Annotated in this window: 47 protein-coding genes and 1 riboswitch; of the genes, 17 read left to right on the forward strand and 30 right to left on the reverse strand. The window is 29.3% G+C overall.

What is annotated here, in order from left to right; translation table 11 throughout:
• Positions 1-128: 128 nt before the first annotated feature.
• Complete coding sequence (locus OCV55_RS09970) at positions 129-836, reverse strand: gamma-glutamyl-gamma-aminobutyrate hydrolase family protein (protein ID WP_147580521.1); 708 nt, start codon at positions 834-836, stop codon at positions 129-131.
• Between the two features lie 79 nt (positions 837-915).
• On the opposite strand from OCV55_RS09970, the gene OCV55_RS09975 reads away from it, so the two are divergent.
• On the forward strand, positions 916-1,224 hold the full coding sequence (locus OCV55_RS09975; protein ID WP_032089532.1) for a hypothetical protein: 309 nt from the start codon (positions 916-918) through the stop codon (positions 1,222-1,224).
• Between the two features lie 18 nt (positions 1,225-1,242).
• Here OCV55_RS09975 and OCV55_RS09980 read toward each other — a convergent pair whose 3' ends face one another.
• From OCV55_RS09980 to OCV55_RS09990, 3 genes are all read right to left on the reverse strand, one after another.
• Complete coding sequence (locus OCV55_RS09980) at positions 1,243-3,639, reverse strand: glycogen/starch/alpha-glucan phosphorylase (RefSeq protein ID WP_147580522.1); 2,397 nt, start codon at positions 3,637-3,639, stop codon at positions 1,243-1,245.
• 150 nt (positions 3,640-3,789) lie between these two features.
• Positions 3,790-5,718 (reverse strand): 1,4-alpha-glucan branching protein GlgB, encoded by a 1,929-nt coding sequence (glgB, locus tag OCV55_RS09985; RefSeq protein ID WP_147580523.1) that lies wholly within the window; start codon positions 5,716-5,718, stop codon positions 3,790-3,792.
• 127 nt (positions 5,719-5,845) lie between these two features.
• Positions 5,846-7,012 (reverse strand): PucR family transcriptional regulator, encoded by a 1,167-nt coding sequence (locus tag OCV55_RS09990; RefSeq protein WP_147580524.1) that lies wholly within the window; start codon positions 7,010-7,012, stop codon positions 5,846-5,848.
• Positions 7,013-7,496: 484 nt separating this feature from the next.
• Between OCV55_RS09990 and pckA the strand changes: the two genes are divergently transcribed.
• On the forward strand, positions 7,497-9,074 hold the full coding sequence (pckA, locus tag OCV55_RS09995) for a phosphoenolpyruvate carboxykinase (ATP) (RefSeq protein WP_119362801.1): 1,578 nt from the start codon (positions 7,497-7,499) through the stop codon (positions 9,072-9,074).
• Positions 9,075-9,110: 36 nt separating this feature from the next.
• Here the strand turns inward: pckA and OCV55_RS10000 are convergent, their stop codons facing one another.
• Both OCV55_RS10000 and OCV55_RS10005 read right to left on the reverse strand, forming a co-directional pair.
• Positions 9,111-10,061, reverse strand: a complete 951-nt coding sequence (locus tag OCV55_RS10000) for a PD-(D/E)XK nuclease family transposase (protein WP_317233029.1) — start codon at positions 10,059-10,061, stop codon at positions 9,111-9,113.
• Positions 10,062-10,122: 61 nt separating this feature from the next.
• Positions 10,123-10,977, reverse strand: a complete 855-nt coding sequence (locus OCV55_RS10005; RefSeq protein WP_032089526.1) for a response regulator — start codon at positions 10,975-10,977, stop codon at positions 10,123-10,125.
• An 89-nt stretch (positions 10,978-11,066) separates the two neighbouring features.
• Between OCV55_RS10005 and ftsW the strand changes: the two genes are divergently transcribed.
• From ftsW to OCV55_RS10020, 3 genes are all read left to right on the forward strand, one after another.
• On the forward strand, positions 11,067-12,140 hold the full coding sequence (ftsW, locus tag OCV55_RS10010; protein ID WP_147580526.1) for a putative lipid II flippase FtsW: 1,074 nt from the start codon (positions 11,067-11,069) through the stop codon (positions 12,138-12,140).
• Between the two features lie 34 nt (positions 12,141-12,174).
• Positions 12,175-13,305 (forward strand): alanyl-tRNA editing protein, encoded by a 1,131-nt coding sequence (locus tag OCV55_RS10015; RefSeq protein WP_147580527.1) that lies wholly within the window; start codon positions 12,175-12,177, stop codon positions 13,303-13,305.
• An 86-nt stretch (positions 13,306-13,391) separates the two neighbouring features.
• The gene (locus tag OCV55_RS10020) at positions 13,392-15,443 is read left to right on the forward strand and encodes an elongation factor G (protein ID WP_147580528.1); all 2,052 of its coding nucleotides are present in this window, start codon (positions 13,392-13,394) and stop codon (positions 15,441-15,443) included.
• A 220-nt stretch (positions 15,444-15,663) separates the two neighbouring features.
• On the opposite strand, the gene murD is transcribed toward OCV55_RS10020, so the two are convergent.
• Entirely contained in the window at positions 15,664-17,007 is a 1,344-nt protein-coding gene (gene murD, locus OCV55_RS10025) for a UDP-N-acetylmuramoyl-L-alanine--D-glutamate ligase (RefSeq protein WP_032089522.1), read from the reverse strand.
• 1 nt (position 17,008) lies between these two features.
• Positions 17,009-17,986: a phospho-N-acetylmuramoyl-pentapeptide-transferase gene (gene mraY, locus OCV55_RS10030; protein ID WP_032089521.1), complete on the reverse strand. Its 978-nt coding sequence runs from the start codon at positions 17,984-17,986 to the stop codon at positions 17,009-17,011.
• Positions 17,987-18,166: 180 nt separating this feature from the next.
• On the opposite strand from mraY, the gene OCV55_RS14130 reads away from it, so the two are divergent.
• The 3 genes from OCV55_RS14130 to OCV55_RS14140 are packed head-to-tail and all read left to right on the forward strand — an operon-like array spanning position 18,167 to position 19,463.
• Positions 18,167-18,484 carry a solute carrier family 23 protein gene (locus OCV55_RS14130; protein ID WP_394802862.1) on the forward strand — a complete coding sequence of 106 codons (318 nt, stop codon included), beginning with the start codon at positions 18,167-18,169 and terminating at the stop codon, positions 18,482-18,484.
• Positions 18,469-18,936 carry a solute carrier family 23 protein gene (locus OCV55_RS14135; RefSeq protein ID WP_394802863.1) on the forward strand — a complete coding sequence of 156 codons (468 nt, stop codon included), beginning with the start codon at positions 18,469-18,471 and terminating at the stop codon, positions 18,934-18,936. The genes OCV55_RS14130 and OCV55_RS14135 overlap by 16 nt, the downstream gene beginning before the upstream one ends.
• Positions 18,937-18,971: 35 nt before the next feature.
• Positions 18,972-19,463, forward strand: a complete 492-nt coding sequence (locus OCV55_RS14140; protein ID WP_394802865.1) for a solute carrier family 23 protein — start codon at positions 18,972-18,974, stop codon at positions 19,461-19,463.
• Positions 19,464-19,486: 23 nt separating this feature from the next.
• Here OCV55_RS14140 and OCV55_RS10040 read toward each other — a convergent pair whose 3' ends face one another.
• Genes OCV55_RS10040 through OCV55_RS10060 form a run of 5 tightly spaced genes read right to left on the reverse strand, consistent with a single transcriptional unit; the run spans position 19,487 to position 23,401 of the window.
• Positions 19,487-19,762: an HPr family phosphocarrier protein gene (locus OCV55_RS10040; protein ID WP_022001414.1), complete on the reverse strand. Its 276-nt coding sequence runs from the start codon at positions 19,760-19,762 to the stop codon at positions 19,487-19,489.
• A gap of 53 nt (positions 19,763-19,815) precedes the next feature.
• Complete coding sequence (locus OCV55_RS10045) at positions 19,816-20,337, reverse strand: tRNA (mnm(5)s(2)U34)-methyltransferase (protein ID WP_032089520.1); 522 nt, start codon at positions 20,335-20,337, stop codon at positions 19,816-19,818.
• 12 nt (positions 20,338-20,349) lie between these two features.
• Positions 20,350-21,168, reverse strand: a complete 819-nt coding sequence (locus tag OCV55_RS10050) for an RluA family pseudouridine synthase (RefSeq protein ID WP_147580529.1) — start codon at positions 21,166-21,168, stop codon at positions 20,350-20,352.
• A 38-nt stretch (positions 21,169-21,206) separates the two neighbouring features.
• Positions 21,207-23,144 (reverse strand): P-type ATPase, encoded by a 1,938-nt coding sequence (locus OCV55_RS10055; protein WP_147580530.1) that lies wholly within the window; start codon positions 23,142-23,144, stop codon positions 21,207-21,209.
• 59 nt (positions 23,145-23,203) lie between these two features.
• Entirely contained in the window at positions 23,204-23,401 is a 198-nt protein-coding gene (locus tag OCV55_RS10060) for a hypothetical protein (RefSeq protein WP_022001418.1), read from the reverse strand.
• A 149-nt stretch (positions 23,402-23,550) separates the two neighbouring features.
• On the opposite strand from OCV55_RS10060, the gene OCV55_RS10065 reads away from it, so the two are divergent.
• The 7 genes from OCV55_RS10065 to OCV55_RS10095 are packed head-to-tail and all read left to right on the forward strand — an operon-like array spanning position 23,551 to position 28,256.
• The gene (locus tag OCV55_RS10065) at positions 23,551-24,477 is read left to right on the forward strand and encodes a transglutaminase domain-containing protein (RefSeq protein ID WP_032089517.1); all 927 of its coding nucleotides are present in this window, start codon (positions 23,551-23,553) and stop codon (positions 24,475-24,477) included.
• A 14-nt stretch (positions 24,478-24,491) separates the two neighbouring features.
• Positions 24,492-25,538 (forward strand): type II secretion system F family protein, encoded by a 1,047-nt coding sequence (locus tag OCV55_RS10070; protein WP_147580531.1) that lies wholly within the window; start codon positions 24,492-24,494, stop codon positions 25,536-25,538.
• Positions 25,539-25,551: 13 nt separating this feature from the next.
• Entirely contained in the window at positions 25,552-25,887 is a 336-nt protein-coding gene (locus OCV55_RS10075; protein WP_032089515.1) for a type II secretion system protein, read from the forward strand.
• Positions 25,880-26,350: a DUF4860 domain-containing protein gene (locus tag OCV55_RS10080; RefSeq protein ID WP_032089514.1), complete on the forward strand. Its 471-nt coding sequence runs from the start codon at positions 25,880-25,882 to the stop codon at positions 26,348-26,350. Before OCV55_RS10075 ends, OCV55_RS10080 begins: the two co-directional genes overlap by 8 nt.
• Before the next feature lie 12 nt (positions 26,351-26,362).
• A complete protein-coding gene (locus OCV55_RS10085; RefSeq protein WP_147580532.1) occupies positions 26,363-26,764 on the forward strand; it encodes a hypothetical protein in 402 nt (133 codons plus the stop codon).
• Positions 26,754-27,191 (forward strand): hypothetical protein, encoded by a 438-nt coding sequence (locus OCV55_RS10090; protein ID WP_147580533.1) that lies wholly within the window; start codon positions 26,754-26,756, stop codon positions 27,189-27,191. Before OCV55_RS10085 ends, OCV55_RS10090 begins: the two co-directional genes overlap by 11 nt.
• Before the next feature lie 9 nt (positions 27,192-27,200).
• Complete coding sequence (locus tag OCV55_RS10095) at positions 27,201-28,256, forward strand: type IV pilus twitching motility protein PilT (RefSeq protein ID WP_032089512.1); 1,056 nt, start codon at positions 27,201-27,203, stop codon at positions 28,254-28,256.
• Positions 28,257-28,461: 205 nt separating this feature from the next.
• Here the strand turns inward: OCV55_RS10095 and OCV55_RS10100 are convergent, their stop codons facing one another.
• From OCV55_RS10100 to OCV55_RS10180, 17 genes are all read right to left on the reverse strand, one after another.
• On the reverse strand, positions 28,462-28,980 hold the full coding sequence (locus OCV55_RS10100) for a signal peptidase I (RefSeq protein WP_147580534.1): 519 nt from the start codon (positions 28,978-28,980) through the stop codon (positions 28,462-28,464).
• Complete coding sequence (locus OCV55_RS10105; protein WP_052010792.1) at positions 28,980-29,843, reverse strand: MucBP domain-containing protein; 864 nt, start codon at positions 29,841-29,843, stop codon at positions 28,980-28,982. The genes OCV55_RS10100 and OCV55_RS10105 overlap by 1 nt, the downstream gene beginning before the upstream one ends.
• On the reverse strand, positions 29,844-30,581 hold the full coding sequence (locus tag OCV55_RS10110; protein WP_267309903.1) for a hypothetical protein: 738 nt from the start codon (positions 30,579-30,581) through the stop codon (positions 29,844-29,846).
• Positions 30,582-30,591: 10 nt separating this feature from the next.
• Complete coding sequence (locus tag OCV55_RS10115) at positions 30,592-31,332, reverse strand: hypothetical protein (RefSeq protein ID WP_052010791.1); 741 nt, start codon at positions 31,330-31,332, stop codon at positions 30,592-30,594.
• Positions 31,333-31,344: 12 nt separating this feature from the next.
• Positions 31,345-31,842, reverse strand: coding sequence for a hypothetical protein (locus tag OCV55_RS10120; protein ID WP_147580535.1), 498 nt, complete (start codon positions 31,840-31,842; stop codon positions 31,345-31,347).
• Between the two features lie 12 nt (positions 31,843-31,854).
• Complete coding sequence (locus OCV55_RS10125; protein ID WP_147580536.1) at positions 31,855-32,862, reverse strand: DUF5979 domain-containing protein; 1,008 nt, start codon at positions 32,860-32,862, stop codon at positions 31,855-31,857.
• A 14-nt stretch (positions 32,863-32,876) separates the two neighbouring features.
• Complete coding sequence (locus tag OCV55_RS10130; RefSeq protein ID WP_107030452.1) at positions 32,877-33,734, reverse strand: class C sortase; 858 nt, start codon at positions 33,732-33,734, stop codon at positions 32,877-32,879.
• A 4-nt stretch (positions 33,735-33,738) separates the two neighbouring features.
• Positions 33,739-34,587 carry a class C sortase gene (locus tag OCV55_RS10135; protein ID WP_147580537.1) on the reverse strand — a complete coding sequence of 283 codons (849 nt, stop codon included), beginning with the start codon at positions 34,585-34,587 and terminating at the stop codon, positions 33,739-33,741.
• 63 nt (positions 34,588-34,650) lie between these two features.
• Entirely contained in the window at positions 34,651-36,042 is a 1,392-nt protein-coding gene (locus OCV55_RS10140; RefSeq protein ID WP_147580538.1) for a SpaA isopeptide-forming pilin-related protein, read from the reverse strand.
• A gap of 55 nt (positions 36,043-36,097) precedes the next feature.
• A complete protein-coding gene (locus tag OCV55_RS10145; protein WP_147580539.1) occupies positions 36,098-39,658 on the reverse strand; it encodes a SpaA isopeptide-forming pilin-related protein in 3,561 nt (1,186 codons plus the stop codon).
• Between the two features lie 88 nt (positions 39,659-39,746).
• A riboswitch (cyclic di-GMP riboswitch) is annotated at positions 39,747-39,831 on the reverse strand.
• 422 nt (positions 39,832-40,253) lie between these two features.
• Positions 40,254-46,658, reverse strand: a complete 6,405-nt coding sequence (locus tag OCV55_RS10150; protein ID WP_147580540.1) for a Spy0128 family protein — start codon at positions 46,656-46,658, stop codon at positions 40,254-40,256.
• 6 nt (positions 46,659-46,664) lie between these two features.
• Positions 46,665-48,272, reverse strand: coding sequence for a hypothetical protein (locus OCV55_RS10155; protein ID WP_147580541.1), 1,608 nt, complete (start codon positions 48,270-48,272; stop codon positions 46,665-46,667).
• Positions 48,273-48,452: 180 nt separating this feature from the next.
• Positions 48,453-48,809 (reverse strand): IS200/IS605 family transposase, encoded by a 357-nt coding sequence (gene tnpA, locus OCV55_RS10160; protein WP_147580542.1) that lies wholly within the window; start codon positions 48,807-48,809, stop codon positions 48,453-48,455.
• Positions 48,810-48,936: 127 nt separating this feature from the next.
• A complete protein-coding gene (locus OCV55_RS10165) occupies positions 48,937-50,523 on the reverse strand; it encodes a peptide chain release factor 3 (protein ID WP_117829069.1) in 1,587 nt (528 codons plus the stop codon).
• Between the two features lie 193 nt (positions 50,524-50,716).
• Positions 50,717-51,952 (reverse strand): aminopeptidase, encoded by a 1,236-nt coding sequence (locus tag OCV55_RS10170; protein WP_117850687.1) that lies wholly within the window; start codon positions 51,950-51,952, stop codon positions 50,717-50,719.
• Positions 51,949-53,967 (reverse strand): tetratricopeptide repeat protein, encoded by a 2,019-nt coding sequence (locus OCV55_RS10175; protein WP_032089499.1) that lies wholly within the window; start codon positions 53,965-53,967, stop codon positions 51,949-51,951. The genes OCV55_RS10170 and OCV55_RS10175 overlap by 4 nt, the downstream gene beginning before the upstream one ends.
• On the reverse strand, positions 53,954-54,301 hold the full coding sequence (locus tag OCV55_RS10180) for a hypothetical protein (RefSeq protein ID WP_022000671.1): 348 nt from the start codon (positions 54,299-54,301) through the stop codon (positions 53,954-53,956). Before OCV55_RS10180 ends, OCV55_RS10175 begins: the two co-directional genes overlap by 14 nt.
• A 76-nt stretch (positions 54,302-54,377) precedes the next feature.
• Between OCV55_RS10180 and OCV55_RS10185 the strand changes: the two genes are divergently transcribed.
• Both OCV55_RS10185 and OCV55_RS10190 read left to right on the forward strand, forming a co-directional pair.
• Positions 54,378-55,571: an FtsW/RodA/SpoVE family cell cycle protein gene (locus OCV55_RS10185; RefSeq protein WP_032089498.1), complete on the forward strand. Its 1,194-nt coding sequence runs from the start codon at positions 54,378-54,380 to the stop codon at positions 55,569-55,571.
• A 76-nt stretch (positions 55,572-55,647) separates the two neighbouring features.
• Positions 55,648-55,815 carry a hypothetical protein gene (locus tag OCV55_RS10190; protein ID WP_267309904.1) on the forward strand — a complete coding sequence of 56 codons (168 nt, stop codon included), beginning with the start codon at positions 55,648-55,650 and terminating at the stop codon, positions 55,813-55,815.
• Positions 55,816-56,190: the final 375 nt, after the last annotated feature.

Here is a 56,190-nt window from a genome sequence, read left to right on the forward strand (position 1 = left end):
GACAGAGTTGCAGTCTGTTGCCTTACCAACTTGGCCAAGGAACCATCCCTTGCTTTTTATTAACTTAAAGCTTGTTCATTATACTAATATATCATCATAAAGTCAATACACATTTACTGTTTTTATAATTATTTTTTGCAATTATCCACAAAATCTTTAAATAGTTTTAAATGATCATCACTTTTTTTATAAATCATTTCTGGATGCCATTGATATCCTATCACATACTTTTTATCTGGTAGATAAACAGCTTCTACTAATCCATCATCAGAATAAGCCATTGGCTTTAATGCTGGAGCAAGTTGACAAATAGCTTGATGATGACAACTATTCACCATTAAAGTTTCTTGATTTAAGATGTCTTTTAAAGGTGTATTTTCAACAATTTTTACTTGGTGACTTGGATGATCATAAGGAGCAGGTTGTCGATGAATACATGTAGGATGAAATTGTTGATCTAAATCTTGATAGAGTGTTCCACCTAAACATGCATTTAATAACTGAATACCTCTACATATTCCTAAAACAGGCTTATTGGCTTCTAAAACAGATTTTAATAGCTTTGGTTCCATTTCATCTCTTTTTTGATTTAGCTTTCCACAATATTCTGCTTTTTCTTGATGATAAATTGCTGGATTTAAATCTTCCCCTCCTGCAAAAATAAATCCATCAAAATAATGAGCCGTTTCTTTTAAAGAAACATCATCATTAACTAAAGAAAGCATAACAGGAATACCACCTGCTTCAATAACCCCATCCATATACCCTGGAAGCATCCATAAACTATCTCTTTCTTCATCATATAAAGGAAGAATCGCAATTACTGGTTTATTCATTAAATACCTCTTTTTCATCTTTTTTAACATTATAGCATAACTTATGTTTTATGCTATAATAAAAAACGAGGTGAAAAAAATGATTGATCAAGAACAAGCTGCTAGAACATTGATCAATTTGATTGATGTTGTTCATCAAGAAAATTGGGTCTTATTAAATAATGAAGATATGGCAAGTAAAACCGAAGAGTATTACATCAACTTCTTTAAAGAACATCATTTAGAAGAAGCAATCGATGAAATTAAAGCTGTAACAGAAAAAAACAAATCTTTTTTTCAAAGATTTGTTAATCATGAAGAAGTTGACGCTAAAGAAATGCGTGATTTTATGGAACCTTATCGTTTTATCAAAAGTAAATATATATTAAAGAAAAGCTCAAAGTCCTAAGACCTTGAGCTTTTATAATTAAAATTTACATTTTTCTAAATGCCAAATATCTTCTACATATTGTTCAATTGTACGATCAGATGAGAAGAATCCACTCTTAGCAATATTTACTAAGCAAATTCTAGCCCATTTAGCACGATCTTGATATAGTTCTGCAACATGGCTTTGTGCATTAGCATATGATTCGAAATCAGCTAATAAGAAGTATTCATCATTTTTATTCATTAATTCATCATGAATAATTTTAAATTCTTCTGGATTACTTGAGAAAGTACCATTAGTCAATGAATCAATAGCACGACGGATTTTTAAATCATTATTATAATAATCCCATGCACGATATTGATTATTTGCTTTTAAGTTTTTAACTTCTTCATCTTTTAAACCAAAGATTTCACAATTATCTAATCCTACTAATTCAGAAATTTCTACATTAGCTCCATCTAAAGTACCTAAAGTAATAGCTCCATTCATCATGAATTTCATATTACCAGTACCACTTGCTTCTTTACCAGCAGTAGAGATTTGTTCTGAAACATCTGCAGCAGGCATAATTTTTTCTGCCAAAGTAACACCATAGTTTTCTAAGAAAACAACTTTTAAGTATTTATTTGTTTCAGGATCATTATTAACTACATCTCCAACTGCATTAATTAATTTAATAACTTTTTTAGCGAAGTAATAAGCACTTGCTGCTTTTGCTCCAAAGATGAAAGTATGTGGATAAATACGGAAATCTGGATTAGATTTCATTTCTTGATATAAATAAATAACATGTAAAATATTTAATAATTGTCTTTTATATGCATGTAATCTCTTAACTTGAACATCAAAGATACTATCTACATCTACTTCAATACCATTATGTTCTTTAATATAATCAGCTAAGATTTGTTTTCTTTCTTTTTTAACAGCTAAGAAACGATTTTGTAAAATTGGATCATCAACATGTTCCATTAAATTTTCTAATTGAGCTGGTTTTTTGATCCATCCTTTACCAATTGTTTCATTAATTAATTCACTTAATTGTGGATTACAATAAGCTAACCAACGACGATGAGTAACCCCATTTGTTTTATTATTAAATTTATTTGGATAAAGTACATTGAAATCATGTAATTCTCTTTCTTTTAAGATATCTGTATGAAGTCTTGCTACCCCATTGACACTAAAGCTTCCAGCAATTGCAAGTCTTGCCATATAAACAGTACCATCTCTTAAAATCATTGTACGATCAACTAAATTTTGATCATGATTACTTACTTCTTTAGCAAAACCTACAAAACGACGGTGAATTTCTTCAATGATTTGATATACACGTGGTAATAATGTTTGCATTGTATTAATTGGCCAAGTTTCTAAAGCTTCAGCTAAGATCGTATGGTTTGTATAAGCAAATGTTTGTGTACAAATATCCCAGGCATCTTGCCATTCATAATTATGTTCATCAATTAATAAACGCATGAATTCAGGAATACATAATACTGGATGTGTATCATTTAATTGAATAACATGTTTTTCATGGAAATTATCTAATGATGGATAATTTCTTAAGTGCGCTTTGATGATTGCTTGGATACCTGCAGAACAGAAGAAATATTCTTGTTTTAAGCGTAACATTTTCCCTGCTGGTGTTGAATCATCTGGATATAAGTTTTGACAGATGCTTCTTACATCTTCAATATATCTTTGGAAATCATGGTTACTTGGGAAATCTTCACTAGGTTCAGCTGACCATAAACGCAAAGTATTTGTATTTACTGTATCATTTCCAATTACAGGGACATCATAAGGTACTGCATAAATTGTTTCAGCATCAACATGTTTCCATTTTCCTTCATTTTCATCCCAAATCACTTTACCAAAGAACTTAACTGGTACTCTATGTTTTGGTTTACGAACTTCCCACATAAATCCAGTTTTCATCCATTGATCAGGTAATTCTACTTGATAACCATTTTCAATTTTTTGTTTAAATAAACCATATTCATAACGAATTGTATTCCCATGTCCTGGATAATCTAATGAAGCAAGTGAATCCATAAAGCATGCAGCTAAACGTCCAAGTCCCCCATTACCTAAACCAGCATCACTTTCTAATTCTTCTAAATCATGAATATTGATTCCATAATCTTCTAAACCTTCTTTAGCGATTTCATAGATTCCAAGATTCATCATGTTATTTACTAATAGTCTTCCCATTAAAAATTCCATTGAGAAGTAATGCATTTGTTTTTGTTCATTATTTTGAACAACTGCTTTACTTGCTGCCCAGTTAACTGAGGCATAATCTCTTACCATTGTTTCAAGAACCATGAATTTTTCAGTAATATGGGCTTCTTCTACAGTACGCCCATAAGACTCAATAATTCTTCTTGAAAACTCGAATTTAAATTCTTCTTTATTTTTAAACATTTTCCCGTCTCCTCATAATACATTTACGTGTTCATCATACTTTATTTTGATATAATTGTCACGTTTTTAAAAATTTTTTATAGCGATGAAATCGCAACTTTTTCAAAAAAATAGAGTATCTAAACATCCGATGCTCTATTTTTGAACAACCTATTTTGTTTTCTTAACTACTTTTTTACGTGTTTTTGTTGAGGTTTCCTTTTTAGGTTTCACTTCAAAGATACATGCACTAAATGGTGCAAGTTTTACTTCAATATAATGATCTTTATTTAACAATTTTGTTTTTTTATTTGGTTTTGTTTTCTTAGAGCGAATTGCTCTTGGATTAATGATATTCTTTCCAGAATATACAGCTTGATCTGTATTTAAAATTTCTTTATAACTTCCTTCAATATTAACTGGTACTTTGTATTTTTCATGCGTATTACCAACAAAATTCATCACTGCGATAATCGCATTTCCTGCTTTATCTTTTCTTTCAATTGCGAAAACACATTGATCATGATCATCAACAACAAGCCATTCAAAGCCTTTTAAATCATAATCCATTTCATATAAAGCTGGATATTTCAAATAAATTTCATTGAGTTTTTGAGCGAAATGATGGAATGCATCATGATCAGGATATTTTAAAATATCCCATCCTAAAGATTTAGATTCATCCCATTCTTTATATTCAGCAAGTTCATTTCCCATAAAGTTCAATTTCTTACCAGGATGTAACATCATATAAACATACAGCGCTTTTACTTGTGCCAATTTATCTCCATGTAATCCCCACATCTTATTAATAATCGTAGCTTTTCCATGAACAACTTCATCATGTGAAAATTCAAGTAAGAATCTTTCAGAATAGAAATAAGCCATTGAAAAAGTAATAAAGCGACTATCATATTGACGATAAACAGGATCTTCTTGGAAGTATTTCAATGTATCATTCATCCAACCTAAATCCCATTTATAATCAAATCCTAAACCATGTTCACCCACTGGTTTAGTAACACCTGGATAATCTGTTGAATCTTCTGCAATCATCATCACAGTTGGATGGTACCCAGACATATGTCCATTTAAACGTTTCATCCATTCCATAGCACCAATATTTTCACCTAAGTTTTTATTACCTTCATAATAAATAAGATTACTTACAGCATCAAATCTAAAACCATCAATATGATAATATGTAGCAAAAAATTCTACAGAACTTAATAAGAAACTTCTCACTTCATTTTTACCTAAATCAAAATAAACACTATCCCATGGACTATAACGACGATTATAATCATTATAGTCATAAACAAATCCACCATCATACATATGTAATCCATGTGAATCTTTAACGAAATGTGCTGGCACAAAGTCCATAATAACACCAATGCCTTCTTGGTGGCAGGCATCAATAAATTTCATTAATTGTTTAGGTTGACCATATCTCGATGTTGCACTATAAAAACCAGTTGCTTGATATCCCCAAGAACCATCAAACGGGAATTCAGTAAGCGGCATAACTTCTAAATGTGTATAGCCCATCTTTTTTACATAGGGAATAATTTCATCTATTAATTCTTCATAAGAATAATATTCACCATCGTCCCCTTCACCTTCACTTTCTCGCTTCATTTTCCATGAACCAAGAGAAGCTTCATATATATTAAGTGGGCGATCATAATTTTTAGTTCTATTTTTTACCCATTTGCTATCATGCCAACGATAACCTTCCATGTTATAAACCTTTGAAGCAGTTCCTGGTCTTAACTCACTAAAATAAGCATATGGATCTGCTTTATCAATAATATCTCCTTGAGGAGTTTCAAACCTAAACTTGTACATGTCAAATTCTTTGACACCTTCAACAAATATTGTATAAATACCACCATTATTATATTTTTCCATATAACAAGGTGTTTCACCCCATTGGTTAAATTCTCCTACAACTTGTGCACTTCTAGCATTCGGCGCATATGTTGTAAAACGTACACCTTTTTTACCTTCATGAGTTTCAAAATGTGCACCAAATATTTTATAAGCTTGTAAACAATTTCCATCATGGAAAGTGTGAATTAAAAAATTATCAAACATATATTTATCTCCCCTTTATGTCATTTATTATAACATATAAATGACCAACATTCACTAAAAAGTTAGCGCTTTCATTTTTGTTTGCTAAACTTTTTATCAAATAAAAAAAGAAGCTAACAGCTTTCCGCTATTTCTTCTTTTTTTCTACAATTTCTTTAATATAAAAAGCTAACATATACGGCATTTTTTCTTCAAATGAATCCAATTGACATTCTGTCAGTTCTTTTATCTTATTAAGTCGATAATTGATAGTATTACGATGCATATATAAGCTTTCAGCCATAGCTTTTTGATTACTATCGAATTTTAAATACTGATAAAGTGTTTCTTCTAATTGCATATTATGTTTTTGATCATAATCTATCAAAACACCTAACATACTACGATACATTTGTCTTAAAATACCTTGATCTTCAATAATAAACAATAATTGATAAACACCCATATCATCAAAATAAATTTGTGGATAATTAAATTGTTTAGCCATCTTACAAGCCGCAATAGCCCTTTTATAACTTAAAATCATATTTCTAAAATCCACCATCTTTGAGCCAATTCCTAAATGTAATGTATAATGCAAACGTTTTTTAGCTCTTTTATACATTTCATTAATAACTTCTACAAGAGCACTATCTTCTAAGTTATTAAAAATCATAATATAATAACCATCAAACCAGAAAAAACTATAATTTCCTTCAACTTTTTCAAAACATAATTCTAGCTGAAACTTAATACTTCTTCTTTCCATCATACCTAATTCTTCATCGGTTTCTACAGAAATAGCCATTACTTGAAAATCATTTTCCACATCAAAATCACCTGCTAATTTATTTCTAGACTCTTCAATAATTGCTGGATTAATCAGTGTGTCCATAACAGTTTGATTAATATACTTATCATCTCTTTCTGCACGTAAACAATGATATGAAAAGTCTTTGATCATATCTGCAATATGCACTTCCCAAGGAACCACTAACAAAGGAAAACTTAATTCATTACAATAATCAATAATTTCTTGATTGATATCAAAAACATATTTTCCCGTATTGATAACAAGTCCCACACTATGATATTTAACAAGTTGTTCAATGAATTCTTTTAATTTCTTTTGGCTTTGAAATCCTAGACCTGTTGTTACAACTAGTTCTTTACCCCAAAGTTGTTGTAAAATCGTTTTATCTTCGACCATTTGTACCCAGGTCATGGCATTAGAACATCCATCCTCACCTGCAAGTAATGTCATTTTATAATTCTTTTTAAATTCTCTTAAAGCATCATCTATTGTAAATCCCATATCATCACCACCTTCTATTTTACACTATTTGTGCACATTGCACAAATACTTACGATTCATTTTAGGATACTTGTCTCTACTCAATTCGTCATATTTCGCTATAATAAATGTGTAATAAAAAATGAAATGTAAATAAAAGAGATATCCCATAATATTTATATCTCTCATATATTTTACGATTTTCAGTAATAGTTTCCCAATATATTAATTTTTTATTACTCGATTCCCTATATATAAATAAAGAAGATCATTCCCCTAAATGATCTTTTTTATTTGTTTATGATTATTATCCTAAAAACACATTAGTTATGTTTCTAATGTGTTTTTTTATTAAAAAATACTCTAAAAACCTTATAAACTGTACATTTTCAACAAACTCATTTTGACATTAGCGTCATTTATTAAAAAAAAGTAAGCGCTTTCTATGGATTTTGTAACATTTTTTTTGTATCATTATATGTAGGGAATCCAAAGGAGGTATATTATGGATACATTGAATATCGAAAAATATGGTTTTAATCATACGGGAAACATTTTTAGAAACAATCCGCCTGGTGCGCTTGTAGAAAAAGCTTTACTTCATAAAGAAGGAAGACTTTCACGCGCTGGTGCTTTATGTATAGAAACTGGAGAAAGAACTGGTCGTTCCCCAGATGATAAATATATTGTTGATACACCTGCTGTTCATGATTTAATTGCTTGGGGAAATGTTAATCGTCCTGTTTCATCAGAAGTTTTTGACCAAGTTTATGATCAAATGATTCAATATTTAAATGATAAAGATTTATATATTTTTGATGGCTTTGCAGGAGCTAATCGTAAATATCAATATGGTTTTAGAGTTATCAATGAAAAAGCAAGTCAAAATTTATTTATTAGAAACTTACTTATTCGACCTAAAAAGGAACAATTAAAAGATTTTAAAGAAGACTTTTTGATTTTAGTTGCGCCTGGATGTAAAGTAGATTATAAAAAATTAGGATTAAATAGTGAAGCCGCTATTATGATCAATTTTGAAAAACAAATTATTTTAATTGCGGGCACAGGGTATTCTGGAGAAATCAAAAAATCTGTCTTCTGTGTTATGAACTATTTACTTCCACAAAAGAAGATTTTTACAATGCATTGTTCTGCCAATATGGGAATCGATGGTGATACAGCTTTATTCTTTGGATTATCAGGAACTGGAAAAACAACACTTTCAGCCGATCCAAACAGACGATTAATTGGTGATGATGAACATGGTTGGTCTAGAAATACAATCTTCAACTTTGAAGGTGGATGCTACGCTAAATGTATCAACCTTTCAAAAGAACATGAACCTGAAATTTGGAATGCCATCCGTTTTGGTGCTGTAACAGAAAATGTTAAATTATTTGAAGATACACGTATTATTAATTTTGATGATGGTTCTATTACAGAAAATACACGTGTTGGTTATCCAATTGATTATATTCCAAATACTGTTTCATCAGGAGTTGGACCTATTCCACGTACTATTTTCTTTTTAGCAGCAGATGCTTTTGGAGTTTTACCACCTATTTCTAAACTTGACCGTAACGCTGCTATCTATCACTTTGTTTCAGGTTATACAAGCAAACTTGCTGGAACTGAAAATGGTGTTACTGAACCAGAAGCAACATTTTCAACATGTTTTGGAGAACCATTTTTCCCATTAGATACAGCTTTATATGCTCACCAATTTGGACGTCGTGTAGAAAAATCAGGAGCTAATGTTTTCTTGATCAACACTGGATGGACTGGTGGCTCTTATGGTAAAGGGCATCGTATTCCATTAAAATATACACGTGCAATGATCAATGCTGCTTTAAATGGTGACTTAGATTTTGTGGAATATGTCAAAGAACCATTCTTTAATCTAAAAATCCCAAGAAGTTGTCCAGGTGTTCCAGCAGAAATGTTGAACCCTAAAAATACTTGGTCAAACAAACGCGAATATGATAAAACAGCTAAAAAGCTTACAAAAATGTTCCAAGAAAACTTTAAAAAATACGATTTACCTAGTACTGTTGTTAAAGCTGGACCTGGTATTCATAAATAAAAATAACGGATATCTCATGAGATATCCGTTTTTGTATCATTTAATCATTTCTTTAATTATTTGTAAATTTTTGTTTTCTATTAATGCTTTAAAAATCTCGTTATATTGTGACAATGTTAAATTTTCTAACATTAAAATATCTTCTTGAGGATATTTACTTTTAAAAAGCATCAATGTATTTTCTTTGGCTTTAAGAAGTTCTCCTTCTTTTAGACCTTCTTCTTTTCCTTCTTGTCGTATTCTTACTTTCTCTTGATGATGTTGTATCTTGACAAGCTGTCTTTTACTTGCTGCTAATACTAGTTCTTCATCTTCATTGAACTGATCCATCTTTTCTTTCATCATGGTAACCACCTCACTGTTTAAAGCTATTATATCATCTGTTATCCCATGATATAAAGTATAAATAGCTAATTCTATCTTGCTTAGATTCTTAAGCCCTTTTTCTCTTACAACAGCATCAATAAATGGAAGATAGATATTGTGATGAGTCAGCAGATTATGCTTTCTGACATGGTTTAGTTGATTACGTGGCATATAAGTATCAATCAAGAGAAGGTTGTCTCTGTCAATATCATTTACAAAGAGAATGGTGTAAACTTCATGGACATTTTCACTGTATAAGATATCTCCTCGATTGACTTGATGATCCATCATTCTAGCTCCATAGATTTGAAAGCGATAATGAACTTCTTTAGTAAGAGCACTGTTTTGCATTTCAATGTCGATTAATTTTCCTTCATCTGTTTTCACTCTGACATCTAAGACCATATCTTTATTACTTAGATGTTCAGGATTGACTTCACTATTTAAGACAAAGAGTTCCTGACATTTAATACCCGTAATTCCTTCAATAATGACTTTAAGTAAATAATAACAGCGAGAATCATTGAGATCACTCAACATGAATTTAAAGACAAGGTCATTTTTAAAATCCGTAATTCTTTTTGGTTTGATTTTTGTTTCTATTGTTCTTCCCTCTATTATTTATATGGACAACAAAAATCATTTTTTCTGTTTAAAAAATTAAAAAAACGAAATAATTTTCTTATTTCGTTAACATCTTTTTAGCTGCTTGATACATTTTTTCATAATTTACAGTTTCACAAGTTCTACAATATCCTATTTGTAAATCCATATTTTCAGAAATATCAGATAATTTCTTTTGTGAAAACATTCTTAGAAGTTCTTCTTTTCTTACATAAGCAAGTTCCTTAGACATCATATGATTAACAAAACATACAAATTCATCTTGATCAACACGCCCTAATATATCTATATTTTTAAAATTCATGGAAATGAAATCACTCATTTCTTTTACTAATTTATCTCCTCGATGACTTCCTTCTTGTTTGTACACTTCTTCTAAACCCTTTAGCTTAAATACAAACAAAATTTTTTGACCTGTTTTATTTTCATCTAATTTTTCATCAATAAGCCATTTAGCAGTATCAAATTTATATATCTTTGTTAAATCATCAATTTGTTGATTATTCATTAAAGATTCTCGTAATTTCTTTAATTCTTTCAATCTTAAATAATTACTTGCTGCATTTTTTACTCTTTGTAAAACTACTTCTTCATAAATAGGCTTTTGAATACAATCATAGATACCATAATCAAAAGCTTGTATTAAATCTTTAGGATTATCACTTGCTGTTAAAGCAACGATAGGAACTTGTGACAATCTTTTATTCTTTTTTATTTGTCTAATCAAATCCATTGTCCCTGGCGTAATTAAATCAATCAACATAACATCAAATTGATAATCTTCATCTTCAATTATTTTTTTAGCGTCAGCTATATTTTTGGATAATGTGATTTGAAAGTCATTTTCTAATAATTTTTGTAATAAAATCATATAAATCGTAGCATCTTCTACTAAGAATAATTTCATAAACATCACATTCCTCTCGTCTTTATTATATATCAAAAATATACTTTTTATAAAATAATTTAAATTAGTTTACATATAATAAAACGGTGGTAACTATGAAAAAAAGAAAAATACTTCTTATTGTATTTATTATTCTATCTATCGGTTTATTAATGGTCTATAGTTCTTCACATATATGGGCGCAATATAAAGAAAATGACAGCTTCTATTATTTTAAAAGACAAGCTATTTTTGTAATAGTCGGTCTTCTTTTACTTTTTTTCTTTTCTAAAATAGATTATCACCTCTATCAAAAACATAGTCTTAAAATTATTATTCTTGCTACAATTCTTTTAGTTCTAGTACTCATTCCTGGAGTAGGTATTGTCAGAGGTGGTTCAAGAAGTTGGTTTAATCTAGGAGTTTTTGCCTTACAGCCTTCTGAAATCTATAAAATAGCGCTTATTATTTATGTCAGTGACTATATCAGCCATCATTATCACCAAATGAAAAAACTACGTTATTGTTTAAAACCACTTATTGTTATGGGAATCGGCTTTTTTCTTATTATGTTACAACCTGATTTTGGAAGTGGCTTTGTCATGTGTTGCAGTATTCTTTTAATGATTATTATTACCCCTTTCCCGTTTCGATATATTATTTTTTTAGGACTATCTGGAATTTTAATGATTATTTTAATGATTATTTCTGCCCCTTATCGAATGAAAAGAATTTTTGCTTTTTTAGATCCTTTTCAAGATCCATTAGGATCAGGATTTCAAATGATTCAATCACTCTATGCTATTGGTCCTGGAGGAATTTTAGGAAGTGGTTTTGATCAAAGCATTCAAAAACATTTTTATTTACCAGAACCACAAACAGACTTTATTTTTGCTATTTATTTAGAAGAATTTGGTTTTATAGGAGGGATTTTATTAATTCTTTTATATGCTTACTTATTTATTACTTGTTTCAATTATGCAAAAAAAGTAGACGATCTCTTTGGAAGTTTTTTAATGATCGGTATGACTTCCATGATTGGAATACAAACTATCATTAACTTAGGGGTCGTTGTTGGATTATTTCCTGTTACAGGTGTAACTTTACCTTTAATGTCTTATGGAGGGACTTCTTTACTTGTTACTTTGATTGAAATCGGTATTATGTATAATATTATCAAATCTATTTAAATATGGTATGATTTGAAAGAATGGATGTGATAATATGACAATTAAACTTTATGACAAAGATGCTTATCTGACAATTTTTGAAGCTCAAGTCATAACATGTACAAAAAGAGAAAATGATTATGATATTGTATTAGATCAAACTTTATTTTTTCCTGAAGAAGGTGGTCAAACTTGTGATCATGGTACTTTAAATGATGTTGAAGTCATTGGTGTACAAATCATCAATCAAGAAATTCATCATTATACCAATGCTCCTCTTTCGGGAAGTGTTAAAGGAAAGATTGATTTCAATTATCGTTATAATAATATGCAAAATCATAGTGGTGAACATGTTTTATCAGGACTTGTAAAAAGTATGTTTGGTTTTGATAATAGTGGTTTTCATTTAAGTGACCATGAAATTACAACGGATTATAACGGATTTTTAAATGAACAACAGTTACAGATATTAGAAGCTAAGGCCAATGAAGTGATTTTAAATAACAAAGTCATTCATTGTTTCTATCCAGAGGATGCTGATCTTTATGATTATCGAAGCAAAAAAGAAATCAATGAAGCAATTCGTTTGGTAGAAATCGAAGGTGTAGATTGTTGCGCTTGTTGTGCTCCTCATGTACGTTCAACAAGTGAAATTGGCATGATTAAAATATTAAAAGCCATGAAACATAAAAATGGAATTCGTCTCTATTTTGTATGTGGCCATCGTGCTTTTGTAGATTATCAAGCTAAGCACCTACAAGCAATAAATATTTCTCAAAAGCTTTCATTACCACCTGATGACCTTGTAAAAGGTATTGATCAACTTTTAAACGAAAACAATCAATTAAAACAAGAACTTTCAAGCTTAAAAAAACAAATAATTGATCAACAAGTACAATCATTATCTCAGCAAGATCATTATTTAATTTTTACTAATGATCTAGATCGTTCTTTACAACAATATTATTTAAATCAATTATTTCCATTGTGTTCTAATTATGTAGCTATTTTTGTAGGAAAAGATGAAAATTATCGTTTTATAATTGCAAGTAACAATGACTCTAGAGAGCTTTTAAATAAGTTAAAAGGTCACTTTGAAATCAAAGGCGGCGGTAAAGCAAATATGGTTCAAGGACAAATCAAAGGAAATCAAAAAACAATACAAGATATTTTAGAGAATAACTAAGGTTATTCTTTTTTTGTTGTAACCGCTTTCTTATATAAAGAAATCATTGTATAATATAAATAGTTATATAAGAAAGGGGAATGTCTATGAATTTATATCACTCAAATAATATTGGAAATGTAGCTGTTTTAGGACATCTTGGTTCAGGAAAAACAAGCGTTATTGAAGCCATGGCAAAACGTGCAGGAATTTCTCAACAAATAGGAACTATTAGTCAAGGAACAACTATTTCTGACTATGACGTTGAAGAAATTAAACGTCAATCTTCAATTAATTTATCACTTATTCCCTTAGAATGGGATTATTGTAAAATTAATTTATTAGATACTCCTGGTAATTTTGATTATGTAGGAGAAGTAGAAGCTGCTTTACACGTTGCAGAATCAGCTGTCATTGTTGTTCCTTCTTATAAGGATATCAGTATTGGTACAAAGCAAGCCATGTTTAGAGCAAAAGATAAAGCTAAAATTATTTATATTAATGGCTTAGATAATCCAGATGCCAATTATAAAGAAAAATTAAATCAATTGAAAAAAGCCTATGGTAAAGGAATTGCACCAATTCAAGTTCCTATCATGGATCATGATAAAATGATAGGTTATATTAACGTAGCTAAAATGGAAGGTCGTATTTTTAAAGGAGAACATACAGAACCTTTCCCTATTCCTGAAGATATGATGGATGAAGTTATGCCTATCAAAGAAATGATTGATGAAGCTGTCGCTAATACAAATGATGATTTATTAGAAAAATTTCTAAATGAAGAACCTTTTACTAAAGAAGAAATTTCTTGGGCTTTACGTCAAGGAGTTATGAATCAAACATTGATTCCTGTTTTATGTGGAACAAGTAATATTGGTATTCAAATTTTATTAAATTCAATGGTTGCTTTCTTCCCTGCTGCAGGTGATACATGTAATTCTATCATTGTAGAAAATATTGATACACATGAAGAAGATATCATCGGTTTTAACGAAAGTCTACCACCTTCTTTATTCATTTTTAAAACAATTGTTGATCCTTTTGTAGGAAGAGAATCACTTTTTAAAGTTTGTACAGGTCATATTCAAACAGGAATGTCTTTATTAAATGTCAATAAAAATGAAGTTGAAAAAGTGAATAAACTTTACATAAAAAGAGGAAAAGAACTTATTGAAGTTGATGAATTATGTGCTGGTGATATTGGATGTATGACAAAGCTTTCTCATTCTTCAACAAATGATACTTTATGTACATTAGATTATCGTATGAAATACCAATCTATTCATTTTTCTAAACCATATTATGGTAAAGCTATTCAACCTATTGGTAAAGCAAATGAAGAAAAGATTGCTAGTGGTATTACAAGATTATTAGAAGAAGACCAAACTCTAAAATTTGAAAATAATCATGAAACAAAACAACAATGTATTTATGGTATTGGAGATATTCATTTAGAAAGTGTTGTTGCTAAATTAAAATCTAAATTTAAAATTGATGTTAAATTAAGTGATATGAAAATTTCTTATCGTGAAACAATTCGTAAAAGTTATACTCAACGTACAAAGTTTAAAAAACAATCAGGTGGTCATGGTCAATATGGTGAAGTAGAAATTCTTTTTGAACCAACAAAAGATTATAGTCAATCTTATACATTTAAAGAAAAAGTATTTGGTGGGGCTGTCCCAAAAGCTTATTTCCCTGCTGTTGAAAAAGGATTGATTGAAAGTGTTAAAGAAGGAGTTATTGGTCATTATCCTGTTTTAGGTATACAAGCTACTTTATTAGATGGTTCTTATCATAGTGTAGATTCAAGTGAACAAGCTTTTAAAACAGCAACTATGATGTGTTTTAAAGAAGCGATGAAACATCTTGATCCATGTTTATTAGAACCTTATGTCATTTTAAATATTTATATTGATGAAGAATATTTAGGTGATTTGATGTCACATGTTAATAAAAAACGTGGTAAAGTCCTTGAAACTGATAGTTTAGACGATAGTTTAATCAAACTTGTTTGTCGTATTCCTCAAGTAGAAATATTAGAATTTGCGATTGATTTACGTTCTATTACTCAAGGTCAAGGATTGTATGATTATCATTTTGATGGATATGAAATCGTGAATGATGATTTAGTAGAAAGATTGTTAAAAAAGTAAAACTTTATAAACGTATTTCAAGAAGTCCTAAGGGACTTCTTTTTTTGGACTATCCGTCCATTGAAAGAAGGAAAAAAGAAGATAAAATGATAAAAAAGAAATATTTGTGAATTAAATGTGAAACAAATATGAGACGAATTATCTTTAAACATATGATGCAATTAAATCAAGAAAGCTCCTTACATCAATATTAAAAAAAGAGAGTATGCTTTGTACTCTCTTATTTTTCATTTACATATTGTTTGAAAATTCTACCTCTTTCTTCATAACCCTTGAATTCATCAAATGAACTTGTTGATGGAGAAAGTAAGATGATATCTCCTGGTTCACTTATTTCAAATGCTTTATTAACAGCATCTTTTAAAGTTTCTTCATAATAAGCATCTTGATGATGCATATCTTCTTTAAAACGTTTACCTGCCGCTCCAAAAGTCACGAGCTTTTTAATACATGAATTATAAGTAGACATTTCTTGTAAGTCTAATCCTTTATCAAAACCACCCATTAATAGAATAACCGGTTGTTTAAAAGCTTTTAAAGCAATAATACTTGCATCTGTATTTGTTGCTTTTGAATCATTATAAACTCTAACACCATTATATTCTCTAACGAATTCAATACGATGTTCAACCCCTTTAAAATGACTCACAACATCTTTAATCACTCGAGGACTTACTCCAGCAACTAAACAAATAGTAGTCGCAATCATAATATTTTGGACATTATGATCTCCTACAATCTTAATATCCTTTAAATCAATAATATGTTCCCCTCTAAAATAAATCGCTTGATCAATAATGCTACAATCAGCTGGTTTATTTAAAGATTGTGTTAAAACACAACAATAAACATGATATCTTTGTAAATATTCTTGTAAAGTTTCATCATCAATATTATTAACAAAAACTTCATCATCACTTTCACAATTTTCATAAATACGCATCTTAGAAGCATAATATTCATCTAATGAAGCCATATAATCTAAATGATCAGGTGTTAAATTAATAACAGTTGAAATTTCTGGTCTAAATTTATCAATATCTAGTAATTGGAAATTAGACATTTCAATAACAATATAATGATTTTCTTCTTCTAATAAATTATTTTCTAAAACAACATCACATAAAGGTTTACCAATATTACCTGCAAAATGAACATGTTCATATTGTGCTTTTAATATTTCATAAATCAAAGTAACAGTTGTTGTTTTACCATTTGTACCTGTAACAGCAATATAATGTTGTTTTTTAGCTACTTGATAAGCCAATTCAATTTCTGTATAAACAGGAATACCTCTTTCCTTTAATCTTAAAATAAAAGGTTTATGATAATTAATTCCTGGATTTTTAACAACAAAATCAAAGTCTCTTTCAAAAAGTTCATCTGGATGTCCACCAGCAATAATTTCAATACCTGCATCCAAGTATTCTTGATATCCTTCAATCTTTTCTAATTCTTTTCCTTCATTGATTGTAATTGTTGCATTTAACTTTTGTAATAACTTGACTGCTGCCTTACCACTTCTAGCAAGACCAATCACTAAAACCTTTTTCCCTGTTAACATTTTACATAACTCCTATCACAATAGCGATAATACCACAAATAAATCCAATAAACCAAAATGAAATCGTTACTTGTTGTTCAGACCAACCTAACATTTCAAAATGATGATGAATTGGTGCCATTTTAAAGACACGTTTTCCTCTTGTTTTAAAAGAAACAACTTGAATAATTACTGATAAAGTTTCCATTAAGAAGACACCACCAACAACAATTAACAATAATTCTTGTTTTGTTAGGATTGCTAAAATAGCTAAAAATCCACCAAGTCCAAGAGAACCAACATCTCCCATAAAAATACGTGCAGGATGATAGTTAAAATACATAAATCCAAGTAATGCTCCAACCATTGCTGTAGCATAACTTGCAATCGTATAATCTTTAATCATAATAGCATAGATGATAAATGGTGCAATTGCAACCATTGAAAGACCTGTCGCAAGACCATCCAAACCATCAGATAAATTAACACCATTACTTTCACCGGTAAACATAATAAATACTAAAACAGCATAGAACCAACCAAAATCAATATTTACTTTCACAATTGGAATAGTCACTTCTGTTGTAAAACCAGGTACAAAATTTTCTAGATACAAATAACATCCTACTGCCAAAATAGCTTGCATCAAGAATTTTTGCCATGCTTTCAATCCTTCATTTTGATGTTTTAAAATAATTAAAGCATCGTCAATAAATCCAATTAAACTATAACCTACTAAAACAATTGTAATTAAAATCAAATTAGGATTTGTTATATTTTTATAATTTACAACAAACGCCGCAATCACTGCCGCTAAAACAAAAACAACACCACCCATTGTAGGTGTTCCACCTTTTTTCTTATGTGATTCTAATCCCTCTTCTCTTTCTACTTGTCCAAATTTCATTTTATGTAGAAATGGGATGACTTTAGGCATTGCAAGTAAAACTAATAAAAGTCCAATACCAAATGCCAACATTAACTTTATAAAGTTTTCCATAAACTTCATTCCCCTTCACTCTTTATTTCTTTTACACTATACCACACTTTTTTATCTCCTTCAAATTTCTAAAAAAAACGTTCTCTTTTTTTGAAAATTATCATTTTTCTTATAAAGACATATTAGAATTCACTACCTTTTATTAATAAGGGGGAAATTATAAAAGAAAACAATACAAGTATGGAAAATCTTTACAAATTAGATGGTAAAGTTCCAATTTTAAAAGCAATTCCTTTTGGATTGCAGCATATCTTAGCAATGTTTGTTGCTAACCTTTCACCAATTACTTTAATTGGTCTTGCATCTGGTTTAAAACAAACAGAAATTGCATTTTTATTACAAAATGCAATGTTTATTGCAGGAATTACAACTTTGATTCAATTATATCCTATTTGGAAAATCGGTTCACGTTTACCTATTGTTATGGGTGTCAGCTTTGCTTTTGTAGCTATCTTAACCTATGTAGGTGCTACTTATGATTCATGGGTGCAGTTTTAATAGGTGGACTAATTGAAGGTTGCTTAGGACTACTTGCACGTTATTGGAAAAAAATTATTACACCTATCGTTGCTGCATCTGTTGTTACGTCCATTGGTTTTTCACTTTTTTCTGTTGGAACACGTTCTTTTGGTGGAGGTTACAGTGAAAGTTTTGGCTCTGCTAAAAATTTACTTTTAGGGATTATCACTTTAGTAGCTTGTTTATTATTTAATATTTTCGCAAAATCATATTGGAAACAATTATCTGTTTTATTTGGTTTAATTGTTGGCTATATTCTTGCTATTTTTATGGGAAAAGTAGATTTATCTGTTATTTTTAATGGTGGATTGATTGCTTTACCTCATCTATTTCCTTTTAAAATAAAGTTTGATCTTGGCGCGATTATCGCTGTCGTCGTTATTTTCTTAGTTTCAGCTGCTGAAACGATTGGTGATACTCAGCCCTTGTAAACTCAGGATTAAACCGTGAAGTTACAGAAGAAGAAATTTCTGGTTCTTTAGCTTGTGATGGTTTTTGTAGTTCTATTTCATCATTATTTGGTTGTCCACCGATTACTTCTTTTAGTCAAAATGTTGGTTCAATCAATATGACAAAATTCGTCAATCGTTTTACGATTGCTACAGGAGCTATTTGTATGATTTTAGCCGGTTTACTTCCACCTATTGGTAATTTCTTTTCATCATTGCCTGAATCTGTTTTAGGTGGTTGTACAATTATGATGTTTGGTACTATTCTTACAAGTGGAATTGAAATGATTTCTAAAGCTGTATTTAATCAAAGAAATGTAACAATTGTTGCTTTATCATTAACTGTTGGAATTGGATTTACTTCAGGAACAGAAGCTAATATTGGGCATATTTTTCCACAAATCATTCAAGATGTTTTTGCTGGAAATTGCGTTGCTGTTGTTTTTGTTGTTTCAATTATTCTAAGTCTTGTTTTACCTAAAGATATGGATATTAAAAAGATAAAATAAAAATACGCTTTTGCGTATTTTTATTATTGGATCGTTCCAATTTCAAGTGATTTGATTTTTTCAACAATCATATCCATTGCTGTACCTTCATCTTCACCTTCTACAACAATTTCAATTTTTGCCTTATGAGGAATTCCAAGAGACAAAACACCCATTAAAGACTTCATATTTACTGATTTTTCATTATAATTGAGCGTCACATGACTTTTATAAAGTTTAACCGCATCCACTAATTCAGTAGCTGGAGAAGCATAAAGACCTACAGGATTTGTAATTTCAATATTCACTTTTTTTGCCATAATAATCTCCCCTTTTCTATATATTTATTATAGCACGTTTTTACTGATTTGATTTACCTTTTTTCAATAATAACAACATATGGCGAATTGTTTTTATTCATCATCTCAAACTTTGCTACATTATATAGTTTATGATCTAAAGTACGAAAATATGCATCCAAATTTGTACTTTCTTTCCCTTGATCATGTCCAATATAAACAACCACATACAAACATCCACCTTTGACTAAATGTTCCAAAGCTTTTTTTATTGTTTTTAAGGTTGTTTCATACTGTGTTACACATTCATGATTGCCACCTGGTAAATAACCTAGATTAAAAATTCCAACCTCAAAATCTCGAACATCTTCATCAAAATATTCATGACTTTTTAAAAATAAAGTAATATTCTTTTTTCTCTTTACTAATTCTTTTGTATTATTTAACGCTAATGATTGAATATCATAACTATAAACATGATGACAATAATCACTTAAAAACAGTGTATCATGACCATTTCCCATCGTAAAATCAATCCCGTTTTGATATTTATGTTTTTTTATCCTTTGATGTACAAACTCAATCATAGATTCCATTTTCTTCACCTCTTATTTTTTACCATAAAATCCTTTTGGACAATCCACCTTAAATTCATATTTCTTTTTAGTAACAGGATGAATAAAACCAAATGCATGTGCATGTAATCCAAGCCTTTTCAGTGGATTCATTGTTGCTCCATATTTTTTATCGCCAACAATTGGATGATGAATATTTGATAATTGAACTCTGATTTGATTTTTTCTACCTGTATCTAATTGTATTTCTAAAAGGGTTTGGTTTTTCATTTCTTTAATGGCTTTATAATGCGTAATCGCAAGTTTCCCTTTTTCTTTACTTGTAACATAAACTTGTTGACTTTTACTTTCTGCCAAATAGTTTTTTAATGTTCCATTTTTTAAGCCTTTACCTTCTACTAAAGCCATATAGCCTCTTAAATAAACGATTTTATTCCAATCTTTTTGTAATAAATCTCTTATTTTTTCATTTTTACAAAACATTAAAACACCAGATGTTTCTCGATCTAAACGATGAACAATAAATACTTTTTGTTTTCTGTCTTGTTTTTTTAAATATTCACTTACATAATGATAAGCTGTTTTTTCTTTTTCTTTACCATCTGACATGCTTAATAAACCAGAAGGTTTATTGATTACAACAAATTCTTGATCTTCATATAAAATCTCTAATGAAGATGTATTTTCTTTTTTGATTTCTACTTGGTCATTTTCATGTAATAAATAATCAAACTGACTAATTTGTTGGTTATTTACATAAACTTGTTTATATTTTAATAAGTTTTTAGCATTTTTGCGATTATAAGATAATAATAGATAATCCATTAATAACATTTCTTTTTTTACTTTCATTTTTTTCTCCTAAAAAAATGCAAAGAAATCTTTGCATTTTACATTCTTACAATATTTTGTGAATTCAATAAAACAAGTATTGATTCTAAAATATAAATTAAACAAGCTACCCACCAAGGAATAAATGAAATAACTGCTAATAATACAACAAGCAAGCTAATCACAATCCCAATAAAAGTATTTCCAATATTAATACTCTTTTGTTTTCTAGCTATTTTTAATAAATCAATAATTGTATCAAAATTAGAATCCGTCAACATAATATCACTATTACGTTGTACTTTTTCATTATGCACACCACCACGAGAAATGGCAACAGAAGCCTTTTGAAGTAAAGCAATATCTTTATCACAATCTCCAATATAAGCAACAGGTCCAGCAACAAGTGTTTTATCCATAACTTTTAATTTTTGTTCAACACTATAATTGTTATAAATTGTATATTCATCATTTTCTAAATCAACCGGTCCGTCATTAAAAATAATCAATGATTTATGTAATCCTTTTATTTTTTCAAAAAGATCCATTTCTTCTTCTGTTGTTTCAATACCATCAAAACGATCATAGATAATTGTTGTACATGTATTTAAATCATCCAACCCGCTATTTTCTTTAATCGCAATTTTTTTAGAGAATGCTTTAGCTATTCCCGCAAGTAAAGTAAAGGATGCTCCTTGAACATAGGCAAAACTTCCAGAAACAGTCAACATAATAATTCCTAAATACATATATTTTAAATTATCTGTTAAATTTATTAATGGTAAAACAACACAGCATACTAAACCAACAATAATTAAAGCTTTAGAATAAACATCAGAAACTTTAAAAATAATTTTTTCTGTATGTGATGAAGACATTGGTGCATTCATCGCAATATCTAAAACTTTAGACATTGCTGAATCTTCATATAAAGCTGTTGTTTTTACATGTAAATATCCTTCTGTAACAACAGTTCCACTATAAACTTCATTTCCAATTTTTGATTTAATACATACATCACTACCATCAATGGCATAAACATCCAATTTAGCATTTCCCTTAATAATTTTACCACCTAAAGGAATGGTTTCACCCTCATTGACAACGATAACATCTCCAATATCAAAGTCACCTAAAGGAATCATTTCTTCTTTTCCTTTACGTAATCTTCTTCCTAAGTTTTGATGCGCTACTAAATCATCGATCTTTTCCATAGACCATTGTGTTACTTGCATAATCAATTGTTTACCAGCTTGATACATGATAGAAACAACCAACGCTTCAATAAATGCTCCATAGATCCATCCCATAAAACAAGCTAATAAAAAGATATTATTTTCTGATAAATAATTTTTTAACTGTAAATCTCTTTTAGCTTCAACAAGTACTTTTTCATTACAAATAAGTAAAGCTATCATCCATCCTACATAAGTTAAAAATGAAGTATCTCCAAAAGTAACCAATCCAAGTGCAATACCTACACATAATAAAGCAATTCTTGCATACTTTTGTACATATTTTTCATTAAATAAATCTTGTGATTTAAAGGGCTTTTTCCATTGTTCTACTTGTATTTCAGGATTAACATTTTCAACAATACGTGAAATACGAGGTAATGCTTTTGCTGAAGTTGTTAATGTTAAAAGTTTGTTTTGAAAATCTAATTGAACATTTTCATAAACACTATATTTAGAAAGAATGTTTTGTATTTCGTGTGCATCTTCTTCATTTTCCAAATTCGTAAACATGAAGATTTTTTCTACTTTTGCTTGATTAGAAACATACTCTCTTTTCTTTCGATTGACCATTTCTTGAAGTACATAATCCATCTTTGATTCATCTAAATAGTTTTGTATATTATCTGGTCGTGCACAATTAAACGAAATAGAATCCTTATTTATTTTAATATGTGACACTTCTTGCATACTATTTAACTTTAAAGATAAAGCATTAATATCATCATTACTTACATGATCAATATAATATACACGTTCCATATTCTTTACTCCTTTTTATGCAACTTATTTTATCATACTTCTTATAAAATTCAAAATTTCTACTTTCCTTCATTCGTCTTTTTATGTTTGATAATCAAAAAATTTTGATGGAATTCTTTTTCTGTACAAGATAAAGTGAACTCATCACCATATACTTTATAATAAAGTTGTTCATTTATTTCTCCTTTAATAACACAATCATAGATTGCTCCTTTTTCAAATAAAGTATTTTCTTCTTTTCCAATAATGATGTTCATTGACTTTATACATCTACATAAACATCTTTTACCTGAATTTGCGATGATGATCACCTCATTTCTTTATTATTGTACATCAGCTTTCTATTTATGACAAACTTCCTTTGAATATGATATAATAAATGATGAATAAGCAAAGGGGGCATTTTATGAAAATAAAAAAATTATTTATTTTTTTTATTTCTACAATTACATGTCTTTTTTGTATTACCGGCTGTTCAAACAATGATTCAAAAAAGGAATCAAAAAAATTACGTGATTCATCTCCACAATTATATTTACCTTCTACCGACTATCAAGTTACTTATCAAGAAAATAACGTAAGTGTTGATGCGTCACATACATCTTCAGGATATATTATGGTTAATTATAGTGGACATAATGAAAAAGTTAAAATACAAGTAACCTCTCCTGATCAAAATAATTATACATATCCTGTTACGTATTTAAATCAATTTGTTACATATCCTTTACCAGGAGGAAATGGTACTTATAAAATAACTGTTTTAGAATCCGTTGATCTGACTAAAAATCTCTATGCAACTTGTTTTACACAACAAATAGATGTCTCTTTAGAAAACGAGTATCTACCATTTCTTTATTCTAATTATTATATTTCATTTAATAAAGATTCTCTTTGTGTCAAAAAAGCACAACAACTCGCTAAAAAATGCTATTCATCTTTAGATGTTGTTTCAAATGTTTATAATTACATTATTAAAAATATAAAATATGATAAAGAAAAAGCAAATAATGTACAATATGGTTATGTCCCTGATCCTGATCAAACATTAAATGATAAAACAGGTATTTGTTTCGACTATGCCTCTTTAACTTGTGCGATGCTTAGATCTCAAGGAATTCCTACAAAACTCGAAGTAGGTTATGTTGGTGAAGTATATCATGCCTGGATTAGTTGTTATGTAGATGAAACTGGTTGGATAGACAATATTATTGAATTTGATGGCAAAGACTGGTCTTTATTAGACCCAACTTTAGGAGCGAATAATAAAAGTAAAGATGTAAAAAAATATATCGGTGATGGTAGTAAATATATAGTAAAATATACATATTAGAGGGGATGATATTTATGAATAAAAAGAATGAAGTACTTACAAATTTAGAATTATCTAGCTTTTGTAAACAAATGTCTATGATTTTAAAAGCTGGTATTTCACCAATAGAAGGTATTTCTATGATGATAGAAGATAGTCAAAATGAAAATGAAAAACAACTTTTAGAAAAAATCTATGAAGATTTAACAATGACATCTTCACTTGCTATATCTTTAAAGAAAACATCTGTTTTTCCTGATTATATGATCCAGATGCTAGAAATCGGTGAAGAAACTGGAAGAAATGATGAAGTTATGGATGCATTGTCTCATCATTATCAAAGAGAAGAAATGATTTTACAAAGTATAAAGAATGCTATTACTTATCCAATGATCATGATTTTGATGATGGTTGTCATTATTGTTATTTTAATGACAAAAGTAATGCCTATTTTTAATCAAGTTTTTCAACAATTAGGTCATGAGATGACTGGATTATCTAAAGGAATTCTTTTACTTGGAAATACTTTATCTAAGTATGCTGCTGTTTTTATTATTATTTTATTAATTGTAATTGGTTTTATCTTTTATTTATTACACAATAAAAAAGGAAAAGAAAAATTTAAAACTATTTTCTATCATTTTAAAGGTATAAAAAATTTATTTCATAAAATATATGCTTGTCGTTTAGCTGGAGGAATGTCTCTTTCTTTAAAAAGTGGGCTCCCTTTTGATCGTTGTATCGAATTATCCAAAGAACTTATTTATGACAAACATTTTCAAAAAGAAATCAATGATTGCCAAAATCTTTTAGATGAAGGATCGAGTCTAGCAAAAGCTTTTCATGATAGTCATATTTTTACTGGTGTTCAAGCTAGAATGTTGAATATTGCTGAAAAAGCCGGTAAAGTAGATTCTATTATGGATGATATTGCTAATCAATTAGAAGATGAAATTGATGAAAAAATAAGCTCGTATATTAATATTTTAGAACCAACACTTGTTATTATCCTTTCTATTATTGTTGGAGTTATCTTATTATCTGTCATGTTGCCACTTTTAGGAATTATGTCAAATATATAGGGAGGTACTTTTTATGAGATTCACAAATCAAAAAAGAAATCATCCTTTTAAAAATATTGTTATTTCTGTCATTATTTTTTTAAGTGTTGCTGGTCTATTTAATTATGGTGTTCAATCTATGTCTAAACAATCTATAGATGAACAACAAACCAATTTAGAAACGGCCATTGAAAGATGCGTTAGTCAGTATTATGTTCTTGTTGGTCACTATCCAGAAAGTTTAAATGTTTTAGAAAAAGAATACGGTTTAACTTATAATAAGAAAATCTTTTTTGTAGATTATCAAGTGCTCGGTGAAAATATTGCTCCTGATATCGTTGTCATCAGGAAGGAGGGAGCATATGAATAAAAATAAACATGTAATTGATATGATTTTTCCAATTGCTTTATTCTTTGTTTTTATCAGTAGTTGTTTTATTGTTTTAATTCTTTCTTTTCATACGTATAGAAAGACCGTTCAATTAGAACAAAGTAATTATCAAACACGCACTGCTCTATCCTATATTACTCAAAAAATACATCAAAATGATTTGATAGACAGTGTTTCATTACAACAAATTGATCAAAAAGATGTTTTGGTATTAAAGTCATCTTATAGTCAAGGCAAATATACAACTTATCTTTATGAAGATAAGGGTTATTTAAAAGAGTTATTTATTTCTAATCAACTTGAATTTGATAAAGATGATGGTAAAAAAATAATGCCTGTATCACATTTAAAAATGCAACAAATCAATCCTTATTTATACCATTTTTCATGTATTGTAGATCATAAAGAAATTAATACAAATGTTGCAATCCAATCAAAATAAAGGAGGTCTAAAATGAAAAATATTAATAGACAAACACATACTTTTATTTTCGAATTAGTAATTGCCATTGCTTTTTTTGCTTTAGCATCAAGTATATGTGTTCAATTTTTCGTTAAAGCCCATTCTTTATCTAAAGAAACAAATGATATCAATATTTCTATGAATTTAGCAACAGGCTATGTAGAAGAATTTTTAAATGATCCTACAATTTATCAAGTTAATCAAGAATATATTCATTATTATGATAAAAACTGGAAAGATTGTCATAAAAAGAATTCAACTTATTCTATTAAAATTTATTGTAGTGATAAAGATTCAATAGAAACAATTCATGTAAGAGTCTATCATTACCACAAAAAGATTTATTCTATTACAAGTGATCAATATATAAAGGAGGATAACCATGAATCATAAAAAATCTTTTCCAATTATTAATATGGGAACTTCTTTATTACTTGTTGTTTTTATTGTTATTTGTTTAATTGTTTTTTCAACACTTTCTTTGTCTAGTTCTCTAAGAGATCAAAAATATACAGATAAAGCTGTTTTAAAAACTGAAAATTATTATTTAGCTTATTCTCATGCACAAAAACAATTAAAAGAAATTGATCAAGCAATCATTAGCCATAAAGATTTATCTTCTCTTAAAAATATAGAAATTTCTTTAAAAGATAATAATACTTACATTTCATTTAAAGAAAACATTGATCAATATCAAGATTTAGATGTTGAAATTCAATTAACTCAAGATCAAGACAGATATAAAATTATTAAATGGCAAGAAGTAACTTCCAAAGAATGGAAAAATGAAAGTACACTTCCTCTTTTAGGAAGTGAATAGGAGAGTATTATGAATATTGTAAATTTATTAGAAAAAGCTGTCGAAGCACATGCTTCAGACATATTTATTGTCGCTGGTTTGCCTATCTCTTATCGTGCAAATGGTTCTATTCATCATGAAAATGAAGAAAAACTTATGCCACCTCAAACAAAAAAATATCTAGAAGAAATATATGAACTTGCTGGCAATAGAGATATTAATATTCTAGAAGAAAAAGGTGATGATGATTTTTCCTTTGCATTACCAGGAATTTCTCGTTTTCGTGTAAGTTCCTATAAGCAAAGAGGTGCCTTATCTGCTGTTGTAAGAATCATCACTTTCGATTTACCACAACCTGAACTTATAGGTATTCCTCAACAAATTATTGATTTTTCTAAATTGTCTAAAGGTCTTGTCTTAATTACTGGACCTGCAGGAAGTGGTAAATCAACAACACTTGCTTGTATTATTAATGAAATTAACAAAACACAAGAAAAACATATTATTACACTAGAAGATCCTATTGAATTTTTACATAGACACCAAAAAAGCATTGTAAGTCAAAGAGAAGTAAAAGTTGATACCAAAAGCTATGTAGTCGCATTACGTGCTTCACTACGACAAAGTCCTGACGTTATTTTACTAGGAGAAATGCGAGATTATGAAACAATAGATGTAACTATGACAGCAGCAGAAACCGGTCATCTTGTTTTTTCTACCTTACATACAATTGGTGCAGCTAACACAATAGATCGTATTATTGATGTTTTTCCAGCAAGCCAACAAAGACAAATTGCTGTACAACTCTCAATGGTATTACAGGCCATTGTTACTCAACAACTCGTTCCTGATATTAATGGAGAACTGATTCCTGTCTTTGAAATTATGACAGTTACACCTGCAATTCGTAATATGATTAGAGATCATAAAATACCTCAAATTGATGGTATCCTTTACGCATCTAATAAACCTGATATGATTTCAACTGATATGAGCTTACTCAATCTCTATAAAGAAGGAAAAATCACAAAAGAAACTGCATTGAACTACGCTACAAATGAAGAAATGTTAAAAAAGAAATTGTAAAATTAGAGCCCATTTTCTAAAATAAAAATGGGTTTTTATTAACAAATAATTTTTAAAACATCTTCTTCACTATTGATGTAAGGAGCTTTCTTGATTTAATTGTATCATATGTTTAAAGATAATTTGTCTCACATTTGTCTCACATTTAATTCACAAATATTTCTTTTTTATTATTTTATCTTTCTCTTTTCCTTCTTTTTTTGGACTATTTTTTAAATTCTACTTTATGTAACAAACTTCCTAAAATTTCTAATAATAGAATAAATGCTATTAAACAAAATAAAGCAATTTTACCACTACCTGTTGTCAAAGATTGTGCAATACCACCAATGACAGGAATTGATAAAACAACTTTACCCATATAATTATTATAATTTACAGGGTTCATATCTTTTGTTTGATTTGCATCTCCTTTTGTAATAAATTCACCAGAAAGTTTTTTATTCGTAACAACTCTATGTGTCACTATAGAAGAAGCATCTTTAGCACCATAAAATGCAATAACATCTTTTTTTTGAATTGTTTCAGGTTCTTGATACTTTACATAAACAAGACTACCTACAGGAATTGCAGGTTCCATACTACCACTAATGACAGTATAAATATTATATCCAAATGCTTTAGGAACAGTTAATGGTATACACCCTAATATTAAAACAATTAATAAAATAGTACCCAGCAAGCTACATACTGTAGCTACTGGGTTCTTTTTCTTTTGTGACATTAAACTCTTTTCTTTCTAATTGTCATAAATGCTACAATAATTCCTACAATTGCTGCAAGCGAGATTGCTATACCTGCATAAATTGGTGTTGAACTATTTTTTTCATTATTAACTGAAATATTAGATTTTGGTGTATCTTCATCATCTAAATCAACTAAACCTTGTGGAACATCTTCATCTCCAGCTGTTGTCGTATCCCCATCATTATTTTGTGTTACACCTGTTGCATTTCCTGTTCCATTATTACCTTGATTTGCATTTGTTGAAGGTGTTGTTGAAATAACTGTTGTAACAATATTTGTATTTTCTATTATTTCACCCGTTTCACCTGGTTTATAAGTAAATGTGAAGACATTTTCTTTCTCATTTTCAACAAGTGTTTTTGTAAGAGCATAGGATTGAGGTATATAACTATCAATATATTTATAAGCTACAACCGGTTTATCTCCTACATTTCCATATAAAACGGTATCTTCAGATAATTGCTTACCATTTTCATCTACATAACGTATCGTATAAGAAACCTGATTACCTTTTACTCCATAAACAACAACATAATCTAAATCACCATTAACTACAAAAGTTGCAGGATCCAAATTATCAACACTATCATGCCCACTCAAACGAATACCTTTAACATAGTATTTACTATCTTGAGGTAATTCTATTTGTGATAGATCTAAAGAAACCATTTGTCCTTTAGAAACATTTATACTCATTTCATTTTGACTATTAATTGTTCCTTGATTACCAGTATATAAAGTAACTTTATATCCATATGCACAGACTTGTGTATAAGCAAGAGAAAGGAAAACTGTCAAAGACATCATCATGATAAATAATTTTTTTAATCGCTTCATCATTTATTCTCCTTTCTTTTCATCTTTTGATTTTTTCTTAAAGAAAATTGCAAGGATAATGAGTAACAAACCACTTACTAAACCTAATGCACAATACCATAAAATATTTGTACTATCTCCCGTTTTAACAGTAGAATAAACATTTTTATGTTCTATTTTATTAACAGTTACTGCTGGATTAGAGACGTTTTCTACAGCGAAATTCATTTCCAATTGTGCCATTGTCGCTTGATAACTATTACCTTGTGTTTCTCCATCAACACTTAGTGTAAGTGTGACATACCCAACATCATTTTTAGCCAATCTTCCTAAATAGAAATAATCATCAAGACCTTTAATTTCTTTTAACCCTTGTGAACTATCTCCTCCAACAGTAGAACTGTCATAAATTAAATTTTCATTATTTTGACTATCTACATAAGCTAGACGATACTCATAAGCACCATTAGTTGCCTTTGATCCATCTTCCAATGTCTTAATAATTTCATTTGTCATATACCAATCAGTATATTGACTATTTTTATTTTCGATTTTAACTTTTAAAGTCATTGAATCTCCAGGCTGAATATTACTTAATTCATCATTCATTTGATCTTTACCAAAATTAGTTGTCATTTGGCTACCATCAAATGAAACTTTCCAATGATCTTTTCCTACTAATTCTTTAGCTTGAACTGTTGAAAAAGTACCAACCATCATCATAAGTGCCATAGCAAGGCACAAAATTCTTTTTTTCATCATCTGTACCCTCCTATCCTAAACTCAATTCAGTTTCATCGTCATTAACATTCACATCAATTCCCCAAGCACTCTTAATAGCATCTTTCGCATTATGAGTTTGTACTGCATCAACTTCTGCATCTAATGTAAATGTATATCCATTATAAGTATACTGATATTTAATTGTTTTTTCGTCTTCTACTTTCGTATACATTGTTGACAATTGATTACTAATACGAATAGTTTTCATAAAATCCGGTGTTGTTTTCTTACTTTCAACTACCTTTGTATAATATAAAACAACACGTTCATCTGTCGATTGAGCCTCATTAATGACCCATCCATCTTGATTAAATCCTAATTCAATCAATGCTGGTGATAAATCAACATTTTTCCCTTCTTTATCTTGCCAACTCTTTGTTAAAACAACTCTTACGAAAGTATCAATATTACCACTGTTTTCTACAGCTAACTTTTCATCATAAGTTTTTCCTAAAACAAACTTTTCATCATCTTTTAATAAATTTTGAAGAAGTTTACCTTCACCATTAGTTGTTGCATCTCCTTGATCATCATACGTCTTTGAACTAACAACCTTTCCATTCTCCTTTAAAGAAACTCCAATTGTAGACATATCCATAGAAGCTGAATATTGATCACTATAATATGTGAGTGCTGCACGTGCACTTCCTACACCACTTCCAAGTAATAAAACAGCAGCTATACCAAGAAGGATTGTAGGTTTCATAAAAATCGATTTCACTTTTTTCATTACCATAACCTCCTACTCTGTTTCATAAACTTGTTGCCAATTAGCAATTAAGTTTCCTTGATCATCATAAACAACCGGTGTAAATTCTTGAATAACAACGATATTATAATCTTTATCCTTATTATCATCATTTACTTCAGGTAGTGTATATTTAATATTTAATTCACTTGTTTTATCTTTAGAAGAAAGCACTTTATTATAATAAATATACCCATCATCACTTTCTTGCCAATCTTTACCTAAATTATATTTAATTTTAAGGTTATCCGCTGCAAAAACTTTAATTCTCACAAAACAATCATAATCACCAACATTAGTAATCACAACATGTTTTCCATCTTTATCAACATCTTCCTCAATCTTCGTATCTGTAAAACCTAAATCCATTTTATATCCACCAGTTGCATTCGTATGAGTCGTAAAATATCCCAAAGCTTTACCAATACCTAAAGTAGAAATCATCACAAGAGCAACAATAGATAATACTAATTTTTTGTTTAATTTTCTCATATCTCTATCCTCCTACTCTTGAACTGTCTTATTTTCTTTACTTTGTTTAACTGTATAATCTTGATCTTCTTTTGAATATTTATAATTATTAACAATTCCATAACCACCATGAATTTCATTAGAAGCTTTATTTTCAAAACTTGCCGTTGCAATCTCTTGACTATCTTCATCTGCCACTAATGATTCCAAAACTTTTTTAGAATCACCAACAATTTCATAACCAGCTCCTGTATAAACTTCCGTAACAGTTACTTTTGAACCTGCTGGAATATCGGCAATTCTAATTGTTTTCTCTTTTACTTCATCAAAATTTAAAGTAATAAATCTTGTTTCTTTTTGATTTTCAATTGTTTCAATATCAACTTGATAAACAAATGTTGCATTTGTTGTTAAAGTTGTATTTTGACTTGTTAATTTTTTAGTAATTTGAATAGAACTCATTCTTAGTTCTCGATCAGCTTTAATACCAATAGCTTTCGAACCAACTAAATCATAATACCATGTATCATCCTTTTTAGTTGTATAATAATAATTATTTGGAAGAGAAACTAAATAAGGTGTAAACTTATAAGAATAATATTGACTATTCATATCATTAACAACAACTAAATAAAGTCCTGTTTGTAAATTTGTTAGCTTAACATATCCGCCTTTTAAAGTTGCTGTATAAGCTGGAGTCGCATCTTTAATGACTTTAGAAGCTTCACTTGCTCTTTGTTTCCAAGTCTTCGCTGATTGAGTTGCATCATATTTAACAGTTGACCAATCAATGTCTTTAAATGCATCTAAACCTGTATAATTGCCACCTTGGCTAATAGAAGCAACCTTATAAAGATCCACCTGAACATCATTTTTCGACAAATCCTCAGCATAACTATGAGAGCTAATTGAAATTTCTAAACTACATTTTTTATTAACATCTACAGGTAATGCCGCTTCAACACTTGGTAAAACAACAACCGTAAACATCATTATCAACGCTATAAAGATAGCCGATAACTTACAAAATTTCTTTTTCATCCTCATATCCTCCCTTATTTCTTTTTATTAAAAACATATCTCATTATAATAATAACAAGTATCGTAATTGATAAACCTAAAACTAAAATCAACATATAATAGTTTTTAATAGACTCTAACATTCTATCTCCAACAGATTGTTTAACATCTTCTTCACCATTATATTCAACACGATGTCCTCTTACAATTAAACGATGACTATTCACTCCATAAGGTGTACAAGTAAATAATGAAACATAATCTTGACCCTCAGTAATAGACAAAGCATTTTGTAAAGTTTGATGATCATCTTTATCAACCATTGGTAAAATTTGATCTACTTCATAAGCTAAAACCTTATCTAAAATATGCAAATAAAATTTATCACCTGTTTGTAGTTGATCAATATCAGTAAACAACTCTGCACTAGGAAGACCTCTATGCGCTGCTAAAACACAATGTGTACTTTCACCTCCAATAGGAAGTTTAGACCCATTAATATGACCAACACCCGTTTGTAAAACATCATCACTTGTCCCATGATAAATGGCTAATTTAATATTGATTTCAGGAATAGAAATATATCCCATGATTCCATCATTATTCATATTTAAAACTCGATTATATTCACTATTTTCACTATCCTTGGACTTTTCACCAAACACATCAGCAAAAACATTATTCCCACTTATTGTTTCATTAAATGCTTGTGCATTTTGCCATTCTTGACTAAAGTCTTCATCAGACATATCATCAACTATTTTTTCATAATTACTAATCAATTTATTTTGTCGATAAGTATTCCATTGATTAGAAACAGTAGGATAAATCATAATACCCAACCCAACTAAGAATAACAATCCAACCAAAATACTCGGTAATCTCTTTTTCATATAACTACTCCTTAGATCTCATCTTTTTATCCTTTTTATATAAAATAAAGATAAAACCACCAGTAACAGCTAAACCAACAATAACCCATAACAAATAATTCGTATGAAGACTTGTAAAACCATTTTTCTTTTCCTTATTTACAACAGATTTGTTATAAGAAACACGATGACCTGTTACAATCAAACGTTGAGTATTCACACCATAAGGTGTACATGTGAGCAACGAAACTAAATCTTTTCCCTCTTGCACAGCCAAAGCTGATGTATCATCAGGTTCAGTTTCAACAATACTATCAACTTCATAACATAACGTTTTATTCAAAATATGGACCAAAAAGTGGTCTCCCTTTTTAACTTGATCCAAATCAGTAAACAATGTTGCACTTGGCAACCCCCTATGTGCAGAAATAACTGCATGCGTATCTTTACCCCCTACAGGTAAAGAACTTCCTTCCAAATGCCCAGCAGCCTTACTTAATACTTCTTCACTCGTTGTATGATAAATAGGTAACTTCACATCTATTTTAGGAATTTCAACAATAGCCATTATTCCATCCCCAGCAAGATTTAAAGCTGAAGTATATGACTTATCTTCTGACTTTTGATTTTCTGCTTTAATAAATGAATCCGGCAAAATATGTGGTGCTAAAGCATCATTATATGCCTTTGCTTTTTTCATTTCTGCATCATAATCTATTGAATCACTCTTTTGACTTACTATCTTTTCATAGTTACTGATTAAACGATCTTGTCTATAACTATTCCACTTATTGGCAACAAATGGATATACCAATAAGGACAAACCAGCAACGAATATCAAGATTATAACTATATTGCTTAACTTCTTTTTCATCTGGACTCTCCTTATTCTTATATCATTTTAAGAATCAGAGGCTAAAAGCCTCTGATAATTATTTTATTTTTCATGTTTCTTTTTATTCATAAAGAATAATGCAGCAGCTGCAACCATAATTGCACATCCACCTACTGTAAAGATTGTAGTACCAATACCACCAGTTTCAGGTAAAGCACCCACTTCTGTATCTCTCATATCTGTATCAGCAGTAAATTCTGCAGTTGCTTTATCACCAGTAATTGTTAAAGTAGCACTTGAATTAGTTTCATTAATAGAATATCCATCAGGAGCAGTAACTTCTTTAAATTGATATTCACCTTTATCTAAACCTTTAACTACTAATTGACCATTTGCACCAGTTACAACTTCAGTTACGACACCAGTAGTTACTGTTTGATCTTTAGCTAATACATAAGTGTTATTACCTTTATCAACAAATTTAAGAACATTTCCATCTTTATCTAATACGTTGAATCCTGCACCAGCTAATAATTTTTTATCACTTTCTTTTTCATAATCATTTGTTTTTGTTAAAGTAATTGCACCTTCATATAAATCTACAGAATCACTTGAATAATTTTCTGAACCTGTACGACTTACGTTAGCCGTATTTGTTACTTTATCATTTTCAGAAGTTACTAATACATCATAAGTAATTGTAACATCTTTTCCAGCATTACTGTTTGTATCATCAATGAAAGATGATAAATCTAATTCAAATGAATTAGTTGCATCATCAAATGTAGGAGCAATATTTATTTTACTATCCCCTAATTTAACAACAACTGTATCTTTTTTGTATTCTGCACCTGTTAATGCATCAGTTACTTTAAATAACTTATTTGTTGCAGTTGGATCAATTGAAGGAACTTTTACATTAATTGTATAAGTCACTGTTTGACCATTGTGTACAGCACCATCTGCATCATTAACTGTTTTAGTTAATCTAGTTTCTGATCTTTTTACATTTAATTCAGCATTTCTTAATGTTGCTGGATTTCCAGCATAATCAAAATTAATTGGAGCAGCCATAACGTTATAAGTATATTTATTTGAGTTATCTACAACTTTAACAACATATAACCCTGCACCATCTACTTCAGTTTTTCTTCCAGCGTTATCTGTAAATTTAGTAAATCCATTTAAATTTCCTAATCTAGCTAACGCTTTAGAATGAGCAGCACTATTAGCTAATGAAGCTAAAATAGCTTGAGCATCATTTTTTTTATACTCTTCTTTAAAAATTTTAGTTACTTCATCGCTAACAAAAGCCCATCCTGTTTTTGTAGTTTTATCTTGTTTAACAACTTTTAAATAAGATAATGTTACATTTTCGTCTGTAGCAATGTTTTTTACTGTAATTGTTGGATTAGCGGCAGCTACTGGTACTACCATTGCTAGTGCCATCAATAATGAAACCACCATTGCTGAAACTTTTTTAAATAATTTCATATTCTATCTCCCTTTCTTTTTTTATATATATAAGAGTTATGAATAAATAGGAAAACTATTTGTTCATATACTCATAATACCTTTTTCTATATATAGCAACTGCTGCTACCATCATAAGCAACATACCACCTGCCATATACCAATAAATTCCTGTTCCACCTGTTTCAGGTAAAGTATATTTCACATGTATTCTATAAATACCATATTCAGATTTATTCTTTTTACAATTTTCAAAATCAGTAACACATTCTTTGTCATTACCATTTTTACCATCGTTAATAGCATATCCTATATTAGATTCACTATTACCAACCTTATTTCCATTGGTATTTGTGTTACTTTCATCAGTAGCACTACCACCATCATATCCTACTTTTAAGAAGAAATCCGTTCTACCATCTGGTTTAACTTTAGAAATCTTATCTTTCGTAGTTTCTGATGTACATTGATCATCAGTATACCATTGTATAGTTAAATCGCCTTTTGTAATTTTTTCAAATTCTTTCGTTGATTCATTGTACTTATATACAACATTACCTTTACTATTAACAACATTTCCTATATCAAAGACTTTACTATTTCCAATATTAGTATCATCAACTGGAACTGTCTCACCACTATTGATCCAAATATCATCATTACTGGTTGCAATATCAACTTTTACATTCACTTTAGGTTGAAGTAAAACAGCTTCACCAAAACCTGTCGTTATTTTTGAATCTGGACTTACGTTAGTTGGAACGTTATTACCACCTATATATTTGTCACGTGCTTTAACAGTTATTGTTGTGTTCCATTCGCCAGTATTAACATTTGGAATCGTTTGATCAGTCCATCTAATTGCTTGGGTATTATTAACTTCATCATAATACGCCATACCAACTTTGCCATTAGTTCCTGTAACTTCTATTTCACCTTGTTTTAACGCTTCATCCGTTATAACATTTCCATCATTACCTACTAGTTGGAAACGTGGATCAATTACATCAAAAATATTAGCATTTTTAATATCAATATTTTGTGATATTGTTTGTTGAATTTTAGCAAAGATTACCTTTAATTCATCAACATTTGCTGCTGTAAAAGCACAATTTGTTGATGCAATATTTTCAGATAACCAATTAGATGTTTCATCATTCAACTTTAATCCAACTGTATATACCGTTATACCCGATTCTCTTAATTGTCTTGCTATTTCTTTGGAATCATTTTTATCCGTGTCTTCAGAAGGTGCCCCATCTGTAAATAAAATAACATATTGAGGAACATCTGTACGTTTAGAATTAGCTAAATTTGTTTGTGCTATACTTAAGCCTTTTTGAGGAGACGTACCACCAGCTGCATAGATACTTGCAATTGTTTGTTTTAAGCTATTTTTATTATCTCTTGCATTTACTAGATTGCTTAAATTATTTCCATAAGCATTGAATGTTGCAACACCAATTCTACTATTTTCTGAGGATTCTGCTGTTGCTGAAATAAATGCTGAAGATGCTTCTTTTAATCCAGTTAATCCACTATCCAATGTATAAATTGTTGTGTTGTTATCCTTTTTATTTCCATAATAACCTGAAATCTTATCTGGTACATTTACCCAACTACTTCCGTTATAATATTTCCATGTATCATTTATATAAATCATTGGATATTTAGCGTTTTTATAAGTATATGAATTACCATTAGTATGCTTATATGAAACATCTGTTAATGTATTATCATAATAATACACCTTATTAACATCTAAACTATTTTTTACATCACAGTATTTTCCAACAGTTCTAAATCCTCCATTATCTGTAGGATTGTTACTATTCCCATTGTAAAGCATACTACCTGAAATATCTAAAACCATCATAATATCAGCTACTGCTTCTTTTTGAACTACGCTTGAACTTGTAGATAAAGATTTAGCAGTAATGTTAATATCATATGTTCTTTCATCCCAATCTTTTACTTTTGCAGTCTTGTCATATTGTAAAGAGTTTTCAATAATTTCTTGAACCTTTTTATTTTCAATTTTATATTTACCATTTGTTTGTGCTACTTCTTGTTCTTGATCATCTTTAACCAAGTAGAGCTTTGCAACTGCATTATTATTGCTATCAACTGTAACTCTTACTTTCCATGTATCATCAGAAACTAAATAGCCATCTGGAGCACTTACTTCTGTTAAGGTATAGGTACCTTCTTTTAAACCACTAAAAGTAATATTTCCATCACTAGTTGATTTAACTCTACTTGCTTCTTTTGTTGAATCATTTTCTAACTTAAATACTGCATCACTTAATCCATTTCCGTTTTCATCAACCTTTTGAAGATTCAAATCAGCTTTTGGCTTTTCTATAACATCAACAACTTTTGCATTTGGAAGAGTAAATTCCATTTGACAATTAGATTCTCCAGCGCCACGTTCCATATAAAGAATTGTTAATTTATGCGTTTGATTTTTTTGATCTTCTGTTAAACTTCCAGGAGTTAAGCCTAATTTACTCCACAAATCAACACTATCTGTAGCTGCAGCATGAATTCCACCTAAATCAATAATGACATTGGTATTATCTAAAACCACCCACATATCATCATCACCGGTAAATTTATAAGTCAAATCACCGACATAATCACCTATTGCGAATTCAACATCATATCTCATTCCAAAAAAATAATTTGGTGTTCCTTCTGTAGAATAATCATTAAGTGGGAAGAAATTTGAACCACTTGTTGTCACTTCTTTATTATTTTGTGCTGTATCAATAACTGAAGTTAATTTATAAGTATCACCTGTTTTATGAAATTTCAAATTCATACTATCTATATAACGTCTAAGATAAGTTTCTTTTCCATTGATTGTTACTGTTTCATTACTCTTAACAAAGAATCCTGGTTCAGTATAATTAAATTTTACATTTCCATCACTATCTATACCATTCAACAATCCTTCAATTACTTTGCTGCTTCCTGTATAAGCATTAACATCATAGTCATCTTTCATCAATTCATAAGAATATGTTTCATAATTGTTTCCTGTACCTAAATCACTTCTACTTTGATATTCAATATTTTGCCATCCATTCCAATAAACACCTTTCCATGAATTTCTAGATGTACCAGATGTCAATCTTTGATTAGTATTATCTCCTAACATATTAAAAGAATAATATATTCCATTTGATTCACCAGCTCTTACTGTGTAATCATAGAAAGAAGTATCTCCTAATACATCTGTTTCTTTGGCAGTGTAATTCACTACAACCGTTGCACTTCCAGTTCCTGTCAATTCAATATAATTTTTATTTGATACGGCATTTCCATCAACAGTTACACTACTTACATCCCAATTTATTGCTTTAGCGTAATCGTTGATTTTTGATCCATAAGATAGAGTTTTCACATCATCTGAATAGATTTTTTTGCTTCCATTATAATGTTGAATTGTAACTGTAATATCTTTTTTATCGCTACTTTTATTTTCTATTACATAACTAGAAGCAGTTGTTTGTGCTGTTGCACTTCCTGTAGTAGTACCACTTCTTTCATTAGCAGAGGCAATAATTGCACTACTAATAACTACTGCTATTGCTAGAACAAATAAACCAATTCTTCTCATACGTTTCAGCATAATTTTTACCTCCCATTTTAATATATATATTCATCATTTTATTAATTATTCATATAAGACGGTAAAAAGCCGCCTATTCTTTTTTGAATTGGGCGGCCCGGCAATCATATACTTTTGTACTTAGACCCGTAACTTTGCGTCATTAGCTTTCACTAATTTTGCTATTATCCTTCACTAGAATCCTATCATAAAATCAACGCTCTTTCAATTTTTCAAAAGCCATTTTTTATAACAAATTTTCTCAGTTTTTCACATATTTTTTATTTAATTTTATTATTTTATATCCTTATTCAATTTTTGACAATCCTACAAAACCAAACGACATTTTTTAAATCTAAACTGCACTAATATTCCTTTCTCCGTTCTATCTATTGACATATTTATTATAGAAAATATATGTTCATAAATATATAAGGGGTGTCCGTCATAGTTACAAATCTTTACTTTTTCAAACTTTTTTCGTTCCTTTTTATTATTGAGACTATGAGTATCATTCACTTATATTATATAGATTCATTCTTTGCTTGTCAATTTTATATAAAAGAAAAGTGGGATGAAATTCATCCCACATATCTGATAATTTAAAAGAAACAAATTATTCCCTTCTTTTTTCCTTTAAGAAGATAAAGATACACACTAAAGAAATAAACAATAAAATTACATAAATAACAATATTTGTATTATCTCCTGTTTTTACAGTTGTCACATTTGTTTTATAAACAACTTTTTCTTTAATTTGTTTAGAATTATATAAATTAAATGTTTGATCATCTACAAGTTGAGCATCTCCAGAAATCTTCGTTACAATACCATAATCATCTAATTTAAATTCTGTATCACTTGCTTTTACATAACCTGTTGGAGCTTCAACTTCTCTTAAGATATAAACAGTATTTACATTTAATTCTCTTAAAGTGCTAAAGGTATCCGCTGTAGAAACCCAATCACAAATAACTTTTCCAGTTTCTTTTTCAAGAATTTGTAAATGTGCTCCTGTTAAATAATTACCTTGATTATCTACTTTAGTCACATTTAACTTAGTTACTTCATCTGCTACTCCAATAGCTTCTAAGTTCACACTTGTATCTTCATTTTCTAATAACGCTATTGATTGTTGTGCATATAAGTTTAAACTATCCTCTTGTTTTTCTTCTTCTAAATCTTCTTTTTGACCATCATAAATTAATTGATAAGAAATTTTACCATTTTTATGACGTATCCATTTAATTGTAAATGTCTTTGTCTTATATTCATCAACTGTATGTCCATTAGGTGCAGAGATTTCTTTAAAATAATATTGATATTCAGGAACAGCTTTCATAAATGTCATATATCCTTCACTATTAGAAGTTTGTTTTTCAATAAGAATATCTGTTCCTTTTTCATTTACTTTATATAATCCATAAACAGCACCTTCCAAAGGATCTTTCGATAAATCTTTAGAACGTTTTTGAACAGTTAATGATAACGGATGATAAATATTATTAAATGTAACATCATCCACTTGTTTATCATCTAATAGATATTCTACTTCAGCTTGTAAATTATTACCGTTTCTTGAAACATCAATATTGACTTGATAAATAGATTGATCATATTCAACAAATGGATCATTATCATTTACATGTTCTTGAATATAATAAACATAATGTCCTTCTTGATTAAAATTCAATGTATTAAAATAAATATTACCTTGATCATCATTTGTTTGTGTTTCAACAACTTCATTATTACCATCCAATAAATCAAATTGATACATACCAGCAGATAAGACTTTACCACCAACTAAATTCTTTTTAGCAACCAATTGAACATCTACTGCCGTTGGATTGATATAAGTATTTGTAATCGTAATACTACCATCTTCATTTTGAATATATTGTGTCTTATAATAATCTACTTTATCTTCTTTAACAGTATAAACGTTTAAATTTCCTTGACTATCTTTTATTGGTAAATTATCAAACGAACCACTCCATTGATTATCATTTGATAATACAATAGATTGTCCTTCTACAACTTTACCATTTTTAACTAAATGCACTGTTACAGGTTGGATGGTGTCACTATGTCCTTGATCATTCCATACCTTATTTACTTTTAATGATTTAACAGCTTGGTTTGTAAGTGATAAATCTTGTGAAGTCTCTACAACTACCGATTGATCTTTAACAACTTGATTATTTTCATTCGTTACTTTAACCGAATCAACATTCAAGCCACCTTTACCATCTTTATTTACAACAGCTTCTACATGATATTGATGATTTGTATAAGCAATACCAGCAACTTCCTTACCAGCATTCATTTCTTCAATCGTATAATGATAAGTACCCGGTTGATCAATTTCTACATCATCAAAGCTATAAGCTCCTACTGTATCATTTTTAGCAGTATCAATCATATTACTTTGTTCATTATCATTTCCTTCGTATAAACCAAATCTAAACAAACCATCATCCATTATAACGGATTGTCCGGCACTGACAGTTTTAATACCACCCATCGATAATAAAGCTACTTTATATTCAAAAAGTCTATTAGTAAAGTTAAGTTTATCTTGATCAATATGTTCATTTTGACCATTCACAATATCAACTGAAATATCAAATTGTTTACTATCATTTGCTTTTACATCAACTTTTACAATATATTGAGTTGTATCATAAGTGACCTCTAAATTATCACGTACTTCACTTACACGATAATAATATATTCCTGCTTTTTGATAATGAATTGTTTTAAAATGATAATTACCATCTTGATCATTTTCAACTGTTTCACTATATCCATCTTTTTTCAAAGTCGCTCCATCTTGATCTAATTCTTCAATTTTAAACTTGAAATCACCTGCATCAAAAGCTACATCTTGTCCATCTTGATCAATAAAATTCTTATGTCCACTTAAATCAATCTTTCCAGTAGCTTTAAATTCATTTTCAAATTCAATACCTTTATTTTTATCTAATTGATGTCCATCTTGGTCATATAACGTATTAGTTACTTTCAATTGATTATCTTCAAATACAGCTTTCGCTTCAACATAATAAACAGTTTCATCATATTGAATACCTGTTTTCTTTTTATCAGCTTTTTCATAAACCTTATAATAAGTTGTACCAGCTTTTCTAATATCTTGAATATCAAAAATAAATTGACCTTCTTTATTTGTTGTTTCTAACTTTCTACCATTTTCCTTTTCTTTACCTTGAATACCATCAACTTCAACTAATTCAAAAGTAAACTCATCATCTACCAATTTCTTTCCTTTTAAAGACTTCGTTCCAATAATTTGTGTTTCACCACTTGCATTATATTCATTTGTAAAAATTATTTCATCATGATCAATAATTCGATAAGAAACATCATAATTACCATCTTGTTGATCACTTACAGTTACTTCTATAATATAAGCATCATTATTTTTATTATAGGTAACACCATCTTTCGTCAATCCACTATTTTCTTCATCAATTTGATAATAAAACGTATAACTATCCTTTTTAGAAAAATCTAAATTTTTATAAGAAATATTAAATTTAAATTGTCCGTTTTGATCATTTTTAACGGTTTCTTTTTCAATCGAATCTAAGATTTCTCCTTTATACAAACTTCCTTTTTCATCATTTACTCTTGTAATTTTAAACTTAAATTCTCCACCACTTAATACTTGACTTACGCCTTGATCAAGTAATACTTTCTTACCATCAATCCTTACCTTTCCTTGACCACGATAAGTATTTTTAAAATTCATTTCATCAACAGAAGTATTATCTTTAAGAATTTCTTTTGATACTTCTAAACCATCATCACCATTTTCAACACTTACATGAATGATATATTCTTGCTTGTCATAATCAATATAAGATAATTTATTATTAACTTCTTTTACAACATAATAATAATCACCTGTTTGATGATACTCATCAAAATTTATAAATGAAAAGTCTCCATTTTCATCATTTGTTGTTGTCATCAATTGCTTTTCAACAGTATATTTATTGTTATTTTTATCATAATCTATTTTAGAAATACTAAAAGTAAACATACCTTCTTCTAATTTTTTATTGATTAATTTTTTATGACCTACTACTTGAATACCTACAGCATTTTTAAAAGTTAAATTTTCTTTTTCCTCACTTGTAGGTTTTGTCATTTCATCTACGTAAGAAATACTTCTAGAAACTTCTTTGATATTTCCTTGTCCATCATCTTCCGTCTTGATCTTTATTTGATAGACAACCGAATCATACGTAACATTTGACTTATGATTATTTACTTCAGAAACCGTATAATAATATGTCCCTGCTTGATTAAAATGAATCACAAATCGACCTTGACCTAAAGAACTATTTGTTACTGTTTGGCTATTACCAACGGTCTTTTTAAAGTTTTCATCCGTTTGTTGCAATTTAAACTTAAACATATTTGCTTTTAAAGTACCACCTGTTAATTGTTTATGAATAATTAACGATGTAGAACCTTCAGCTTGATACGTATTTTTAAATTGAATATCATTATTTTCAACTGTTCTTTCAACTGTGGCTGTACCATCTTTTTGATCAGTCACAACCACTTTTATTTTATAAACTTTTTGATCATAACTTACACCTTGATAAGTTCCTTGTAAAACAGGATTAACTTCTTTAATAATATAATAATGTATTTGTTTTTCGCCATAAGTTAAATCTCTATAAGAAATCTTTCCAAAGTTAAAATCACCTTGACTATCATTTGAAACTGTCTTGCTTTCACCAATTGCTGTTTGATAATCTGATTTTGTTTCTTGAAGAACAAAATTAAATTCATTTGCATTTAAATCTCTACCTTCTAATATTTTATGACCTTTAAATGTCGTAGCAGCATTTGAAGAATACGTATTTTCAAACGTAATAGAATCTACATTTTGTCCATTAATAGTCATTGTCTTACTAACAACTAATTGATCTTTCGATTCATCATATTGTACATCAACTATGATGTTATAAATTCTTTGATCATAATCAATTCCTTTTTTCTTTGTATTCTTTTCTTTTAATTGATAATAATGTTTACCAATATCTTTTTCATCATAAGAAAGATCAACTTGAATATTTCCCTTTTGATCATTTGTTACTTCTTTTTCATGTCCTTCTTTTGTTGAATATTCACTATCTTTATATTCTTGTAATCCATAAATAAACTCACCATTTTCAAGTATTTTACCATCCAATACTTTTTTACCATCAAGACTTAAAGAAATCTTTCCAACAAAGTTAAATTCATTACTAAATTCAATCTTTCCACCTTCAATAACAGGATCATTCGCTATTAAACGATCATCTTGTTTTTCTACATGAACACTTACTTTAAAAGTATGATCGTCATATTTAATATATTTTTGGTTTTCATTTACTTCTTTAACAGTATAATAATAATCTCCTGGTTCTGTATAAGTTAGTATATCTACATTGCTAAAAACAAATTGACCTTTTTCATTATTAGTAGTTACAACAGCTTCACCATCTGGTGTACTATAACTACTATCTGTATATTTTTGTAATTCAAATTTAAAATCATTGCCTTGTAATTCTTTTCCTATTAATTTCTTTGTTCCACCAATAGTTTGTTTAGCCTCTAATTTTTCTGATGCACCATTATTAGACATAGATAAAGAATTATTCACATTGACAACTTTTTCTTTTTGATGAATTTCATTATCATGATTATATTTTGCTGCAATTACTTTTCCACCAATAGTTCCATTATGATAAAACTCACCCGCAGGTAATAAGAAAATACCACCATTTTGATTAGCTAATGTCACTTTACCTGTATAAGGTTGCACATCACCATTATTTACTGTATAAAAATTCCAAATAACTCCTGTTTCTAAGTTATCAAAATCTGCATCTAATTTAATGCCATTTTTCGTATAATCACCTGTAATATCAATGGTACTTTGTCCATCTTGAACTTCAACATTGACAACTGCCCATTTTTTTGAAGTATCAAAATTTAAAGAACCTACACTCTTTAAATAATCGGCATTATAATAATAAACTTGCACATCATTTGAATCTTGAGCATGTGCTAAATTCTTTGAAAGTGTTTTTAAATTATCAAATTCTTGATCCCATGCAATAGGTTGAAATCCATTTGTACCCGCTTTAATAATCTTTACTTCACCATTATTATAATAAGTTACCCCAGCAGGTACATTTCGATAATTATTTTTACCTTGATTGATAGCTTCTTTATCAACTGCGTTCCAATCATCTTGATTTTCAAGAACAACAATACTGCCATTACGAGGTTTAAAAATACTATGATTTTTAACTTGTCCAAATTGACTCACATTTTGGAACCCAGATTCCAAATGAATCAAGCCACTATGATCTGCATTAACTTCTATCTTATTTCCATTTTCATCAATATAAGATGAACCATCAGGAATAATTTCCTTTTCAACACCATTTTCACTGATAACTTCTTTCACTTGATAGTCACCATCTATAAAAGAATATCTTTTATTTGAACTACTATCTTTCATCCCATCAAATACAAATTTAGCATTTCCATTGCTATCTGTTGTTTGTGTCATTACATCAATCAAAACAGATTGACTACTATCCATTCGATAAAGTCTCAAAGTTACATTTTTATTTGCTTGAGGTTGATTATTGATCATAAATGATTTACTGACTGTCAATTGATTTTTATAAACTTTTGTATTATTCCCTGAAAAGTTATAATCAGCGCCTAAATCAGCATATTTAGCAGCAACACTACATTCCAAATCATTATATGACGTCGCATCTAATGAAAATAAACCATAGTTTTTAGCAACACCTAAACCAGATTGAATCGTCGCATCAGACACTGCTTGATTACGTGTGATTTCTGAAACATTATTATCAAAAGCATAAGCCTTTATTTGAATATAAGCCACAATCATAGTAATAGCTAAAATAAATGCTGTAACTTTTTTATACATTTTTTTCATATGAAAGGTTTTCATTTTTCATTACACTTCCTTTCTATGTTTTTTTCTTTTTAAAATAATTACAATAACAATGAGAAATGCTAACAATCCAGCAACAAGATAATATACTTGCGATGAACTTGACTCTTGGCTTTGAGCATCTATATTTGCTTGTGGTACTGCTTCATCTTCAACATTTATACCATCAATCGATGAGGTACTTCCTTCATTACTATTATTTTCACTACCATCTCTATTTTCAACACCAACCGTTGAAAAAGCTCCTGTTTGATTATTTCTACGATAAATTGTTTGTCCACCAATAACAGAAGATTGTCCTTCTACTTCAATAACTTCTTCACGAATAATTTCAGTATCAACATTAATAGGATCATTAACATTTCTATAATAGATCGTATAAATACGTCTAGGAGAATAAAAACTATGATTAATCGTTATTGATTGACCATTGACTAAAACATATTGTTGTTGATTAACTGTTAACTCTTTAACGATATCTATTGTTGTATCTTCATCTTTTTTATTAATTTCTATTTTTTGTGAAGCAATTGTTTCATCAGTTGCAATATTTTTATATTGCACTTCTACAATATAGTTCTTTGGTGCTGTGTATCCTTTGGGATTATAGTAAACATAACTTACATGTTCACTTTCACCGTAACTATGCTTTAATACCTGTGACATACCTTGATCCACTGTATAAACATTCCCATCGGAATCTTTGTATTCTTTTTCTACTTGATATTCAACACTTTGATCAGGTTGAACTTCTAATTGTACTACTTCTCCAAGAATCTTATTTGTCGAAGCATCTACTTTATAGATAGACCATTTATAAGAAGCATTTTTATCCAATTTCTTATAATAAATTGTATATTCTCTTATATCACTGGAAACTGCTTGATAGATTGTATTTTCTTGATTATCAGCTAATGTATAATAAACATTATTGATTTTCATTACTTTTGGAAGTATATACGTATAATCTTGATCATTTACATGAAATGATTTTTGCATCAATACATCATTTGTTCCTTCTTCAACATATTTTAAAGCGACATCATAATCCGTTGTATTATTTGGATTATAATAAGTAATTGAATACGTATTATCACTTGGGTCATTATAATAAACTGACTTAATTTCACTTACTTGCCCTGGCATTTTTAAATAAGTCACATCACCAATTGTATAACTATCAGGCACAGCATATACTTGAGGGTTTTCAACTGTTGCTGATGAATCAATATCAAAAGTATCTTGTAAAAGAATCGTTCCTTCTTTTGTAGTAAACTGTACTTTCCCTTTAATCGTTATGGGTTGATATGTTCTATAAACAAAAATATATTGATCTTTACCTGCTTCTACTTTTTGACTTTGTTCACTCACTAAATCAAAATCCCCATATTTTTTATCAAAATAAGTCGTTCTTACTTTGATCTCACGTCCTATTTCAGAAGTAAAATCTTTATTTTTATACTTCACTTGAGCAATTTTATTTCCACTAGCATCTTGTAAATCATAGATAATAGAATAAGTTTGTGTACTCTTTGCTTGAACTGGCATTATAAAAAACAGTGACACAAAAAACACTAATGAAAATATTGCTATTTTCTTTAGACATTTCATAATATCTTCTCCCTTTTTATATTAAATTTCTTCCCTTTTTTCACTAAAAATTATAGCACTTTACCCTTATCGTGTATAGAAAAGGACATATTTTTTTAAATAAAAACCACGTCTAAAGGCGCTGCTTTCACTTCGTTCAAGCTATCGCTTTTGACTCTCGCTTTCCCTCAAAGGGAATTTTTATTTTGCTTTTTTTCTGCGGTTTCTATTTTCTTCTTGAATTCCTTTTTCTTCAAACGGATCCTTATATTCTTTCACACTTAATTTATCCATTGCAATATCATGTTGCTCTTGTTCTCTTATATATTTTGCGACGGTTTGATCATTTAATCCTACTGTACTCACATAATACCCTTCTGCCCAAAAATGTCTATTTCCATACTTATATTTCAAGTTTGCATGTCTATCAAAAATCATCGATGCTGATTTCCCTTTCAAGTATCCCATGAATGATGACACACTTAACTTTGGTGTGAAGACGATGTGATATTTGCACATCCATTTCGTATGTGCTAAAGAATTTGCTTTTTTAGCCATTATTTCTTATTGCACCACCCGCATAGCAGGTGGTTTTCTATTTCGCACATTTCATGTGCTCAACTGACTGAAGTCATCAATTCTTTTTTCATTTGAATTGTATAAAAAAGAACTAAAAGTTCTACTTTTAGTTCTTAGAAAATTCCAATAATTCTAAACCTTTATTTTTATCTTGAGCCCATCTTACGCCCCAATCATTAGTGAACAATAATAATGGTTGTCCTTTTAAATCTTGAACTTTTCTTGTATCAGATGAAAGATTTAATGATTTTAAATCAGTTCCTTCTTTGACCCATCTTATATATTGATAAGGTAGAGGAGATTTATGAATTTCTACATTGTATTCATTCTTTAAACGATGTTCTAAAACTTCAAATTGTAAAACACCAACAACTCCTACAATAATTTCTTCCATACCGCCACCTAATTCAGTAAAGATTTGGATTGCTCCTTCTTTTGCAATTTGTTCAACACCTTTAACAAATTGTTTTCTTTTCATCGTATCTTTATTACGAATCATTGCAAAATGTTCTGGTGCAAATGTTGGAATTCCTTCAAAAGCAAAATGTTTTTTACCTGTTGTAATGGTATCACCAATAGAGAAAATACCTGGATCAAAAACACCAATGACATCTCCTGCATAAGCTTCATTTACTTCACTACGTTCATCTGCCATTAATTGTTTTGACTGATTTAATTTGATTTTTTTCTTACCTTGATAATGATAAACTTCCATCCCTTTTTCAAATTTACCAGAACAAATTCTAAAGAATGCCATTCTATCACGATGTCTAGCATTCATGTTCGCTTGAATTTTGAAAACAAAAGCTGAGAAATTTTCTTGATAAGGATCAATCACTTCACCATCTGCTGTTCTAGGAGTTGGTGGGGTTGTCATATTTAAGAAATGTTTTAAAAATGGTTCAATCCCAAAGTTAGTAAGAGCCGATCCAAAACATACAGGTGATAACTTACCAGCACGTACAGCTTCTAAACTAAATTCATTTCCTGCCATATCTAATAATTCAATATCTTCTTGTAATTTATCATAAAGTTCATCTTCCACATACTCTTTTAATTTTGGATCATCTGCTTTTAAAATTTCTGTTTCAACTTCTTTTTTTCCACCATCTACAGGAATAAAACGAATGACTTCTTGATCATTTCTTTCATAAACCCCTGCAAAACGTTTTCCAGAACCAATTGGCCAGTTAACAGGACAAGTTTCAATTCCTAATTCTTGTTCAATTTCTTCCATTAATTCATAAGGATCTCTTGCTTCTCTATCCATCTTATTAATAAAAGTGAAAATTGGAATATGTCTCATTGTACATACTTTAAATAACTTACGTGTTTGATCTTCGACCCCTTTACTCGCATCAATGACCATGACTGCACAATCTGCTGCCATTAAAGTACGATATGTATCTTCTGAGAAGTCTTGATGCCCTGGAGTATCAAGAATATTAATACAATATCCTTGGTAATTAAATTGTAATACTGAAGAGGTAACTGAAATCCCTCTTTGTTTTTCAATTTCCATCCAGTCACTTGTCGCATGCTTACTATTTTTCTTTCCTTTAACAGTTCCTGCTTGTTGGATGGCTCCTCCATAGAGTAAGAACTTTTCTGTTAAAGTTGTTTTACCAGCATCCGGATGGGAAATAATCGCAAATGTTCTTCTTTTTTCTATTTGTTGTCTTAAATCTTCCATTGCATCCTCCCATAATCTATATTTATTTTTTAATCTTTTATTTCAACAGTACAATTATTACCACAAAATGAACAGAATTACTACTATTATTTAATAAAAAAGAAAGCCTACTCCCTATAATCACCCCTTTTACATAATTATAATAGAAATCTTTTTTACTAATTAAAAAGTGGGGAGCAATCCCCACAGATCATTAAAATACAAAATTTCCATTTTCAAAGATTTTTACATGTCTGCCATCTTCTAAAATACCATCAATCATTAAATCTTCTGTTCCCATCATAAAATCAACATGAACTAAAGAATCATTGACCCCTTTTTCAAACAATTCTTTTTTATCCATATCAATCCCACCTTTAATACATTCAGAAAATCCAATGCCTAAAGCCATATGACATGAAGCATTTTCATCATATAAAGTATTATAAAATAATGTTTTTAATTCATTAATTGGTGAATGATAAGGAATTAAAGCAACTTCACCTAAACGTTTACTTCCTTCATCACTATCAATAATTCCTTTTAAAACCTCATATCCTTCTTTAGCTCCAAAATCAATCACTTGACCATCTTTAAAACGTAAATAAAATTCATCAACAATATTTCCACCATAACTTAAAGGTAAAGAACTAAAAACAATTCCTTCTACATCATCCTTATTAGGTGATGTAAAGATTTCTTCTGTTGGTATATTAGGAAAATTGTAAACACCATTTTTTAAATAACTTCCCCCACCAGCAAATAAATAATCATCATTCAAACCAATTGTAATTTCAGTCCCTTTACTATTTTTATAATAAAGTTTCTTTAAATTTAGACTATTTAAATAATTAACACGTTTTTCAAAAGAACGACGATGTTGATTCCATAATTCGACAGGATCATGTTCATCATCAATCTTAGCTGCTTTAAAAATAGCACTCCATAAACTATCTAACGCTTCTTGATTTGACATATCAGGATAAACTTTATTCGCCCATTTTTGCGTAGCTCCACCTACGATACACCAAGCATTTGTCATATTATCGGATAAATCAAAATATGTCTTACATGCCTTTTTAACTGCTCTTTGCCAATTAGAAATCTTTTTAGGTTCAATACCTGCAAGCATTTCAGGATCTTCATCATCAACATAAAGAAAACAAGCATTCATTAACGCATAATCATTTCTAAAAGATGAAAACCAAGTAGGTACGTGATTAAAATCTTCTACTTCCATATTTTCATATTTCATACGTGTAACTTCTTCATCACTATAATGAACAACAACTTCTTTAGCACCTACAAGATAAGCTTGTTTAGTAACCGCTCTTACAAGTTGATAACTTTCAATAGATGCACTAATGACAACGGTTTGTTTTTCTTGAACATTCAAACCTGATTGAACAATTAATCTTGCATATTTTTCTAATTTTGTTTCAAAACTCATTTTTCCACCTCTAATTTATCTAATTCCTTTTGCGCTTCAAGATATCCTTCTTGAAGTGCTAATTGATAATATTCTTTAGCTTTTTCTAAATCTTTAGAAATACCATCACCATAATGATACATATAACCTAGCATAAAGCTGGCTTTTGAATAATGATAATGACTAGCTTGTTGATAATATTGCATTGCTTTATGCTTATCTTCTTTTTGTCCTATCCCATAAAAGAACCATCTACCTAAATGATAAAAACCTTCTCTATTTTGTTTTTGACAAGCTAATAAATAATATTCATAAGCCATCTGATAATCTTTTTCTACATAAATTCCATTTTCTAAATAATAAGCATATTTTACAAGTGCTGGTGAATAACCTTTTTTTGCACTTCTTAAAAGATAATCAAGCATTTCCTCTTTACTGACTTCTATTCCTTGTTCACCATAAAGTGCTAATTGATACAAAGACTGTTCCTCATCTTCTTTCAAAATTGCTAATTTAAAATGTTGAATTGCTTGTTGATCATCGTGCTTTTCTTTAAAATACTGTCCTATTAAATAAGCTGCAACAGGATACTGATCTTCTATTTTAATTAAGCAAGCAATCCCTTTTTCCTTATCCTGTAAAACACCCTTTCCTTCTAAATAACAAACACCTAAATAATAAAACGCTTCTCTTTCTCCAAGATCGGCTGCTTTTTGATAAGCTTCAAAAGACTTCTTTTCATCTTTAACAGTTCCAATTCCTTGACCATAGTAATAAGCCACAGCCAACGTTGATTGTCCATCTCCTTGATGACTCGCTTTTAAATACCAATAAAAACTATTTTTTTCACTTTCTGGATATTCACTATGCATTTCATAAAAATACCCTAAACAAAATTGCGCATTCATATAGCCCATATTCGCTGCTTTTAAATAATATTCTAAAGCTTTTTGACTATCTTTTTCTATTCCTCGACCAAATTCATAACAGGTTGCCATCGCTGTGATTGCTACTTCTAAACCATCTTTTGCTGCTTCTTGATACCAATGAAAAGCTTTTGGATAATTTTCATTGCAACCATAACCTAAATCATAAAAACGTCCTAATTTATATTTGGCAAGACTATTCCCTTCATAAGCTGCTTTTTCATAATAATGTAAAGCTCTTTGATAATCCTGTCTTGTTCCTTGACCATATTCATAACATTCACCTAGAGCACAAATCGCATCATTATGTCCTAAGGCTGCTGCTTCTTCATAACGTAAAAAAGCTTCCTCTAAATCCTGAGTTACACCATATCCATTTTGTAAAAAATAAGCCGTTGAAAATAAAGATCTTGGAAATCCTTCATCGACTCCTAAAGAATAAAGTTCAAAAGCTTTTTCATAATCTTGGTCAACATCTATCCCATATTCATAAAAATAAGCAAGATTACAAGAAGCAACAACATTCCCTAAATCACTTGCTAGACGATAATATGTCATGGCCACTTGATTACTTTGTTTGACCCCTTGTCCTTTTTCATACATATAACCTAACACACATAAACAATCAGAATCTTCACATTCTTCTCCTAAATGGAAACATTCTAATGCTTGATCATATTTTTTTTGGTCATAATAATATAATCCTACTTGATAATATTGATCAGGTGTTAATTCTTCTAAATCTAATTCATCATAATGATGATTATAAGTAAGTGCACATAAATCAATTCCTATCACTTGATGTTCTTCATTTTCTATCAAATATTGTTCAAATTCATGATAATCTTCATAAGTTTCCATCATCATTTGAATTGAATCTACTTGTTGTTGTAATTCATCAATACTTGCATGATGTGAATAAATAGAAATTAATTTAATATAGGCAATTGATTGTTGATAATCATCTTTTTTTACACGAATCAATGTTTCTAATTCATAATCATTTAGAATTTCATCAATATAATAATGATGAAAAAAAGGTTCATATAAGTGAATTCTTTCTTTCATACCTTCACCCCCAATACAACTTGGAACGTTATTTTTTTTCATTTACTATTCTACTGATTTCATCAGAGAACTTTCCTAAAATAACAGTAACTTTGCCTGTAGCTTGAATAACACCACTTGCACCTAATTCTTTTAAAACATTTACTTTTACTAAATCATCATTTTCTACAAAGAAACGTACTTTACTTCCTTGACTTTGGCTCTCTTTAATATTATCAATACCCCCTAAAGCATGAATTAAAGCTTCTAAATCAATAGGAATATCTTTTAAAGTAACTTCTTTAGGTTTTTTATTTTTTAATACCTTTGCAAAAATAAACCATACTCCAACAATTACAATAATTGCAATTAAAACATAAATAAAATAATCTGACATATCTATTTCCTTTCTTAATAAACATTTTCTTTTATGATATATTTATAGTATACTATAAATCACTAGGGGTGACAAAATGAAAAAATATTTAGATTCTACAATTTGTTGGCCACTTGCCATCATTTTATTTATTCTATGTCTTATTAGTTGTTATACAATTAAATGTGCAGCTGGTTATATTACTTATCCCAATCCTACAGGTTATTGGAGTAAACAACTCCTTTATTATATGATTGGTGTCGGTTTGATTTTTTTAATCAATCGTTTTGGAAATGATCGAATTTACTCGGGAATGTGGATTTTTTATGGAATCTTGATTGTCTTTTTAGTCGGTCTTGTTATTCAAAGATTTGCTATTTATAAATTAGGAATGCAAATCATTCCCTTTGCGAAAGATCTAAATGGTGCTACATCATGGTATAACTTTCCAGGATTTTCATTCCAACCTTCTGAATTTATGAAAGTTGTAATGATTATTTGTATGTCTAAAACTGTTTCTTTACATAATGAAAAATATTTAATTCATACATTTGATACCGATTTACAGTTAATTGGTCGTGTAGCAGCTATTGCTCTACCACCAATGATTCTAACTTATTTACAAAATGATGCTGGTGTTACTTTGATTATGGCTTTTTCAGTGGTTGTTATTTTATTTGCATCAGGAATTAATAAGAAATGGTATATTGTAGGATTTGCTTGTTTAGCAGTTGTTCTTATAATTTTTACTTACTTATTTATTTATCGTCAAGATATATTTTCTTCAATTATCACAGGACATAAACTTGATCGTTTTTATGGCTGGGTCGATCCTGAAGGAACTTATCAAAATCAAGGATACCAACTTTATAATGCGATGATGGCTTATGGAACAGCTGGACTTTTTGGTCATGGATTTGACACAGTGATTATTTCTTTACAAGAAGCTCATACGGACTTCATCTTTTCTGTTATTACTTTAGGCTTTGGATTCGTGGGAGCCATCATTACGCTCATTGCTATACTAGCGTTAGATGTTTGTATTTTGTATGTTGGTTTAAAAGCAACGCATCAAAGTGATAAATATTTTATTGCTGGTATTTTTGGATGTATGATTTTCCAACAATTTTGGAACATCGCTATGATTTTAGGAATACTCCCTATTACTGGTATCACATTACCGTTTCTTTCATATGGTGGGTCTTCACTTTTATCTTACATGATTGCAATTGGAATGTGTTTTGATATCCATCGCCAAACAAGTATCGCTAAATATAATCAAATAGATTAAAGCTGTAACACAAAGTACAGCTTTTTTTGTGCAAGTATGTTAATTAATCGAATTGTATTAAGAAACGGAGATTAGTATGACAAAAAAAGAGATGGATCTTCATCAACAAAATCGTTTTTCAATTAAAATCAATAAAATACTTCAAGATAAAAAAAATAACCAACAATGTCTAAAATTAATTGCCCCTAAATATATGGGCGTTTATGTCGTTGACTTAAAAAAGATATCTTCCGTGATATTATAGGCCCTTCCTATTTTTTAAAACTTGAAAAAGAACAACATAATTGTTTTTCTGTAACAATGAAACTTTATAATAATCTATATATTAGCGAAAACAATCAACAAAATGTTGCTCAATTTATTAATTACAACACTATTATCGAAAAACTTTCTAAAGATAAAAACATTGAACAAAAATACAGAAAAAAAGATGGCACACTCATTAAAATATCTAGTGAACTACTCCGACTTACACTTCGTTTAGAAGTCGGAGATTCTTGCTTCAACCACGACTGCCTCTAATGACAATACATTATAGGTCTTACACAGTGTCCACAAGCGTATAAGTTTGGCTCGTCCCAAGCCTACTTTTATAATTTATCTATAAGGACTGAAGAAT

Source organism: [Clostridium] ammoniilyticum, from assembly GCF_025566905.1.
GTDB lineage: Bacteria > Bacillota_I > Bacilli_A > Erysipelotrichales > Coprobacillaceae > Faecalibacillus > Faecalibacillus intestinalis.

What these genes read in the sequence shown, in the direction of transcription:
- OCV55_RS09970 (WP_147580521.1), bottom strand. Translation starts at nt 836, where the DNA reads ATGAATAAACCAGTAATTGCGATTCTTCCTTTATATGATGAAGAAAGA.
- OCV55_RS09975 (WP_032089532.1), top strand. Translation starts at nt 916, where the DNA reads ATGATTGATCAAGAACAAGCTGCTAGAACATTGATCAATTTGATTGAT.
- OCV55_RS09980 (WP_147580522.1), bottom strand. Translation starts at nt 3,639, where the DNA reads ATGTTTAAAAATAAAGAAGAATTTAAATTCGAGTTTTCAAGAAGAATT.
- glgB (WP_147580523.1), bottom strand. Translation starts at nt 5,718, where the DNA reads ATGTTTGATAATTTTTTAATTCACACTTTCCATGATGGAAATTGTTTA.
- OCV55_RS09990 (WP_147580524.1), bottom strand. Translation starts at nt 7,012, where the DNA reads ATGGGATTTACAATAGATGATGCTTTAAGAGAATTTAAAAAGAATTAT.
- pckA (WP_119362801.1), top strand. Translation starts at nt 7,497, where the DNA reads ATGGATACATTGAATATCGAAAAATATGGTTTTAATCATACGGGAAAC.
- OCV55_RS10005 (WP_032089526.1), bottom strand. Translation starts at nt 10,977, where the DNA reads ATGTTTATGAAATTATTCTTAGTAGAAGATGCTACGATTTATATGATT.
- ftsW (WP_147580526.1), top strand. Translation starts at nt 11,067, where the DNA reads ATGAAAAAAAGAAAAATACTTCTTATTGTATTTATTATTCTATCTATC.
- OCV55_RS10015 (WP_147580527.1), top strand. Translation starts at nt 12,175, where the DNA reads ATGACAATTAAACTTTATGACAAAGATGCTTATCTGACAATTTTTGAA.
- OCV55_RS10020 (WP_147580528.1), top strand. Translation starts at nt 13,392, where the DNA reads ATGAATTTATATCACTCAAATAATATTGGAAATGTAGCTGTTTTAGGA.
- murD (WP_032089522.1), bottom strand. Translation starts at nt 17,007, where the DNA reads ATGTTAACAGGGAAAAAGGTTTTAGTGATTGGTCTTGCTAGAAGTGGT.
- mraY (WP_032089521.1), bottom strand. Translation starts at nt 17,986, where the DNA reads ATGGAAAACTTTATAAAGTTAATGTTGGCATTTGGTATTGGACTTTTA.
- OCV55_RS14130 (WP_394802862.1), top strand. Translation starts at nt 18,167, where the DNA reads ATGGAAAATCTTTACAAATTAGATGGTAAAGTTCCAATTTTAAAAGCA.
- OCV55_RS14135 (WP_394802863.1), top strand. Translation starts at nt 18,469, where the DNA reads ATGGGTGCAGTTTTAATAGGTGGACTAATTGAAGGTTGCTTAGGACTA.
- OCV55_RS10040 (WP_022001414.1), bottom strand. Translation starts at nt 19,762, where the DNA reads ATGGCAAAAAAAGTGAATATTGAAATTACAAATCCTGTAGGTCTTTAT.
- OCV55_RS10045 (WP_032089520.1), bottom strand. Translation starts at nt 20,337, where the DNA reads ATGGAATCTATGATTGAGTTTGTACATCAAAGGATAAAAAAACATAAA.
- OCV55_RS10050 (WP_147580529.1), bottom strand. Translation starts at nt 21,168, where the DNA reads ATGAAAGTAAAAAAAGAAATGTTATTAATGGATTATCTATTATTATCT.
- OCV55_RS10055 (WP_147580530.1), bottom strand. Translation starts at nt 23,144, where the DNA reads ATGGAACGTGTATATTATATTGATCATGTAAGTAATGATGATATTAAT.
- OCV55_RS10060 (WP_022001418.1), bottom strand. Translation starts at nt 23,401, where the DNA reads ATGAACATCATTATTGGAAAAGAAGAAAATACTTTATTTGAAAAAGGA.
- OCV55_RS10065 (WP_032089517.1), top strand. Translation starts at nt 23,551, where the DNA reads ATGAAAATAAAAAAATTATTTATTTTTTTTATTTCTACAATTACATGT.
- OCV55_RS10070 (WP_147580531.1), top strand. Translation starts at nt 24,492, where the DNA reads ATGAATAAAAAGAATGAAGTACTTACAAATTTAGAATTATCTAGCTTT.
- OCV55_RS10075 (WP_032089515.1), top strand. Translation starts at nt 25,552, where the DNA reads ATGAGATTCACAAATCAAAAAAGAAATCATCCTTTTAAAAATATTGTT.
- OCV55_RS10080 (WP_032089514.1), top strand. Translation starts at nt 25,880, where the DNA reads ATGAATAAAAATAAACATGTAATTGATATGATTTTTCCAATTGCTTTA.
- OCV55_RS10085 (WP_147580532.1), top strand. Translation starts at nt 26,363, where the DNA reads ATGAAAAATATTAATAGACAAACACATACTTTTATTTTCGAATTAGTA.
- OCV55_RS10090 (WP_147580533.1), top strand. Translation starts at nt 26,754, where the DNA reads ATGAATCATAAAAAATCTTTTCCAATTATTAATATGGGAACTTCTTTA.
- OCV55_RS10095 (WP_032089512.1), top strand. Translation starts at nt 27,201, where the DNA reads ATGAATATTGTAAATTTATTAGAAAAAGCTGTCGAAGCACATGCTTCA.
- OCV55_RS10100 (WP_147580534.1), bottom strand. Translation starts at nt 28,980, where the DNA reads ATGTCACAAAAGAAAAAGAACCCAGTAGCTACAGTATGTAGCTTGCTG.
- OCV55_RS10105 (WP_052010792.1), bottom strand. Translation starts at nt 29,843, where the DNA reads ATGATGAAGCGATTAAAAAAATTATTTATCATGATGATGTCTTTGACA.
- OCV55_RS10110 (WP_267309903.1), bottom strand. Translation starts at nt 30,581, where the DNA reads ATGATGAAAAAAAGAATTTTGTGCCTTGCTATGGCACTTATGATGATG.
- OCV55_RS10115 (WP_052010791.1), bottom strand. Translation starts at nt 31,332, where the DNA reads ATGAAAAAAGTGAAATCGATTTTTATGAAACCTACAATCCTTCTTGGT.
- OCV55_RS10120 (WP_147580535.1), bottom strand. Translation starts at nt 31,842, where the DNA reads ATGAGAAAATTAAACAAAAAATTAGTATTATCTATTGTTGCTCTTGTG.
- OCV55_RS10125 (WP_147580536.1), bottom strand. Translation starts at nt 32,862, where the DNA reads ATGAAAAAGAAATTTTGTAAGTTATCGGCTATCTTTATAGCGTTGATA.
- OCV55_RS10130 (WP_107030452.1), bottom strand. Translation starts at nt 33,734, where the DNA reads ATGAAAAAGAGATTACCGAGTATTTTGGTTGGATTGTTATTCTTAGTT.
- OCV55_RS10135 (WP_147580537.1), bottom strand. Translation starts at nt 34,587, where the DNA reads ATGAAAAAGAAGTTAAGCAATATAGTTATAATCTTGATATTCGTTGCT.
- OCV55_RS10140 (WP_147580538.1), bottom strand. Translation starts at nt 36,042, where the DNA reads ATGAAATTATTTAAAAAAGTTTCAGCAATGGTGGTTTCATTATTGATG.
- OCV55_RS10145 (WP_147580539.1), bottom strand. Translation starts at nt 39,658, where the DNA reads ATGCTGAAACGTATGAGAAGAATTGGTTTATTTGTTCTAGCAATAGCA.
- OCV55_RS10150 (WP_147580540.1), bottom strand. Translation starts at nt 46,658, where the DNA reads ATGAAAACCTTTCATATGAAAAAAATGTATAAAAAAGTTACAGCATTT.
- OCV55_RS10155 (WP_147580541.1), bottom strand. Translation starts at nt 48,272, where the DNA reads ATGAAATGTCTAAAGAAAATAGCAATATTTTCATTAGTGTTTTTTGTG.
- tnpA (WP_147580542.1), bottom strand. Translation starts at nt 48,809, where the DNA reads ATGGCTAAAAAAGCAAATTCTTTAGCACATACGAAATGGATGTGCAAA.
- OCV55_RS10165 (WP_117829069.1), bottom strand. Translation starts at nt 50,523, where the DNA reads ATGGAAGATTTAAGACAACAAATAGAAAAAAGAAGAACATTTGCGATT.
- OCV55_RS10170 (WP_117850687.1), bottom strand. Translation starts at nt 51,952, where the DNA reads ATGAGTTTTGAAACAAAATTAGAAAAATATGCAAGATTAATTGTTCAA.
- OCV55_RS10175 (WP_032089499.1), bottom strand. Translation starts at nt 53,967, where the DNA reads ATGAAAAAAAATAACGTTCCAAGTTGTATTGGGGGTGAAGGTATGAAA.
- OCV55_RS10180 (WP_022000671.1), bottom strand. Translation starts at nt 54,301, where the DNA reads ATGTCAGATTATTTTATTTATGTTTTAATTGCAATTATTGTAATTGTT.
- OCV55_RS10185 (WP_032089498.1), top strand. Translation starts at nt 54,378, where the DNA reads ATGAAAAAATATTTAGATTCTACAATTTGTTGGCCACTTGCCATCATT.
- OCV55_RS10190 (WP_267309904.1), top strand. Translation starts at nt 55,648, where the DNA reads ATGACAAAAAAAGAGATGGATCTTCATCAACAAAATCGTTTTTCAATT.